This is a genomic window from Kitasatospora sp. NPDC036934, assembly GCF_055608425.1.
The window spans coordinates 271,623-327,256 of record NZ_JBVJQR010000007.1 but is presented as its reverse complement, the minus strand read 5'-3'; the positions used below and the strand labels follow the sequence as shown (position 1 = coordinate 327,256).

The following is a 55,634-nucleotide window of genomic DNA, read 5'->3' as shown; positions in this document are numbered from 1 at the left end:
GTCGCGGACGAGTACAAGGACAAGGGCGTCCAGTTCCTCGGCATCAACACCCGGGACACCGACAAGACCAACGCCGTCCGCTTCGAGCAGGAGCAGGGCGTCTCCTTCCCGAGTATCTTCGACCCGGCCGGCACCCAGCTGCTCAAGTTCCCCAGGAACAGCCTCAACCCGCAGTCCATCCCGACCACCCTGGTCGTCGACCGCGACGGCAAGCTGGCCGCCCGCGCCGTCGGCGGGACGACCCAGGAGGCGCTGGAGTCGATCGTCCAGCCGGTGGTCGCGGAGCAGCAGCAGTGAGTGGGCCACTGCAACCCGCCGCACTCCCGCTGGCCGACACCTTCACCACGGTCCAGAGCGGAGCGCTGCTCGCCGCCGCGCCGGTCGCGCTGGCGGCCGGGCTGGTGTCCTTCTTCTCGCCCTGCGTGCTGCCCCTGGTGCCCGGCTACCTCTCGTACGTGACGGGCTTCTCCGCCGCCGACCTCGCGGACGCCCGCGGCGCCAGGCGCGGCCGGATGCTGCTCGGGGCGACACTGTTCATCCTCGGCTTCACCGTGGTCTTCGTCTCCGGCGGGGCGCTGTTCGGCCAGTTCGGCAACACCCTGCAGGAGCACAAGCGGGTCATCTCGATCGTGCTCGGCGCCCTCACCGTGGTGATGGGCCTGGCCTTCATGGGCCTCGTGCCCGGCCTGAGCATGCGCGAGGTGCGCTCGCACCGTCGACCGGCCGTCGGCCTGCTCGGCGCGCCGCTGCTGGGCATGGTGTTCGGCATCGGCTGGACGCCCTGCATCGGCCCGACCCTCGCCGCCGTCCAGACCCTGTCCCTGAACCAGGCGGACGCGGCACGCGGGGCCCTGTTGATGACCTTCTACTGCCTGGGCCTCGGCGTACCGTTCATCGTGGCCGCGCTGGCCTTCCGCCGGGCGCTGGGTGCCTTCGGGTGGGTGAAGCGGCACTACCCGCTCGTGATGCGGATCGGTGGCGGCATGCTCGTCGCGGTCGGTCTGCTGCTCGTCACCGGGATCTGGGATTCCTGGATGAGCGAACTGCAGTCCTGGACCGCCGACTCCCAGATCGGAATCTGACCGTGAGCAAGACCACGACCGATACCGAGCTGCCCCCGGCGCCGGACGACACCGCCGCCGAACGGCTCAGCACCGCGCCGGTCGAGTCCGACGGACCGACCGGCATAGGGGTGCTCGGCTGGGCCCGTTGGATGTGGCGTCAGCTGACCTCGATGCGGGTCGCGCTGATCCTGCTGTTCCTGCTGTCGCTGGCCGCCATCCCGGGCTCGCTGATCCCGCAGAACGGCCAGAACCAGTTCAAGGTGCAGACCTGGAAGGCGCAGCACACCGCGGTCGCGCCGATCTACGAGAAGCTCCAGCTGTTCGACGTCTACAGCTCGGTCTGGTTCTCCGCGATCTACATCCTGCTGTTCGTCTCGCTGGCCGGCTGCATCATCCCGCGCACCTGGCAGTTCGTCGGCGTGCTGCGATCCCAGCCGCCGGCCGCGCCGCGCAACCTGACCCGGATGCCGGTGTACGCGGCCTGGCGCACCGGGGCGGACCCGGAGCAGGTGAACGCCGCCGCCCACCGGCTGCTGCGCAAGCGCGGCTTCCGGGCCAACCTGGCCGGCGACTCGGTGGCCGGCGAGAAGGGGTACCTGCGCGAGGTCGGCAACCTGCTGTTCCACCTGTCGCTGTTCGCGCTGCTCGGCGGCTTCGCCTGGGCCAGCCTGGCCTCCGGCACCGGCGGCAAGCTGATGGTCGAGGGCCAGGGCTACTCCAACACCATCACCCAGCTCGACGACTTCACCGGTACCCGGTTCTACGGCAACCAGGACCTGGACCCCTTCTACCTGAAGCTCGACGACTTCACCTCCAAGTTCCAGAACACCGGTGACCAGATGGGCGCCGCCCGGCAGTTCACCGCGAACGTGGAGTACTACGAGGGCAGCGACGACTCGAAGCTGAAGAAGGGCACGATCGAGGTCAACCACCCGCTGGAGATCGGCGGCAGCAAGGTCTTCCTGATCGGCCACGGCTACGCCCCGGTCATCACCGTGAAGAACGGCAAGGGCGACGTGGTCTACCACGACGTCGTGCCGTTCCTGCCGCAGGACGCCAACCTGACCTCGACCGGCGTGGTGAAGGTCTCCGACTACGGCGTCGGCCCGGACGGCAACAAGACCCAGCTGGGCTTCTCCGGCTTCTTCCTGCCGACCGCCCCGCTGAGCTTCGCCGGCACCGGCCCGATCTCGCTGTTCCCCGGCGACGCCGCCCCCGAATTGGTGCTTAATGCCTTCTCCGGCGACCTCGGCACCGACTCCGGCCTGCCGCAGAACATCTACCAGCTGAACACCGCCAAGCTCACCCAGCTGAAGCAGGACGACCAGCCGGCCAAGGCCCTGCTCAAGCCGGGCCAGGCCTGGGACCTCCCGGACGGCTACGGCAGCGTCACCTTCGAGGGCTACAAGCAGTGGGCGAGCTTCAACGTCTCGCACCGCCCCGGCAACGAGATCGCGCTCACCGGCGCCGTCCTGGCGATCCTCGGCCTGATCGGCTCGCTGTTCATCCAGCGCCGCCGGATCTGGGTGCGGGCGGTGGCCCTGCCGGGCGGCGGCACCCAGGTGGAGCTGGCCGGCCTGGCCCGCAGCGAGTCGGCGAAGATCGCCGAGGAGCTGGCCGAACTCGCGGTGGACCTCCAGGACGACGCCCCGGCGTCGGAGGAGGACGAGACGGACGAGACGGACGAGACGGACGGGGAGTCCTCCCCGGCGCCTCCGCCGACGGCGGAGGGGGAGCCCGTACCCGAAGACCCCGCCGCCGACGATCCCGCAGCAGAAGACCCCACAGCCCATGCCGACCAGAACTCCAAGGAGTAGACGGTGCACCTCGCCTCGGGAGTCGACCCACAGCTGGCCGACCTCTCCAACAAGCTGATCTATTCGGCGATGGCGGTCTACACGATCGCCATGTTCGCCCACATGTTCGAGTGGACGTTCGGCAGCAAGGGTGCGGTCGCCGTCCGCTCCAAGGAGCAGTCGGGCAACCTGGCCGAGACCGTCGCCGCCGCGGAGCCCAAGGCCGCCAAGAAGGTCACCGTCACCGTGGCCGGGGCGAAGGGCGGCACCACCACGCTCACCCGCACCGTCCTGGCGGGCGAGGGCGCGACGGTGGTCACCGGCGGCCGCGGCGACGAGGACGTGGACGGCCCGGGCGCGGCCGGCACGAGCGAGAAGGCCGACCTGGCCGGCCGCATCGCGATCTCGCTCACCGTCCTGGCGCTGCTGCTGCACGGCGGCGGCATCATCGCCCGCGGCCTCTCGGTGTCCCGCTGGCCGTGGGGCAACATGTACGAGTTCTCCTGCGCCTTCGCCTTCGCGATGACGGCCGCGTACGTGGTCCTGCTGGCCGCGCGGAAGAACGTGCGCTGGCTCGGCCTGCCGGTCACCGTCGCGGTGCTGCTGACGCTCGGCATCGCCACCCAGGTGCTGTACACCGACTCCGAGCAGCTCGTCCCGGCGCTGCACTCGTACTGGCTGGCGATCCACGTCTCCACCGCGATCTTCTGCGGCGGCGCCTTCTACGCGGCGTTCATCGCCACGCTGCTGTACCTGGGCAAGGACTCCTTCGACAAGCGCACGGCGGCCGGCCTGACCACCGGTCCGCTGGGCACCTCGGCCTCGATCTGGCGCCGGCTGCCCGCCGCGGCCACCTTCGACAAGCTGTCGTACCGGATCAACGCCCTGGTCTTCCCGCTGTGGACGTTCACCATCATCGCGGGCGCGATCTGGGCCGAGTCCGCCTGGGGCAAGTACTGGGAGTGGGACCCGAAGGAGACCTGGTCGTTCATCACCTGGGTCGCCTACGCCTGCTACCTGCACGCCCGCGCGACGGCCGGCTGGAAGGGGCGCAAGGCCGCCTACCTGGCGCTGGCCGCCTTCGCCTGCTGGCTCTTCAACTACTACGGCGTGAACATCTTCGTCACCGGCAAGCACTCGTACGCGGGGATCTGACCGGGGGCACCCACCCGTCGGCCCGACTTTCCGCAGAAGGTCGGGCGGGGCCTGTCTCCCGGGTGCAACAGGGGTAGTGCGTGCCGGCCGTCCGTGCCGGTACGGGGAGGAACGAGGAGGAAATCGCGCAATGGAGTGCGAAGAGGTCATGCTGACCGTCCGAATCACCGCCGCCGAGCAGCTGCTGCTCCGTCGGCTCGCCCAGGGGCACCGGAGCGACGTGTCCGAAGTGGTGGCCGACGCTCTGCTGGACATCATCCCCACGCTCAGCGCGCCGGGGGACGCCTACCGGCTGCTGGGCGCCCTCGGGACGCCGGCGCCGTGCGCGCTGACGGTCTGGCTGCCGACCGCGCTGGCCGACCTGCTGGCGCCCGGCGCGGCCCGGATCGCCCAGATCACCGACGTCCGGATCGAGTCGGCCAGTGCGGCGCTGGGCGCGGCGCTGCGGCTCTGGCTGGCCCAGGACCCGGTCCGGCTGGCGGCCAACCTCAGCGTGATGCACGCCGGGCGACCGGCCACCCTGGTGGCCGCCTGACGCGGACGCGCGGGGCTCAGCCCGCCAGCGGCAGCAGTCCGGGCACGGCGGGGCGGCCCTCGAAGGCGTCCCGTCGGACCGGCACCCGCGGACCGTCCACCGGCTCGGCGAGCAGCCGGCACTCGGCCGCCGTCCGCCCGTCCTGGAGCAGTCGGACCAGGACGGGGCTGCGGCGGCCGTCCGGTGTCCGCTCCCGGACGGCCCGCACGTAGCAGGGCCGGTCCAGCTCGATGTAGCGGTCGAAGGAGGTCACCAGCTCGACCGGCGCGACCGGCTCGGGGTGGTGCAGCCGCTGGGCGGCCTGGCGGGCCGCCTCCAGCACCAGCATCCCGGGCACGTGGTCCAGCTCGTGGTCGAACAGCACCGGGTGTCCGGCGTCGGCGCGCAGCAGCCAGGTGTCCGGGCGCAGGGTCGGGCTGAGCACCACGTCCGCGGGCTGCGCCCGGCCGACGAGTTCGGGCGCGGCGGGTTCCGGCGGCAGCGGCGGGGCGACGGCGTACCGGCCGGGGCCGCGCAGCCGCTGGTACGAGGCGGGGGTGATCACCCGCAGCTGGCCGGAGCCGTGGCCGATCCGCAGGCCGTCCCGGGTGATCTCGGCGTGCACCCGCAGCGAGGCCAGTCGGCCGTGCCGCATCCGGACGTCCTGGCAGCCGACGGTGAGCATCAGCGCGGCCGGGCCGGCGGTGACGGCGAGGCCCGGCAGGCCGGCCTCGCCGAGCGCGTAGCCGAGGTCCTCCATGACGAAGTGGTGGTCGCGCGGCACCCCGAAGCCGGCGTGGCCGATCAGCAGCCCGGCCTGCCGGACGGTCTCGGCCATCAGCACCGGGTCGTGGTAGCGGTCCCCGGGCAGCCGGTAGAAGCCGTGCAGCCGGGGCCACTGGGCGCCGAGCAGGAAGTCGTACGGGCCGGTGGCCTGCCAGCCGGTGAGGAAGACCTCGGAGACGGCGGCGCGGTGCACCAGGTGCCGGGAGACGGTCCGGTCGTGGAAGTCGTAGCCGGGGCGGGGGCCGGAACGGGGGCCGGGGTGGGCGTACGGGCCGAGCGAGTCCGGCTCTACGATCAATGGCATGACTGGCCCCAGCTCCAGGGTGTCGGTCGAGCGTCCGCTACGGACGCCCCAGCAAAACATACATACCACCCGGTTTGTCTTCGGCGACCGGGGTGTCCCCGCCGCAAAGACCCGGGCCGACCACGCTACCTGGCCCCTGGTCTGCGGTGATGCCCGAAACGGGGAGGGCAGACCTTGGGCGGGGGGAGGTCCCCGCTGGACGGCGGGGTCGACACAGGCGCTAGATTAGATACCAACCATGCGGTTTCGGCCGGTGTCGTCCGCATGCGAGGCGCCGTCTCCGATCGAGGGCGCGCCGACAACGGCCGGGTGGGGCGGGGAGCGCGTCCGGCGGAGTCCGGAGGGGTCAGTGGTCAAGCAGGAACGCGCGGGGCGAACCAGGCAGGCCGTGTTGCTCGCCGCCGCGGACACCTTCGCGGGGGTCGGATTCGAGGCCGCGAGCCTGGTGGACATCAGTCGCCGGGCCGGGGTGAGCAAGGGCGCGCTGTACTTCCACTTCGTCTCCAAGCAGGCCCTGGCCGACGGGGTGCGGGCCGCCGCCGGGCGGGAGATCGGCTCGGCGGCCCTGCGCGTCCTGCGCTCCGAGGGCCGGGCCGTCCAGGGGCTGATCGACTTCTCGTACGAGCTGGCCCGGCTGCTGCGCGAGGACGTGGTGGTGCGGGCCGGCGTCCGGCTCGGCCGCCAGGGCCCGCGCCCGGACGGCGGCCCCGGCGGGCCGGACACCGCCTGGCGCAGCCTCGCCGCGGTCGTCCACCGCCTGCTGGACCGTGCCGAGCAGGCCGGCGAACTGCGCCCGGGGGCGGACCGGCGGGCCTGCGCCGAACTGCTCACCGCGGCGGCGGCCGGCCAGGTGCTGCTGGCCGCCGAGGAGCCCGGCCGACCGGCGCCGGAGGCCGTCCGGCGGCTCTGGACGGCCGCGCTGCCGGCCCTGGTGCGGCCGGCGGACTGCGTCGGCTACCGGGTCTGAACTCCGGGGGGGGGGAGGGGCTCAGCCCCGCTCGGCGACGCTCAGCCCCGCTCGGCGACGCTCAGCCGCGCTCGGCGACGCTCAGCCGGGCGAGCGCGTGCGGCTGGACCAGCCCCGGGAGGATCAGCGTCCAGAGGTCGGCCATCCGCTGGATCAGGTCCCGCCGCTCGGCCAGCACCTGGGAGCTCAGCTGGATCCCGGTCACCGCACCGGTGATCACCCCGGAGGCAGCGGCCAGGTCGACCCCCGGGTGGAGGTCCCCGGCCTCCCGGGCGCGCTCCAGCAGCGCCCGGACGAGGTCCATCCAGCCCTGGTAGGCGGCGATCTGCGGCTGGGTGAAGCTGCCGTGCTCGATCGTCAGCCGGATGCTGCCGCGCACCAGCGGGTCCTCCTGGAGCGCGCGGGCGAACGCGTACCCGAGGTCGATCAGGGTCTGCACCGGGCTGTCCGAGGAGGGCTCCCAGGAGGCGATCCAGGCGCCCTGGCCCTCGATCACGGCGAGCGCCAGCTCCTCCTTGGAGTGGAAGTGGAAGTACAGCGCGCCCTTGGTGACGCCGGCCCGGTCCAGGATCTCGGACATCGTGGCGGCGGCGTAGCCCCGCTCGTCGAACACCTCGGCCGCCGCGAGGAGTACCGCCTGGCGGGTCGCCAGCGCGCGGGCCTGCCTGGCCATCGCAGCCTCCCTGGGAAGTTCTCTACCTCGGCAGCCGTCGATCCTAAGGGGCCGACGGGGCGACGGGCGTGAAACCGTCCGGTAGGTATCCTACCGAGCCGCTCCGGGCCCGGCCGGTCGGCCACGAACGGCGGCTGCCAGCCCCCGGGAACGCTCCGGGAACGCTCCGGGAATGGCCGGGAACGCCCCGCCGGGCCCCCGGGCAGCCCGACGGCCGGTCACCCGGAAGGGGTGACCGGCCGTCGGGGCCTGTCTCTCGGGCCCGGTGGCCCGGAGCCGTCAGGCGGCCTGCTGCCAGCTGACCGGCGAGTAGTACGCCGGGCGGCGCTCCAGGCGCTGCCAGCTGGCGATCGGCTCGATCTGTGCGGTGGCGGCGGCCTGCTGCGCGACGGCGGCGCGAGCCGCCAGAACGGCGGTGAGGGCGGCGAGTTCCTCGTCGGAGAGGCTGCCGCGGACGATGCGGACGAGGGGTTCGGCGGAAGCGGTCATGTCCTGGTTTCTCCCCCGGTTGCTGTGGTGTGTGGTGGCGCTGGTGGTGCCTGGTGCTGCCCGGTGCGGTCCGCTGTGGCGAACCGCACCGCTACATCGGCGGGTTGCCGTGCTTGCGGCTGGGCAGGTCGGCGTGCTTGGTACGGAGCATCGCCAGGGCGGAGGCGATCACCTGGCGGGTTTCGGCCGGGTCGATGACGTCGTCCACGAGGCCGCGCTCGGCCGCGTAGTACGGGTGCATCAGCTCGTTCTTGTATTCCTTGATCTTCTGGGCGCGCATGGCGTCCGGGTCCTCGGCGCCGTTGATCTCGCGGCGGAAGATGACGTTGGCGGCGCCCTCGGCACCCATCACCGCGATCTCGTTGGTGGGCCAGGCGTAGGACAGGTCCGCACCGATGGAGCGGGAGTCCATCACGATGTAGGCGCCGCCGTAGGCCTTGCGCAGGATCAGCGAGATGCGCGGCACGGTGGCGTTGCAGTACGCGTACAGCAGCTTGGCGCCGTGCCGGATGATGCCGCCGTGCTCCTGGTCGACGCCGGGCAGGAAGCCCGGCACGTCCAGCATGGTGACCAGCGGGATGTTGAAGGCGTCGCACATCTGGACGAAGCGCGCGGCCTTCTCGCTGGCGTTGATGTCCAGCACGCCGGCCAGCGACTGCGGCTGGTTGGCGATGATGCCGGTGACGTGGCCGTCGACCCGCGCCAGCACGCACAGCACGTTGGTGGCCCAGCGCTCGTGGACCTCCAGGTACTCGCCGTGGTCGACGATCTCCTCGATGACCTTGCGCATGTCGTACGGGCGGTTGCCGTCGGCGGGCACCAGGTCCAGCAGGCTGTCGTTGCGGCGCTCGACCGGGTCCTCGCTGACCACGGACGGCGGCATCTCGCGGTTGTTCTGCGGCAGCAGCGACAGGAGGTAGCGGACCTCCTCGATGCAGGACTGCTCGTCGTCGTAGACGAAGTGCGAGACGCCCGAGACACCTGCGTGCACGTCGGCGCCGCCAAGGCCGTTCTGGCTGATCTTCTCGCCGGTGACGGCCTGGACCACGTCCGGGCCGGTGATGAACATCTGCGAGGTCTCGCGGACCATGAAGACGAAGTCGGTCAGCGCGGGGGAGTACGCGGCGCCGCCGGCGCACGGTCCGAGCATCACCGAGATCTGCGGGATGACGCCGGAGGCCTTGGTGTTGCGCTGGAAGATGCCGCCGTAGCCGGCCAGGGCGGTGACGCCCTCCTGGATGCGGGCGCCGGCGCCGTCGTTCAGCGAGACCAGCGGGGCGCCGGCCGCGATGGCCATGTCCATGATCTTGTGGATCTTCTGCGCGTGGGCCTCGCCCAGCGCGCCGCCGAAGATCCGGAAGTCGTGCGCGTAGGTGAAGACGGTGCGCCCGTGCACGGTGCCCCAGCCGACGATCACGCCGTCGGTGTGCGGCTTCTTGGCCTCCAGGCCGAAGCCCTGGGCGCGGTGCCGGCGCAGCGGCTCGACCTCGCGGAAGGAGCCCTCGTCCAGCAGCAGGTCGATGCGCTCGCGGGCGGTCAGCTTGCCCTTCGCGTGCTGGGCCTCCGTGGCCTTCTCGCTCGGGCCGCGACGCACCTTCTCGCGGAGCTCGTGGAGCTCGGCGACCCGCCCCTTGGCGTCGACCGGGACCTCGGGGACCTCGCCGCCGACCGGCGCCTCATGCACAACCGTCATCTCGAACCACTCCAAGGGTGAGGGAACTGTCCGACAGCCAACGTCTGCTGTGCCCCCAGCTGCGAATCAACTTCTTCACTTATGACTGTACGAGGGGCCGTGCGCTGGTTTCGGCGTCGATTCCGTACAAGGTCGAGTTCGTTTAGCTGTCAGGCCTGTACAGAAGCGGTCGGCTCGAAGGCGGTGCGCTCGGTGTCCGTTCGAATACTGGGAGTTGTCGGGCAGATGATGGTCTGATGATCTGGGCATGAAGAAAAGCGCAGGTCAGGACCGTCTCGCAGCACTGTAGGGCGGCCGTCTAGGGTACGGCTCAAGCCCCGCTCAATCGCGGTGCCGGGAAGGACCCGATTCGTGCCAGTGGGTTCACAGTCGTAGGGAAGCGCCAAAAAGGCCACAGCCCACCCGAGGTTGCCCGGGTGGGCTGTCCGGGGGAGCGGCCGAACCGCTCCGATCAGCTCTTTCGCCCGTCCTCGGGCTCGTCGCCGCGGCGCAGCTCCTGCTCCCGGCGGCGCAGATCGGCCTCCCATCGCCGGAGCATGTCCTCGTGGTCCTTGTCGCCCTTCTGCAACGACCCGCCCTTCCCGGGCGACTTCCCCGCCGACTCTGCCTCCGGCGACTCGTTCCCCAGCGAGGCCAGGAACTCCGGATCGTCGTCCGGCGCCACCTGCCGCCCGCCGCGCGGGGCGCCGAACCCCGGCCGGCCGTCGTCGGCCTGCCGCCCCGGGCGCCCGTCCGGCGCGCCGGCCCGCAGGAAGCCGCGCTGCCTGCCGGCCACCAGCCAGGCGATCGGGCCGAGCGGCGGGAAGAGCAGCACGACGATCAGCCAGATCGGCTTCGGCAGGTGCTTCACCTCGCCCTCGGGCGTGACCAGGCAGTCGATGAACGCCCAGACCCACAGCGCCAACGGAAGGACGATGGTCAGAAGAATCCTCAGCACGGCTGTGATCTCCCCCAGCGAGGGCGGTGGCGGCGGGCGCCTGCCGGGGCCCTTGACGCAAGCCAGGCTATCGGGTGGCGGATACTGACAGGCATGGCATACGACGATCTCCGCTCGTTTCTCCGGGCCCTCGACCGCGAGGGCGACCTCAAGCGCATCAAGGCGGAGGTGGACCCCCACCTGGAGATCGGCGAGATCGTCGATCGGGTGCAGAAGGCCAAGGGCCCGGCGCTGCTGTTCGAGAACGTCAAGGGCTCGTCGATGCCGCTCGCGATGAACGTCTTCGGCACCGAGCGGCGGCTCGCCAAGTCGCTCGGCCTCAAGGGCCCGGAGGACATCTCGGAGAAGATCGCCGGTCTGCTCAAGCCCGAACTGCCGCAGGGCTTCACCGGGTTCCGGGACGCCTTCGGCAAGCTCGCCTCGATGGCGCACGTCCCGCCCCGGCACGTGAAGGCCGGCGACGCCCCCGTCCAGGAGGTCGTGCTCACCGGTGACGACGTCAACCTGGACGAGCTGCCCGCGCTGTTCACCTGGCCGCTGGACGGCGGCTCCTTCTTCAACCTGGGCCTGACCCACACCAAGGACCCGGACACCGGCGTCCGCAACCTCGGCCTGTACCGGCTCCAGCGGCACGACCGCCGCACCATCGGGATGCACTGGCAGATCCACAAGGACAGCCGCAACCACTACGCCGTCGCGGCCAAGCGCGGCGAGCGCCTCCCGGTCGCGATCGCCTTCGGCTGCCCGCCGGCCGTCACCTACGCGGCCACCGCGCCGCTGCCCGGCGACATCGACGAGTACCTGTTCGCCGGCTTCGTCGCGGGCGAGCGGGTCCGGATGGTCGACTGCAAGACCGTCCCGCTGCAGGTCCCGGCCGATGCCGAGGTGGTCCTGGAGGGCTGGCTGGAACCCGGTGAGATGCTCCCCGAGGGCCCGTACGGCGACCACACCGGCTTCTACACCCCGCAGGAGCCGTTCCCGGCGCTGACGATCGACTGCGTGACGATGCGCCGCCGTCCGATCCTGCAGTCCATCGTGGTCGGCCGCCCGCCGACGGAGGACGGCCCGCTGGGCAAGTTCACCGAGCGGTTCTTCCTGCCGCTGCTGAAGATCATCATCCCGGACATCGTCGACTACGACCTGCCCGAGGCCGGCGGCTTCCACAACTGCGTGATCGTCTCGATCGACAAGAAGTACCCCAAGCACGCCCAGAAGACGATGCACGCGATCTGGGGCGCCCACATGATGTCGCTCACCAAGCTGATCATCGTGGTGGACTCCGACTGCGACGTCCACGACTACCAGGAAGTCGCCTGGCGGGCCTTCGGGAACGTCGACTACAGCCGCGACCTCACCGTGGTCGAAGGCCCGGTCGACCACCTCGACCACGCCTCCTACCAACAGTTCTGGGGCGGCAAGGCGGGCATCGACGCCACCCGCAAGCTGCCCGAGGAGGGCTACACCCGGGACGGCGGCTGGCCGGAGATGGTGTCCTCGGACCCGGCGACCGCCGCGCTGGTGTCCCGTCGTTGGAAGGAATACGGGCTGTGAGCACGGCCGCGGTCGAGACCCCGGGGCGCACCAGGGCGTTCCTGCGCCTGGTGATGATCGAGCACTCGGTCTTCGCCCTGCCCTTCGCCTACATCGCCGCGCTGACCGCCATGTTCCTGGCGGACAAGCGGGTGCACTGGGGCCAGTTGTTCGTCGTCACCGTCTGCATGGTCGGCCTGCGCACCTTCGCGATGGCCGCCAACCGGATCATCGACCGCGAGATCGACGCCCGGAACCCGCGCACCGCCGGCCGCGAACTCGTCACCGGCGCGGTCTCGTTGAGGACGGCGTACGTCGGCTCGGCGGTCGCCCTGGTGGTGTTCCTCGGTGCGGCCGCGATGCTCAACCCGCTCTGCCTGGCCCTCGCGCCGGTGGCCGTGGTGCCGATGGTCGTCTACCCGTACGGCAAGCGGTTCACCAACTTCCCGCAGGCGATCCTGGGCCTGGCCCAGGCGATGGGCCCGGTGGGCGCCTGGCTCGCGGTGACCGGCAGCTGGTCCTGGGAGGCCGTGGTCCTCGGCGTCGCGGTCGGCATCTGGATCGGCGGTTTCGACCTGATCTACGCCTGCCAGGACGTCGAGTCCGACCGGGAGCACGGGGTCGGTTCGCCGCCGGCCCGGTTCGGAGTGCCGGCCTCCATCTGGGGCGCCCGGGTCTGCCACCTGCTGACGACGCTGCTGCTCGGCTGGTTCGCGGTGATCACCGACGCCGGCCCGGCGTTCTGGACCGGCCTGGTCGTCGTCGCGGGTGCCTTCGTCTACGAGCACACCATCGTGAAGCCGAACGACCTGTCGAAGCTCAATCGGGCGTTCTTCCAGACGAACAGCTTCGTCGGGGTCTCGCTGTTCTTCTTCGCCCTGGTCGACCTGGTCATCCGCGGCCTCGGAGTCTGACCGCCGTCGTTCCGGTGAGCCCCCGGGGCCCACCGGAACGACGGCGGGTGCTCCACGGCGCCCCCGGTGCGGGTCAGTCGTGCAGGAAGGCCTCCAGCGACGAGGCCAGTGCCACCGGCGTCTCGTACATCGGGTAGTGCCCGCTGCCGTCGATCTCCTCCAACTCGGCGTTGGGGTAGTGCTCCAGCCAGGTCCCCCGCATCACCTCGGCGGTCAGGGCGAGGTCGTGGGCGCCGACGATGACCTTGACCGGGACGGGGTTCCCGCTGATCCGGCGCTCCAGGTCGGCGGTCGTCCAGTCCCGGACGTAACCGTCGAAGGCCTCGGCGGTGGACAGCCGCAGGGACTGGTCGACCATCCGGTCCAGCCAGATCCGGCCGGCCCGCTGCCCGGTGACCAGGTCGAGGATCGCGTACCGCTTCTCCCGGTCCCCGGCGGCGCCGTAGAACAGCGCCTCGCCGGCCTCGTCCAGCGGGTACGCCCCGGCGGGCACCGGCGCCAGGCCGACCAGCTTGCGCACCCGCGGCGGGGCCTCGGCCAGGAGCTGCTGGGCCGCCTTGCCGCCCATCGAGTGGCCGACCACGGAGAAGCGGTCCCAGCCGAGCTGGTCGGCGAGGGCGAGCGCGTCGGCGGCGATCTCGGCGAGGGTGTACGCGCCGGTCACGTCCTTGCGTTCGCCGTAGCCGCGGTAGTCGAGGAAGGCGTAGCTGAAGGCCCGGCCGTCGAGGTAGTCGAGGAAGGGGCCCCAGCCCGCGCTGGTGCCGAACCAGTCGTGCAGGACGAGGACGTGGTGGTCGCCGGTGCCGGTCACGCGGTGAGGGATCGTCATGCCGGGGGTCGTTCCCCGGAAACCACCCGCCCGAACGGCCGGTCCGGGTACCGGCCTTCGCGGCGCGGTGCGGTGCCGGGTGGTACCGCGGCCCCGCGCCGGTTCAGCCCGCCGGACGCCGGGCGAAGGCCGGGGCGTGCTCCGGGCGGGGGCCGTGGGCGATCAGCCGGGAGATGCCGAGCCGGACGGCGGGCACCCGGCGGGACAGGGTGGCGAGGGCGGTAGGCGGCCCGGAGCGGCGGCCGGTCAGCACCGGGGTGAACATCACGCCGTGCAGGACCCGCTGGAACCGCTGCATGACCACGGTCGGAAACCAGCGGCGCCGCTGCACCCGGGCCAGGGCGGCGACGGTCGGCCGACCGCGGCGCAGCGGTTCGGCGAGCAGGGTGGCGGCGGCGACGGCGTCCTGGATGGCGAGGTTGATGCCGACCCCGCCGGCCGGGGACATCGCGTGGGCGGCGTCGCCGATCAGCAGTAAGCCGTCGACGTACCAGCGGTCGAGCCGGTTGAGCTTGACGTCGAGCAGGTGGACGTCGTCCATGGCCGTCAACTGGTCGACCCGGTCGGCGTACTGCGGCAGGATCCCGGCGATCCGGGCGCGGAAGCCCTCGACGCCCTCGGCCCGCAGCCGGGCGTCGGCGCCCTTGGCGTTGAAGTAGGCGATCTGGAAGTACTGGTCGCGGGTGATGCTGAGCGCCAGCTCGCCGTCGCCGAAGCCGGGGACCAGGCTGGGCGGGGCGGCCTGCTCGTGGGCGTGCCGGGGGAGCCGGAACCACCAGACGTCGAAGGGCACCGGGTACTCCTCCGGCACCAGTCCGGCCTCCCTGCGCAGGGTGGAGTGCCGGCCGTCGGCGGCGACGGTGAGCGCGGCGCGCAGCTCGCCCTCCTCGCCGTCCCGGGTGCGGTAGCGGACCCCGACCACCCGGCCGCCCTCGCGGAGCAGCCCGGTCGCCTCGGTGTTCATCCGCACGCTGAAGGTGGGTTCCCGCCGGGCCTCCTCGGCCAGGAAGTTGAGCAGGTCCCACTGCGGCATCATCGCGATGTAGTTGTACGGCGCGGGCAGCCGGTCGTAGGCGCTCAGGGTGACGTCGCCGACGCCGGGCACCCGCACGACCAGGTTGCCGAGCCGGCTCTGCGGCAGGGCGGCGAACTTGCGGCCGAGGCCGAGCTCGTCCATCAGCCGCACGGTGGACGCGTGGACGGTGTCACCGCGGAAGTCGCGCAGGAAGTCGCGGTGCTTCTCCAGCACGGTCACCTCGACACCCGCGCGGGCCAGCATCAGGCCCAGCATCATTCCGGCCGGTCCGCCCCCGGAGACGATCACGCTCATGGCTCTCTCCCCTTCGTTCCTTCGCCGCTCGTGCTTGGAACTTGCTTATAGAGCGTCTCTGGAACCGTCTCAGGTGTCAAGTAGTACGATGTCTCACATGGACGATCTGGTGGCCGCCGCCCTCGCGGCGGCGAAGGAACGGGGGCAGGACGTCGCGGACGTCCCACTGACGGCGATCGCCTCGGCGGCCGGCATCTCGCGCAGCACCCTGCTGCGCCGGCTCGGCGGCTCCCGCGCCCCGCTGGACGAGGCCGTCCGGCGCACCGGCGTCGACCCGGGTGGACGGCCGCCGGTGCGCGAGCGGGCGATCGAGGCGGCGGCCCGACTGGTCGCCGAGCGCGGACTGGCCGGGGTGACCCTGGACGCCGTGGCCGACCGGGCCGGGTGCTCACTGCCCAGCCTGCACACCGTCTTCGAGGGGCGGGACGGCCTGTTCGCCGCCGTCTTCCTCCAGTACGGCCCGCTGCCGGACCTGGAAGCGCTCGCCGCGGACCAGCCGGGGAGCCTGGAGGACACCGTCCGGGCGATCCACCACACCTTCGCAGCGGCCTGGGACAACGAGCCGCGGGTCGTCCCGGCGGTCTTCGCCGACCTGTTCGGCCGCCCGGACGGCCCCGCCGCCCGGATGATGGCGGCCCACCTGCCGCGGATGTTCGACGGCCTCGCCAGTCTGCTGCTGCCGCACGTCCAGGCGGGCCGGCTGCGGCCGCTGCCGCTCCCGGTGCTGGTCCAGCTGCTGCTCGGCCCGCTGGTCAACCACGTGCTGATGAGACCGGTGCTGGAGCCCGCCTTCGGCGCCGCACTGCCACCGCTGGAGGACGTGCTGGACCTGTTCGCCGAGGCCTACCTCCGGGCCGTCACCCTGCCCGGCCCCGGCCCCGGCCCCGGCCCCGGCCCCGGCCCCGGCCCCGGCCCTGGCCCCGAGGGCCCCGGAGACGACTCGTGATCGGCAAGCTGCAGTGCCTGGTCCTCGACTGCCCGGACCCGGTCTGACGCCCCTTCTGCCGGGTCCGCGGCTGGGACGCGCCGAGCCCCGGCTCCCGGATGGTGTCGGGAGCGGGGGCTCGGGTGCTCAGCGGAGCGAAGGGGTCAGGCGCTGCGGCGGCGGCGCGCGAAGAGCACCGCGCCGATGCCGCTGACGAGCAGGCCGGCGGCGGCCGCGAGGCCCGGCAGCACGCCCTCCGAACCGGTGTGGGCGAGCGAGCCGCCCACCGGCTGGGCGGTGTCGATGGTGCCGTCGGTGGTGCCGGTGGTGCCGGTGGTGCCGGAGTCGGTGGTGGAGAAACCGGCCTTGACGGCGGCGCCGGCCGCCGCGGTGGTCAGGTCGACCTGGAAGCCCTGCGGGCCGACGTACGCGTCCATGGCCGGGCCGCCCTCGGCGAGGATGACGCCCGCGTCGACCGGAGTCTTGCCGACGGTGGCGCCGGTGGTGAAGGCCAGCCGGACGTGCTTGGTGACGGAGGCGTTGGCCGCCAGGTTCTTGTCCGCGGTGAGGTGGTACTTCACCGGGCCGCCGGACTGGGGGCTCGGGGTGCCGGTGACGTCCTCCCAGCCGCCGTCGGCCTTCTGCACCTGGAGGGTGCTGTGCTGGTCGGCCAGCAGCACGGGGGAGAGGTTGTCGTAGTCCGACGCGCTGGAGTTGTTCACGGTGACGTCGAACTCGACCGGTGCGCCGCCGATGACGGCGGTCGTCGGCGCGTTCTCGACCTGCACGTCGAGGGCCTTCAGCGCGACGTCCTTGGTGGTCTCGGAGACGACGGTGTGCCCGGCGTCCACGAGCGCGGAGTGGAGCTTGATGGTCCCGCCGGCGGCGGCCCAGTCGTTGTTGACCGGGGTGGCCAGGCGCAGCTGGACGGTCTTGGTGGCACCGGCGGCGACGGTCACGCCCGGGATCTCACCGGCGAAGTCGAAGGTCTTGTCGACCTGGCTGAAGTTCAGCGTGACGGGCTTCCAGGCGCCGTCGGCGTCGCGGTACTCCAGGGTGATGCGGTCCTTCGAGCGGGCGCCCGGGTTGCTGGCGTCCAGCTTCAGCGTGAACGAGGCGTCGGCGCCGCCCGGGTTGGTGACGGTCTCGGTGAACTCGACCGGCTTGCCGCCGTTGCCGACCGACGCCGGCTCCCGCACCGACAGGGTCGGGCCGGAGGCGAGGTCGACCCGGATGAACTGGGGGCCGACGGTGTACTCGCTGTCGCCCTGGTGGAGCACGGCCCACGGGTGGATGAAGTTCACGCCGACCGGGGCGTCGGCGGTGTAGGCCAGGCGGACGTGCCTGCTGAAGGTCTCGTTGGGCGCCATGTCCTGGTCGTCCGCGAGGAAGTAGTCGACCCGGCCCGGCGCGTGGGGAAGGGCGACGGGGGTGATGTTCTGCCAGCTGCCGTCGGCCTTCTGGACCTGGAGGGTGCTGTGCTGGTCGGTCTCCACGATCTTGGAGACGTTGGTGTAGCCGGAGGCGCTGGCGTTGCCGATGACGACGTCGAACTCGACCGGCGCGCCGCCGACGACGGCGGTGGTCGGCGCGTTCTTGACCTGCAGGCTGATGGCCTTGGCGGCGACCTGGTCGGTGCTCTCGGCGAGGACGGCGCCGTTGGCCGCGTCGAGGACGGCGGAGCCGAGCGTGACGGTCGAGTCCACGTTGGACCAGTAGGCGGCGAGCTCGGTGGTGAGCCGCAGCTTGACGGTCTTGGTGGCACCGGCGGCGACGGTCAGGCCGGGGGCGGTGCCGGTGACGGGCTTCCAGGTGCCGTCCGCGTCGCGGTAGTCGACCTTGACGGCGTTCGTCGAGACGGGGCCCGCGCCGCTGGTGCCGATCCGCAGCCGGTACGAGGCCTCGGTGGTGCCGGGGTTGGTGATGGTCTCGGTGAACTCGACCGGCTGGCCGCCGCGCCCGACCGTCGTCGGCGCGTCGACCCGCAGCGACGGCTTGTCGGCGGTGGCCTTGGCGGTCGGCTCGGCGGTCGAGGTGGCGGTCGGCTCGGCGGTGGCGGCGGCCGGGGCGTCGGCGGCATAGGCGGCCGGGGAGGCCACCACGGCGCCGGTGGTGAGCAGCACGCCGAGGGTGGCGGCGGTGAGGACGGCGGAGCGGGAACGACGTGCACGCACAACGGACATTCTGAATACCCCCCAGGGTGTTGCACCGGCGGCGACGTGCCGCTGGCGGATCAGCGCGGTAGTGGTCGGACCCGAGGTCCGGGGTGGTGCTCCCGGTGTGGCCCGCGGTCCGCTCCGGCGGGTTTCCCCCCGCCGCTCACTCACATAGACGCGTCGGGCCCGAAGGGGTTGCAGCTCGGTTCGAAGTTTTTTCCGGAAACCTTTGAGAAGTCCCTGACCTGCGGTTTTCCATTCGAAGGCGGGGTGCCCCGATCCGAAGGCGGGGCACCTCAGTCCAGCACCAGCCGGTCGCCCAGCCGTAGTCGTCCCGGGGCGGCGACCTCGGCGAGGGCGTCGAGGCGGCCGTCGTGGGCGTGCACGATCGCCTTGAGGATCTCGGGTGCGTGCGGCAGCCCCGGCTGGGGGGCGCCGGACATCGCGCAGCGTTCGCTGGAGGTGACGAAGGCGAGCCGGGCGCTGTCCGTCGTCTCGCCGTGGGCCCGGCGGCCGAGCCAGGTGTCCTCGACGAAGGGCGGGGTGCCGGGCGGGGTGCGCAGCACGATGTTGGGGCGGAAGCGGCGTTCGTCGACCATGGCGAAGGGGACGGCCTCACGGACCCAGTCCAGGGTGGCGGTGGTGAGCACGCTGACCGGCAGCCGGTCGACGTGCGGGACGGCGTCCTCGCGGGCGAGTTCGACGTCGTCGCGCTGGAGGTAGGCGCGCAGGAAGGCGGTGGGATGGTCGACGGGGCGGCCGAGCGGGTCGAACAGCTCGGGGCCGTCGATCCGGTGGCCGAGGCGGGCGGAGAGCCGGAGCAGGCCGTCCATCCGGCGGAAGCGGCGGGTGCTCTTGCCGGAGCCGAGCCTTCCGGAAGCGTCGCGGACGGCGTAGAGGCGGTCGCCGGCCAGGCCGCGGAGGTCCACGTCGACGGAGCCGAGCCGCTCGCCGCCGGTGGACTTCACGGGGTAGCGCCAGAGTCGCTCGACCACTCCGATGATCTCAGCCATGGCCGGACAGCCTAGTGGCGCCACCGGAGTTGGTCTAGACCAAGTGCGGGCCTGTGGAGCCCCCCGGCCCCGTCCCCGCCTCGGCTCGCCCCCGGCCGGTCAGCCCAGCCGGGCCACCGCCCGCACCGGAGCCCCGTCCGCCGCCACCAGCCGCAGCGGGAACAGCGAGACCTCCACCGGCCGACCGGCCTCCTGGGCCGCCAGCAGTGCCCGCAGGTCGGTCAGGTTCTCGGCGATCACCCCGCCGCCGCTCGCCCCCAGCAGCACCCGGTGGGCGGCCAGCGTCGACTCCTCGGCCGGGTCGGGCCCGTCGTGCTCGTCGGTGAGGTCGGCGAGCAGCGCGGCCACCGCCGGGTCCTCCGGCCCCGGGTCGGGGGTGGGGTCCACGCTCAGCGCGTCCACGCCGACCGTGCGCACCCCGGCGGCCACGATCGCCTCGGCGGCGGCCGCGGTCAGGCTGGGGTGGGCCAGGTAGGCGTCGGTGCCCCAGTGCCGGGCCCAGCCGGTGGCCAGCAGCAGGACGGTGCCCTCGCCGGAGCGCTCCAGCGCGGGCGCCAGCAGCTCGGGGGTGACGGCCGTCCGGGGCTCCAGTCCGCGCAGGTCGGCGACCACGGCCGGGCCGGTGAACCGCTCCAGCGGCAGCCCGTCCAGGGTCGGCCAGGTGACGTCCACGTGGTACGGCGCGTCCACGTGCGTTCCGGACTGCGAGCCGAGGTGCAGGGCCAGCACGTTCACCCCGGCGGTGGCGGTGGTGAGCGCGGGCTCCAGCAGGACGGCCGGATCGCCGGGGTAGACCGGCATCGCGGTGGTCACCTGATGGGTGAGGTCGACGAGGGTCGCTGCCATGCGCCCATCCTCCCAGGGGGCGCGCCCTACCGGACCCGGTCGTGCCGTGCCCGGGGCGAATCCGCAGGTGGGGCCGGGACAGAATTGACCCATGGGAACTGCGAAGCGTCAGCCGTGGGTGGTCGGGGTCTCGGGAGCGTCGGGGACGCCGTACGCGGCCTCGGTGATCCGGGCGCTGCTCGCCGCCGGTGAGGCGGTGGACCTGATCGTCAGCCGGGCCGCCCGGCTCACCATCCTGGACGAGACCGGCATCTCCTTCCGGGACGCCCACTGGCGCACCGATCTCGCGCGGTGGCTGGGGTCGGCGGAGGGCCTGGACGACGTCCGCTACTGGTCCGCCGGGGACTTCGCGGCCGGCCCGTCCAGCGGCTCGTACCCCGCGAAGGGCATGCTGGTGGTGCCCGCGACCACCGGCGCGGTGGCCGGGATCGCGCTCGGCCTGAGCAAGGACCTGCTGCAGCGGGTGGCCAGCGTCACCCTCAAGGAGCGCCGTCCGCTCGTCGTCTGCGTGCGCGAGACTCCACTCAACGGGGTGACGTTGAAGCACCTGCTGGAGCTCGATGCGCAGGGCGCCGTCGTGCTGCCCGCCTCGCCCGGTTTCTACGCCGGCGGCTCCACCGTGCGCGAACTCGTGGATTTCGTGGCCGGCCGGGTGCTGGACGCGGTCGACGTGCCGCATTCCCTGTACCTGCGCTGGGAGGGCGAGTTGGGCGCGGCGGCCCGCAAACCGGGAGACGCGGAGGCCGCTCGGGCTGAGGGGGAGTAAGGAGACCGAGGGCGGGAGAGTATCTTCTCTGCGATATCCGGGTCGGTCAGCGCATGGCGCCTTGGAATCCGGATAATGATCTGTGGGTCTGGCGAGGTTCGGAAGGACGCGACGGTATATGGACACGGTGGACAGACAGCTCATCCAGGCGCTCCGGGAGAACGGCCGTGCGTCCTACGCCGAGTTGGGTCGGCTGGTCGGACTCTCCGGCCCGAGCGTCACGGACCGCATCAACCGCCTGGAGCAGGCCGGTGTGATCACCGGCTACCGCGCGACGGTCAACCCGGCCTCGCTCGGCTTCGGCGTCACGGCCCTGATCGGCCTTCAGCTCACCGACGCGGCCGACCACGAGGACGTCGCGTTCCGGCTGAAGGACCTCAACGAGGTCGAGGACTGCTGGTTCATCGCGGGTGACGACTCCTACATGCTCAAGGTCCGGGTGGCCGACGTGGCCGGTCTGGAGTCGGTGGTGAAGCGGATCTCGGGCACGAAGGGTGTGGCCCGTACCCGTACCACCGTCGTACTCTCCACCAAGTGGGAGAACCGGGTGAGCGAACTTCCCTTCGTAGGAGAGTGACGAGATGGCACTGGTCGGCCTGGAGGAGCTGCGCGCGGCCCGGCAGCGGATCGCGGGAGTGGTCGTGCGCACCCCGCTGGTCCCCGCCCCCTGGGCGTCCGAGGGCGAGCGGCGGCTCTGGCTGAAGCCGGAGAACCTCCAGCCGACCGGGGCCTTCAAGACCCGCGGCGCGTACAACCGGTTGGCCGCGCTCACCGCGGACGAGCGCGCCCGCGGCGTGGTCGCCCAGTCCAGCGGCAACCACGCGCAGGCGGTCGCCTACGCGGCCCAGCTGCTGGGGATCAAGGCCGTGATCGTGATGCCGGACACCTCGCCGGCGGTGAAGGTGGAGGCCACCCGCTCGTTCGGCGCCGAGGTGATCCTCGTCCCGCCGGGGGAGCGGGACACCCTGCCGGGCGAGCTGGCAGAGCGGCACGGCTTCGTCTGGGTGCCGCCGTATGACGATCCGTTCATCATTGCGGGCCAGGGCACCGTCGGCCTGGAGATCGCCGAGGACGCCCCGGCCGAACTGGACACCGTCCTGGTGCCGGTCAGCGGCGGCGGCCTGATCAGCGGGACGGCGGCCGCGCTCAAGCTCACCCGCCCGGAGGTCCGGGTGATCGGCGTGGAGCCGGAGCTGGCCGCCGACGCGCAGGCGAGCCTGCGCTCCGGGCGCCGGGTGGAGTGGCCGGCCGCCGACACCTACCGGACGATCGCGGACGGGCTGCGCACCCCCTCGGTCGGCGTGCTGCCGTACGAGCACCTCACCACTTACGTGGACGACATCGTCACCGTCACCGAGGACGAGATCCGAGCCACCGTCGCCCTGCTGGCCCGCCGCGGGCGGCTGGTCGCCGAGCCCTCCGGCGCGGTCGCCCCGGCCGCCTACTTCCACCGCGCCGCCGAGACCGGGGGCCGCACGGTGGCCGCCGTGGTCAGCGGCGGCAACATCGACCCGGTCCTGCTCGCGGAGCTGCTGTCCGCCCGCCCCGGGCCGAAGGCCGCGCCGGCGCCGAAAGCGACGAGCGACTAGCGACGGAGGAGCGCCGGAGCGAGGAGCGTCGGCACCGCGTCAGAGCGGTCCGGAGGCGAGCGGGCGAGTGACGTAGGCTCCTTCCGGCAAGGATTCGAATGTCGGAGGAGGCGGGTCACCGCATGGACGCAGGGCTCAAGCGCGAGCTGGAGGCGAAGGTCTACGCGGGTGAGCGGCTGACCCGCGAGGACGGGATCGCGCTCTACGAGAGCGACGACCTGGCCTGGCTGGGCGGGCTGGCCCACCACGTGCGGACGCGGAAGAACGGCGACGTCGTCCACTTCAACGTCAACCGCCACCTCAACATGACCAATGTGTGCAGCGCGTCCTGCGCGTACTGCTCGTTCCAGCGCAAGCCGGGCGAGAAGGACGCCTACACGATGCGCATCGAGGAGGCCGTCCGCCTCGCCAAGGCGATGGAGAGCGAGTCCCTCACCGAGCTGCACATCGTCAACGGCCTGCACCCCACCCTGCCGTGGCGCTACTACCCGCGCTCGCTGCGGGAGCTGAAGGCCGCGCTGCCGAACGTCTCGCTGAAGGCCTTCACCGCCACCGAGATCCACTGGTTCGAGAAGATCAGCGGCCTGTCCGCCGACGAGATCCTGGACGAGCTGATCGACGCCGGCCTGGAGTCGCTGACCGGCGGCGGCGCGGAGATCTTCGACTGGGAGGTCCGCCAGCACATCGTCGACCACGACACCCACTGGGAGGACTGGTCGAGGATCCACCGCCTGGCGCACGCCAAGGGCCTCAAGACGCCCTGCACCATGCTGTACGGACACATCGAGGAGCCCCGCCACCGGGTCGACCACGTGCTGCGGCTGCGCGAGCTGCAGGACGAGACCGGCGGCTTCCAGGTCTTCATCCCGCTGCGCTACCAGCACGACTTCCACGACTCCAAGGACGGCGTCGTGCGCAACAAGCTGATGGCCCGTACCGAGATGGCCACCGGAGCCGAGGCGCTGAAGACCTTCGCGGTCTCCCGGCTGCTCTTCGACAACGTCCCGCACGTCAAGGTCTTCTGGGTGATGCACGGCGTCACCACCGCCCAGCTGGCGCTCAGCCACGGCGCGGACGACATGGACGGCTCGGTGGTCGAGTACAAGATCACCCACGACGCGGACAACTTCGGCACCCCGAACAAGCTGGGCCGCGAGGACCTGCTCGGCCTGATCCGGGACGCCGGCTTCCGCCCGATGGAGCGCAACACCCGCTACGAGGTCATCCGCGAGTACGACGGCCCGGACCTGACGCGCCGCGAGACCCCGCAGGCGATGCGCCTCTGACCTGCGAACTTCCCGCCGCCCGGATCGCCCCCGCGATCCGGGCGGCGGCGTCTTCACGGCTCCCGCACGTGACCCGGGTTTACCAACGGGTAGGGCGTTTGGCAGGATCGACGGCATGTCCGGTTCTCATCGCGCCACCGAGTACCCGCCGTACGAGCCGATGCAGGAACCGGTGTACGGGGTGCCGCAGCAGTCGCACGAGGCGCCGTACAACGCCTACGAGCCCTACCCGCAGCCCATCCCGCAGGACGGCTACGGCGAGTACCGGCAGCCGGTCGACGGCTACTACGAGGCGTACCACCAGCCGTTCCAGCCCTACGGGGCCGAGCCGGCCCAGGCCTACCAGGACCGGACCCACCAGCAGCCGGTGTACGAGCAGCCGACGCAGCAGCCGGTGTACGGGCAGCCCGCGTACGAGGAGTCGGCGTACGAGCAGCCCGCGTACGAGCAGCCCGCGTACGAGGAGCTCGCCCCGGTCGTCCCGCTCGCCTCCGTGACCCCCGCCGCGGCCCCCGCGCCGGGCGGTCGGGCCGCCGCCCGGGGGCACCGGCGCAAGGCGAAGCAGAAGCGCCACGGCAAGGCCGTGATGGCCGGCACCGCGCTGCTGGTCGCGGCCGCCGCCGGCTGGTACACCGTCGGCCAGGACGGCGCCAAGTCCGTCGCGGCCGCCGCCGACGGCCCCGGGCCGGACGGCGTCAGCAAGCCCGACCACCCCGCGCCGCCCGCCCCCGCCGCCGTCCAGGCCGCCGCCGACCGGCAGTCAGCGGCCCCGGCGGCCGGCCGCGGCGAGACCCGCCCGGACGGCTCGCTGGCCGCGATACCCGGCCTCGGCGCCGCCTTCACCGCGAAGATCCCCGCCAGCACCAACCAGGTCGTGGTCGCCACCGGCCAGGGCAAGGACACCGACAAGAACAACGTCACCCTGTGGACCCGCACCCCCGAGGGCCGCTGGCTGGCCGGTGAGACCTGGCAGGGCCACAACGGCAAGAACGGCTGGACCACCGAGCACAACGAGGGCGACCTGCGCAGCCCGATCGGCGTCTTCGACCTCACCGACGCGGGCGGCCGCAACGCCGACCCCGGCAGCAAGCTCCCGTACGACAAGGACGCGAGCTTCGTGGTCTCCGGGACGGGCTTCTTCGGCGACCAGCTGGCCGGCTCCTTCGACTACGTGGTCGCGATCAACTACAACCGGGTCGCCGGCAGCTCCCCGCTCGACATGCGCCGTCCGATGGGCAGCAAGAAGGGCGGCGGCATCTGGCTGCACGTCGACCACGACGGCCCGACCCACGGCTGCGTGTCGATACCCGAGGACAAGATGGCCCAGCTGATCCGCACCCTGGACCCGGCGGCCCACCCGGTGATCGTGATGGGCGACGCGGCCTCGCTGGCAGCCTGACCTCGGCGTACACCCGGCCCCAGGCGCCCCAAGGGCCTTGTGGAGCCCCTACAGATCACCGGTGCGGATCCTGTAGCCGGTCATGCCCGGCTGACCAGCGGGTAACCCGGTTCCATGGCAGCATGAGCGGTTCGCGCATTGTGGCACTCGGGCACTACCAGCCCCCCAAGGTCCTCTCGAACGACGACCTGGCGGCACTCGTCGACACCGATGACGAGTGGATCCGCAGTCGGGTGGGCATCCGCACCCGGCACATCGCCGAGGGCGAGACCCTGGTCGACCTCGCCACCGAGGCCGCCCAGAAGGCCCTGGCCAACAGCGGCCGGACGGCGGCGGAGATCGACCTGGTCGTGGTCGCCACCTGCACCGCGATCGAGCGCAGCCCCAACACCGCCGCCGCGGTGGCCGCCCGGCTGGGCGTCCCCTCGCCCGCCGCGTACGACATCAACACGGTCTGCTCCGGCTTCTCGTACGCGCTGGCCACCGCCGACCACGCGATCCGGGCCGGTGCGGCGCGGCGTGCCCTGGTGATCGGCGCCGAGCGGATGTCCGACACCCTCGACTGGACCGACCGCTCCACCTGCGTGATCTTCGGCGACGGCGCGGGTGCCGCGGTGGTCGAGGCCCAGGAGGAGGGCGCCGAACCGGGCATCGGCCCGGTGGTCTGGGGCTCCGAGCCCGAACGGGGCGACGCCGTGGTGATCACCGGCTGGGACCCGGTGATCAGCCAGCAGGGCCAGTCGGTGTTCCGCTGGGCCACCACCCAGCTCGCCCCGCTGGCCCGGCAGGCCTGCGAGCGGGCCGGGATCGACCCGGCCGAGCTGAAGGGCTTCGTCCCGCACCAGGCCAATCTGCGGATCATCGACGCGATCGCCGCCAAGCTGGGTCTCGGCGACGCGGTGGTGGCCCGGGACGTGGTCGACTCCGGCAACACCTCGGCCGCCTCGATCCCGCTCGCCTTCTCCAAGCTGGTCGAGCGCGGCCAGCTCGCCCCGGGCGACCCGGTCCTGCTCTTCGGCTTCGGCGGCGGCCTGGCCTACGCCGGCCAGGTCGTCCGCTGCCCCTGATCCGCCCGCCCCGAGCCGAAGCAGCCCGCCCCGAGCCGAAGGGGCCACCCCGCGTCAAGGGGAGCGCCGACCGTCGGCACCGGGTCCGAACGCTCCGGAGGCGAGCGGGCGAATAGCAGCACATGCCGGTGGGCGGGCACCCTGTGTGAGGGGTGCCCGCCCACCGGCATGTCTGGCGCGCGTGCGGTACGTCGGCGGACCTCCCCCGAGGACACGGCCGCCGTCCGTCGTTCCCCGGACAGGAGGCCGGGGCTGCGCGCGGAGCGGATGGTGGATCGTACGGATGGTCCTACTTGGGCGCCTTCTTGCCGGTGACGCCCAGGTACACCAGGGGAGCGAGGTTGGGCTTGAGGTCCTTGACCTTGACGCCCCAGGAGGTGAAGGCCTTCTGGTGCTCGGCCGCCGAGGCGAGCAGCGAGACCAGGGCCCCGGCGACGGCGTTCGGGTCGAGCGACTTGTCGGCCTGACCCTTCGCCTGGAGTTCCTTGACGGCCTCCGCGAGTGGCTTGGCGACCGAGTTGAGGACGGTCATGCGGATCTTGAAGAACCGCTTGTCCCCTTCCGCGGCACCGAGCGTGACCACTCGGAGAATGGCGTCGTTCTTGCGCCAGAAGGCCAGGAATCCGTCGACCAGTTCTTCCGAAGTGGTCGGTCCGGACTTCCCTGCCCAGGACTTTCCGGCCACCAGCTCTTTGAGGGTGTCGGAGTCCTTGGCCATTTCCTCGGCGATTTCGAGGACTGCGCCCTCGACATCCGGGAAGTACTGGTAGAAGGTCGCGGGGGAGGTACCCGCCATACGGGCGACGTCGATGACCTTGACGTCCCGATAGGGCGACGTGCTGAGCATCTCGCGGAGGCAGTCGAGCAGCTTCTGCCGCGTCTCCTGTCCGCGTCGCCCGGCGACGCGACCGTCGACGGTGCGAACTTGTCCTGTCATGCCGTCAGCTTACCGTGGCACGATCTTGGCGCGATTCGGTGATGCGACTATTACTCCGCACGGGGGGTTGGTATAGCGGTCCGAACCACTTCGGACGGATATTCACCGGGCCCCGAAGGCGCTGTTGAAGCCCCCCCGTGTGCTTTTGACCCCAGAGCGTGACGGCGGGTCCGCTGAAGGGTGATCGAGTGACAGAGTGTGACCGGATGTACCGGTCGTCACGTCGACGGTCCGGGGCCGGAACGCAAGCCGCAGCCGGAGCGGACGTCAGAATCCGGCCGTTCCGTCATGGCCGGCCGACGGACCGGCGGCCCGGGGCGGTGGCGTCTCCCGGTGGGGGAGGTTGGAGATGCGCCGGGCGGCATTGGAGAATCGGGTCCGGCACCACGCGGCGGGTGCCGGACAACGGGGAGGTGGCTGCGGAGTGGACCAGCTGACGGCGCACGATCCGAGGCGGATCGGGCCCTTCGAGGTGCTGGGGCGGCTCGGCGCGGGTGGGATGGGGCTGGTCTACTTGGCGCGCTCCGCCTCCGGGCGCCGGGTGGCCATCAAGACCGTCCGGGGGGAGCTGGCCGAGGACGAGCTGTTCCGGGTCCGGTTCGCCCGTGAGATCGCGGCGGCCAAGACGGTCGGCGGCTTCTACACCGCGGCCGTGGTGGACGCCGACGCCGACGCCCGGGTGCCCTGGCTGGCCACCGCGTACATCCCGGCGCCCTCGCTGGAGGACCTGGTCGAGGAGTGCGGCCCGCTGCCGGTGGACGCCACCCGCTGGCTGGTGGCCGGCATCGCCGAGGCGCTGCAGTCCATCCACGCGGCGGGGCTGGTCCACCGCGACCTCAAGCCCTCCAACGTCCTGGTGGTCGAGGACGGCCCCAAGGTGATCGACTTCGGCATCGCGGCCGGGGTCTCCAGCACCCGGCTGACCATGACCAACGTCGCGGTCGGCACCCCCGCCTACATGTCCCCGGAGCAGGCCCGGGACAGCCGTACCGTCCGGGGCGCCAGCGACGTCTTCTCGCTCGGCTCGCTGATGGTCTTCTGTGCCACCGGGCACCCGCCGTTCCGCGGCTCCAACCCGGTGGAGACGGTGTTCCAGCTGCTGCGCGAGGAGCCGGACCTCACCGGCATGGCGCCCGAGCTGATGGACCTGGTCCGGGCCTGCATGCAGCAGGCGCCCGAGCGTCGGCCCACTCCCGCGCAGATCCAGGCCGAGCTGGCCCCGCACCTGTTCTCCCGGGACGACGCCGGCGGCGAGGTCGGTGACTGGCTGCCCGGCCACGCGCTGGAGCTGATCGAGCGCAAGCGCGGCCGCCGTCCGAGCGCGCCCCGCCCGTACGCCGGCCCGGTCGAGCCGCCGCAGCCGGCACAGCCCCAGGGCCCGCCGCCGCAGCCGCAGGTGCTGCCGCAGCCCCCCGGCGTGGACGACCCGCGCACCTACCCGGGGGCCGGGCACGCGCCGCCCACGGGGCCGGTGCACGCCGGCTCGCGCCCCGGGGGCCCGGACGACGGGATCCCGACGGCGAAGATCCCCTCCAAGAACAAGCACCGCGCGCCCACCGGTGCGGTGGCCGTCGAGGTGCAGCTCTCCGGTGCCTCGGTGCGGATAGGCCCGGGGCCCCGGGCCGAGCACGAGCAGCCCGGTCCGGGCACCGCCCCGGCCACCACCGACTGGGTCCGCCGGGCGGCCCCGACCCCGCCGCCGACCCCGGCCCCGACGTCCTCCCCGGCCCCGGCCGCCCGCTGGCGCCCCTGGCGGTTCCGGATGTCCAACGACGTCTGGGGCACCCCGGTGGTCGCCGACGGAACGCTCTTCGTCTCCAGCTTCGAGGTGCACGCGCTGGACGTGGCCTCCGGCGAGCGCCGTTACAAGACCCGGGACGTCGCCTGGGCGCTCGCCGTGGACGCCGGCCGGATGCACGCCGCGGACGGCCCCCACCTCTACACCGTGGACGTCGCGGACGGCGCCGAGCGCTGGCGCACCTCGCTGGACGGCTGGGTGTACTCGCTCTCCGCCGCCGACGGCGTGCTCTGCTGCGGTGTGCGCGGCGGCGGCGTCCAGCTGCGCGCGGCCGCCACCGGCGCCGAGCTGTGGCGCGCCGACGATGCCCAGCAGGACTACGAGAACCCCCAGTCCGGCCCGGTCCTGGTCGGCGGCTCGGCCTACTACTACGGCGCCGGACGGCTGCGCTGCGTGGACCCGCGCGGCGCCGGCCTGCGCTGGTCCTTCCAGGTCGGCGAGGACGTCCCCTCACACCCGGTCGAGCGCGGCGGCGTGCTGTACGTGACGGCCGGCACCCGGGTGTACGCGCTGGACGCGGCCAGCGGGGCGGAGCGCTGGCGCTTCGACGCCCCGGTGGTGCTGTTCACCCCGCCGGCGCTGGACGGCGACGCGGTCTACGTGGCCGACTACCTGGGCACCGTCTACGCGCTGGACGCGGCCACCGGTCTGGACCGCTGGCGCGGGGTCACCGGCGGCCGCCAGGGCGCCGAGCCGGTGGTGGTCGGGGACGGCATGGTGCTGGTGGGCAGCGGCGAGGTGCTGTACGCCTTCGAGGCTGCGACCGGCCGGGAGCGCTGGCGCTACCCGGCGCGCGGCGAGATCGTCGGCTCCCCGGCGGTGGCCGACGGCCTGGTGCACCTGGGCAGCCGGGACCACTCGCTGCACACCCTGGACCTGGCGACCGGTCAGCTGCGCTGGGAGCTCGGCACCAAGGGCGAGCTCACCGGCTCCCCGGTGGCGGTCGGCGGACGGGTCTTCGTCGGCTCCAAGGACCGCTGCGTGTACGCGCTGGACGCCTACTACGGCACGGCGGTGCCCGCCCGCTGAGCGGGGCGGACACCGCCGGGAGGCGTCAGCTCAGGCCTTGCGGGCCCCGGGGTGACGGCTGCACCAGCCCTCCCACGCGGAGGAGACCATGTCCGCCACGTCGTGGGAGGCGCTCCAGCCCAGCTCGCGGTGGATCAGGTCGGCGGCGGCCACCACCCGGGCCGGGTCGCCGGGGCGGCGGGCGGTCACGTCGGCGGTCGTGTCGTAGCCGGTGACCTTGCCGATGACGTCGATCATCTCCTTGACGCTGACGCCCTCGCCGCGGCCGATGTTGAGCACCAGCGAGGTCTCGCCGACCGGGTCGGCGGCCAGCCGCTTGGCGGCGGCCACGTGGGCCGAGGCGATGTCGGAGACGTGGATGTAGTCGCGGACGCAGCTGCCGTCCGGGGTCGCGTAGTCGTCGCCGAAGACCCGCGGGGCCTCGCCGGCGGTCAGCCGCTCGAAGACCATCGGGACCAGGTTGAACACCCCGGTGTCGGAGAGCTCGGGCGAGGCGGCGCCGGCCACGTTGAAGTAGCGCAGGGCGACCGTGGACATCCCGTGGGCCTTGCCGGCCGCGGCGACCAGCCACTCGCCGGCCAGCTTGGTCTCGCCGTACGGGCTCATCGGGGCGCAGGGGGTGGACTCGGTGACCAGGTCGACGTCCGGCATGCCGTAGACGGCGGCGGAGGACGAGAACAGGAAGCGCTTGACGCCGCCCTCGGCCGCGGCCTCCAGGACCGTCTGCAGGCCGATCACGTTCTCCCGGTAGTACAGGAACGGCTGCTCGACCGACTCGCCGACCTGCTTCTTGGCGGCGAAGTGCAGGATGCCCTCGATGCCGTGCTCGCGGATCGCGGCGTCCAGGACGGCGCGGTCCAGGGTGGAGCCCTCGATCAGCGGGACGCCGGCCGGCACCCGGGAGGCGTCGCCGGTGCTGAGGTCGTCGAGGATGGCGACGCGCTCACCGGCGTCGAGCAGCTGGCGGACGACGTGCCCGCCGATGTATCCGGCACCGCCGGTGATCAACCAAGTCATGCGGCAATCCTAGGCGTTCGGTTTCGGTCGTCGGCCGCGGGCGAGTCGCGCCAGCAAACCGGACAAATCGGTGAAATGCTGACAAAGATTCCCGTGCTCTCATGCCCGCGCCTTCGGCGTGGTGACGAATCGGAGGCAGCCTGGTGAGCCGAACGAAGGAACACAACCGCCCGCTGCCGGCCGGGTCACGGCCGACCGGCCTCAAGGCGGCGCAGCGGCGGTTCTTCGTGCCGGGCGCGGTCGCGGCGGCGACGGCGCTCGCGCTGGCGCTGGCCGGATGCAGCAGCTCGTCCTCCTCTTCCTCCGCCGCGGCCTCCTCGCCGTCCGGCTCCTCCGCCGGCACCAAGCAGGCCTCCGCCGCCCCCGGTGCCCAGCCGGGCGGGGCGAGCCAGCTCCAGGACGCCTACCAGAAGGTGATCGCCGACGTGCTGCCCTCGGTGGTCCAGATCACCACCGGCGACAGCCTCGGCTCCGGGATCGTCTACGACGACAAGGGCGACATCGTCACCAACGCCCACGTGGTCGGCACCGCGACCACCTTCACCGTCACGCTGGCCAACTCCACCAAGTCGCTGGACGCCGCCCTGGTCGCCAGCTACCCGGACTCCGACCTCGCGGTGATCAAGCTCGGCAGCCCGCCGAGCGGTCTCAAGCCGGCCTCCTTCGGCGACTCCGGCAAGGTGCAGCTCGGTCAGATCACCCTCGCCATGGGCAGTCCGCTCGGGCTCTCCAGCAGCGTCACCCAGGGCATCGTCTCGGCCACCGGGCGGACCGTCTCCGAGCCCCGCGGCGGCGGCTCGCCGGGCGCCACCATCGGCAACATGGTGCAGACCTCGGCCGCGATCAACCCGGGCAACAGCGGCGGCGCGCTGGTCAATCTCGACAGCCAGGTGATCGGCATCAACACCCTCGCCGCGACCGAGCCGCAGAGCAACGGTGCGGCCGCCCCCGGCATCGGCTTCGCGATCCCGGCGTCCACCATCACCAGCATCACCGACCAGTTGATCAAACAGGGCAAGGTCACCAACTCCGGCCGGGCCGCGCTCGGCATCACCGCCCGGACCAGCTTCAACCAGCAGTTCCAGCCAGCCGGCGCGGTCATCGTGGCGGTCGGCCAGGGCGGCCCGGCCGCCTCGGCGGGGCTCCAGGCCGGTGACGTCATCACCAAGATCGGCGACACCGCGATCGACTCGCTGAACGCTCTGACCACCGCGCTCGCCTCGCTCACCCCGGGCAGCAAGGTCACCGTCACCTACACCAGGGACGGCACCAGCAAGACCGCCGACGTCACCCTCGGCACGCTGGAGAGCAGCTCCTAGCCCCTCCCGGGAGCCCCGGTGCGCCGGCCGGCCCGTACACCGCGCAAGGGTTCCGCGGGGCGGCCGCCGCACCGGACCGGCGCCGGGTCCTCGTTCGCTGCCTCGACGAGGACCCGGCGCCCTTTCGCGTTCGCGGGGGAGGCCGGCGTCAGCGCCGGGCGGCGCGGGTGCGCCAGGGCAGCTCGACGGTGACGGTGGTCGGGCCGCCCGCCGGGCTCTCCACCAGGAACACCCCGTCCACCGCCCGGATCCGCTCGGCCAGTCCGCCCAGCCCGCTGCCCGGGTAGGGGGCGGCCCCGCCCTTGCCGTCGTCCTGGACCAGCACCATCAGCTGGTTGTCCGAGCGCCAGACGTCGACCGAGGCGGTGTCGGCGCCCGCGTGCTTGGAGACGTTGGTCAGCAGCTCGCTGACGGTGAAGTAGGCGATGCCCTCGACCGCCGAGTCCGGGCGCTCCGGTTCGCCGTCCGGCCCGGCCAGGTCGACGTTCACCTTGACCCCGCCCGGGACGGTGCAGCGGGCCGCGACCGCGGACAGCGCCGCGTCCAGGCCGCGGTCGGTGAGCACCGCCGGGTGGATGCCGCGGGCCAGGTCGCGCAGCTCCTGGAGGGCCAGCTTCACCTCGCCGTGCGCGTTGTCGACCATCCGGGTGGCGGCCGCCATGTCCTCCTGGCTCTCCACCTCGCGCAGCCGCTCCTTGGCCATGCCGAGGTCCATCGCCAGCGCGACCAGCCGGGCCTGGGCGCCGTCGTGCAGGTCGCGCTCGATCCGGCGCAGGTCGGCGGCGGCGGTGTCGACCACGGTGCCGCGGTCGTCCTCCAGCTCGCGCACCCGTTCGGCCAGCGCGCCGGGGAAGAGCAGCGACTCGATCAGGATCCGGTCGGCCGCCGCCATCGCCCTCACCACCACGGGCAGCACCGGCCACAGCACGATCACCGAGACCAGGGCGAGGGTGAAGCTCAGGATGCCCCAGGGCAGCATCAGCACGTTGTAGAGCGCCGAGCGCCAGTTCAGCAGGTCGGTCAGGTGGGCGATGGTGTACCCGACCATGCCCGGGCGGCGCGGCGTCACCGGCTCCGGCTCGTGGATCCGGGAGCCGTACGCCGTGCGGGCCCGGCTGCGGCCCAGCGCGCCCAGGGCGCGGGAGCCGGACAGGCCGGCGGCCAGCACCGGCAGGCCGATCACCGTCACCGACAGGCCGAGGCCGACCGACAGCGCGGTGACCGACAGCACGAAGCCGGCGATGCCCAGCGGGAGGTTCAGCATCAGGTGTCCGACCTGGCGCCACATCCGCGCGCCGTACAGCGGCGGGCGCTCCATCCGAGCGTCCTGCTCCTTGATGGCGTCGACGGCGCGGCGGTGCAGCTTCATCGGATCATCCGTCCCCTCGTTCGAGCTGGCGGGACCCAGCATCCCGAACCGGGGCGGCGATGTGCCATGGGGGTGATACATCTTCCCGGCCGGGGGTTATCCCCACCCTCGGCCGGGCCCGCGGGGTTCGTTCGAGTGTCCACCGGACGTCTTGCGGAGCGGGCGGGTTTCGGGGGGAGTCGGGCCGTCCCCTTAGACTCACGCATTGGCCATGGTTAAGACCGTGTGAGCGAACGCCGTGGAACCGACCCGAGGGCGGGGCCGCGGCCGAGGTGGAGGCGAAGGCATGGAGGGGCAGCAGGCGGCTGCCGTCGCTGCCGACCCGGCGGTCGGCAGCGGCTACTTCGACGCGTACGCCGCGATGGGCCTGCTGGCCGTCATCGGGGTGCTCTTCGTGACCGTGGCGTTCACCGCCAACCGCCTGCTGCGGCCGGTGGTGTTTTCGCCGGAGAAGCTCCTGACCTACGAGTGCGGGGTCGATCCGGTGGGCGAGGACTGGGCGCACACCCAGGTCCGCTACTACGTGTACGCCTTCCTGTACGTGATCTTCGCGGTCGACGCGATCTACCTGTTCCCGTGGGCGACGGTCTTCGCCACCGCCGGGTACGGCGCCGGAACGCTGGTCGAGATGTTCCTCTTCATCGGCTTCCTCGCGGTCGGACTGCTCTACGCCTGGAAGAAGGGCGTTCTGGAATGGACGTGACACCCACCCACTCGCACGGCCCCCAGGGCGGCCCCGTCCCGCTCGGCCTGCCCGACCCCGCCCACCCCGGCGCCGTCGAGCACCGAGGCCTCGGCCCGCTGGCCCGGCTCGCGCCCGACCCGGTCAAGGTCGTGCTCAACTGGGGCCGCCGCTACAGCCTCTGGTGCTTCAACTTCGGCCTGGCCTGCTGCGCGATCGAGTTCATCGCCGCGTCCATGGCCAAGCACGACTTCATCCGGATGGGCGTCATCCCGTTCGCGCCCGGCCCCCGTCAGGCGGACCTGATGATCGTCTCCGGGACGGTCACCGACAAGATGGCGCCCGCCGTCAAGCGCCTCTACGAGCAGATGCCCGAGCCGAAGTACGTCATCTCCTTCGGCGCCTGCTCCAACTCCGGCGGCCCGTACTGGGACTCCTACTCCGTGACCAAGGGCGTGGACCAGATCATCCCGGTCGACGTCTACGTGCCCGGCTGCCCGCCGCGGCCGGAGGCGCTGCTCCAGGGCATCCTCAAGCTGCAGGAGAAGATCGCCGCCGAGTCGCTGCCCGGCCGCTACGCCGCGCCCGCGGCGGCGCTGCGCCGGCCGCTGGTGGCGGGGCCTTCCACCGATGGAGGAGTGTCGTGACCACGGCGGAGCAGTACGCGGCGTCGGTCGGGGAGTGGGCGACCGGCGCCGAGGCGTACGGGCTGATCACCGTCGACGTGCCGGCCGAGAACTGGATCGAGGCCCTCACCAACGCCCGGGACGTCCTGGGCCTGGGCTTCTTCGACTGGCTGAGCGCCGTCGACGAGCTCGCCGAGGGCTTCTCCGTGGTCGCCCACCTGGCCGCCGCCGAGGCGCCGGGCGTACGGCACCTCGCCGTGCGCACCCGGGTGCCGCGCGAGAAGGCCGCGCTGCCGAGCGCCGTCACGGTGTACGCCGGGGCCGCCTGGCACGAGCGCGAGACCCACGAGATGTTCGGCATCGACTTCCCCGGGCACCCGTACCTGGCCACCCTGCTGCTGCCGGACGGCTTCGAGGGGCACCCGCTGCGCAAGGAGTTCGTGCTCGCGGCGCGGGTCGCCAAGGCCTGGCCGGGCGCCAAGGAGCCGGGCGAGTCGGACCACGGCGACGGGCCCGCCCGGCGCAAGATGCAGCCGCCCGGCGTGCCGGACCCGAACGAGTGGGGCCCGCTCAAGGGCACCCTGCCGCCGGTCGCCGAGCGGCCCGCGCGCGGTGCGCGGGCGGCCGGTGCGGCGCGTACGCCCCGGGCGGCGGGCGCCGCCGCTGCCGCCGGTGCTCCGGCTGCCGAGGGTGCTCCGCCGGTGCGGGCGGACCGGCCGCGGCGGACCCGCTCGGTGGCCGAGGGGTCGGCGAGCCAGGCTCCGGCCGAGGCTCCTGCCGCTTCTGAGGCTCCGGCTGCCGAGGGTGCTCCGCCGGTGCGGGCGGACCGGCCGCGGCGGACCCGCTCGGTGTCCGACGGGTCGGTCAGCCAAACGGCCGACACGGACGCCGGCGCCGGCGCCGGCACCGGCACCGGCACCGGCGCCACCGAGTCCACGGCCGAACCCGCGGCCCCGGCCCGGCCCCGGTCCTCCGACGCGCCCTGGCACAATCCGGTGCCCGCCCACGACGGGAAGCCGTCGGGCGAGACGGGTGAGCACGGTCCGGCTGAGAAGAAGGACGAGAAGTCGGCCGGAGCGGCCGACCAGGACGGAGACGGCGCGTGAACCTGCTCGACACGGTGCTCCGCTGCGTCGCCACCCTGGTCGTCTTCCTGGTCTTCCCGCTGGTCATCGGCCAGACCGAGCACAAGGTCATGGCGCACATGCAGGGCCGGCTCGGCCCGATGTACGCGGGCGGCTTCCACGGCTGGGCGCAGCTCGTCGCCGACGGCGTGAAGTTCGCGCAGAAGGAGGACATCGTCCCGGCCGGGGCGGACCGCCGGGTCTTCCAGCTGGCGCCCGCCGTCTCGCTGCTGCCGTACCTGTTCGTGCTGCTGGCGATCCCGGTCGGCCCGGACGGCTTCGTCGGCCAGGCGATCGACGCCGGGCTGTTCTTCGTGCTGGCCGTGATGGGCGTCGGGGTGATCGGCAAGCTGATGGCCGGCTGGGCCTCGGCGAACAAGTTCTCGCTGCTCGGCGGGCTGCGCACGGCCGCGCAGCTGATGTCGTACGAGTTGCCGATGGTGCTCGCGGCGGCCTCGGTGGCGATGGCCGCCGGCACCCTGTCGCTGCCCGGGATCGTGGACGCCTGGCAGTGGTACTGGCTGCCCTGGCAGATCATCGGCGCCTTCGTGTTCTTCACGGCCGGTCTGGCCGAGCTCCAGCGGCCGCCGTTCGACATGCCGGTCGCCGACTCGGAGATCATCTTCGGCGCGTACACCGAGTACACCGGTCTGCGCTTCGCGCTGTTCCTGCTGTCCGAGTACGTGGGCATCCTGGTGGTGTCGGCGCTGACGGCGGTGCTGTTCCTCGGCGGCTGGCACGGACCGATGTCCGACCAGCTCGGCTGGCTGTGGATGATCCTCAAGACCTTCGCACTGGCCTTCGTGGTCATCTGGCTGCGGGTCACCTACCCGCGCCTGCGCGAGGACCAGCTGATGCGCTTCGCGTGGATCGTGCTGATCCCGCTCGCGCTCGTCCAGCTGGCCCTGACCGGCATCATCAAGGTGGCGATCGCATGAGTTTTCCCGGAGCCGGCCTCGCCAAGGGCCTGGCCGTGACGCTGCGGACGATGACGAAGAAGAGCGTCACCGCGCAGTACCCCGACGTGCAGCCGGTGCTGCCGCCGCGTTCGCGCGGCGTCATCGCGCTGCTGGAGGAGAACTGCACGGTCTGCATGCTCTGCGCGCGCGAGTGCCCGGACTGGTGCATCTACATCGACTCCCACAAGGAGACGCTGCCGGCCGCCGACCCGAACGCCCGGGCCCGCACCCGCAACGTGCTGGACCGGTTCGCCATCGACTTCTCGCTCTGCATGTACTGCGGGATCTGCATCGAGGTGTGCCCCTTCGACGCGCTGTTCTGGTCGCCGGAGTTCGAGTACGCGGAGACCGACATCCACGAGCTGACCCACGAGCGGGAGAAGCTCCGTGAGTGGATGTGGACCGTCCCGGCGCCCCCGGCGCTGGATCCGGCGGCCGAGGAGCCCAAGGAGATCGCCACCGCGCGCAAGGCCGCGGACAAGCTGGCCGCGACCGCCGCGGCGGCTTCCGAGGAGAGGGGTGACGACGCGTGATCGGTGGCGCCACGCTTCTCGCGGCGACCGGTTCCCTGGAGCCGGCCGCTCGTTCGTTCCTGTCCCCGACCGGCCAGGAGATCGTCTTCCTGCTGGTCGGCGTCGCGGTGCTCGGCTCGGCGGTCGTCTCGGTGACCACCAAGCAGCTGGTGCACGCGGCGCTCTGGCTGGTGGTCGCGCTCGGCGGCCTGGCGGTGGAGTTCCTGCTGCTCACGGCCGAGTTCATCGCCTGGGTGCAGGTGCTGATCTACCTGGGCTCGGTGGTCGTCCTGGTGCTGTTCGGGCTGATGCTCACCAAGGCGCCGATCGGGCGCTCGCCGGACGCCGACTCCAAGAACCGCTGGGTGGCCCTGGTCGTGGCGCTGGCCGCGGCCGGGACGCTGGTGACGCTGGTGGTCGACGCCTTCCGGACCTCCTGGATCGACCTCGGGGCGGGCGGCGGCTCGGCCGCCGTCACCGGGGCCAGCCTGTTCCGGCACTGGGTGCTGCCCTTCGAGGCGCTGTCCGTGCTGCTGCTGGCGGCACTGGTCGGCGCGATCGTGCTGTCGCGCGGGTCCGGGCGCCGGGTGCCGACGCCCCGGGCGGGCAAGGTGCGGGCCGGCCGGCCGGTCGGGTCGAACGGGACCGTGGCCGCGACCGCGCCCGCAGCGGCCGTCGCGGAGGCGTCCGTGCCGGAGGCGTCCGCGCCCGAGGAGGAGAGCTGATGCACCTCGCCTACCCCGTCGTCCTCGCCGCGCTGCTGTTCAGCGTCGGCGTGTACGGCCTGCTCGCCCGGCGCAACGCCGTCCTGGTGCTGATGTCCGTCGAGCTGATGCTCAACGCCGTCAACCTCAACCTGGTCGCCTTCGACGCCTGGCTGCGCGACTCGCTGCACGCCGGGCAGGCGCTCACCCTGTTCACCATCACCGTCGCCGCCGCCGAGATCGGGCTGGGGCTCGCCATCGTCCTGCTGCTGTTCCGGGCCCGGGGCACCGCGGACATCGACCGGGCCACCGCGCTCGGCGACCCGGCGGAGCCGCACACCCCCGCCGAGGAGCAGCGGGTCGCAGCCGAGGCACTGAAGGGCCGGGACACCGCATGAACCTCGCCCTGCCCGCCCTCGTCCCCGCGCTGCCCGCGCTCGGTGCCGCCGCGACCCTGGCCGTCGGCAAGAAGGCGCCCGGACTGGCCCGGCCGCTGGCGATCGTCCCGGTCGCCGTCTCGGCCGTGCTCGCCCTGGTGGTCGCCCTCCAGCTCGGCACCGGCCAGACCCTGGACGCCGCCACCCGGCTCACCCCGACCGGCGGACCGGACATCGCGCTGGCCGTCCACCTGGACGGCTTCACCTCGCTGATCTCCGTGCTGGTCGGCCTGGTCGCCACCTGCGTCCAGGTCTACTCGACCGCCTACCTGAAGACGGACCCGCGCTACCCCTCGTACGCGGCGCTGGTCTCGCTGTTCACCGCGGCGATGTTCCTGGTCGTCTACTCGGGCGACCTGATCGTGCTGCTGGTCGGCTGGGAGGTCATGGGCGTCTGCTCGTACTTCCTGATCGGCCACCACTGGGAGACCGCCGACGCCCGCTCGGCCTCGCTCAAGGCCTTCCTGGTCACCAAGCTCGGTGACGTGCCGTTCCTGTTCGGGATCTTCCTGCTCGGAGCGGACGTCGGCAGCTTCCGGATCCCGGACGTCCTGGCGGCCGCGGGGGACGGAAAGCTCGGCCACCCGACGCTGATCGCGCTGCTGCTGCTCGCCGGAGTGGCCGGCAAGAGCGCGCAGTTCCCGCTGCACACCTGGCTCCCGGACGCGATGGCCGGTCCGACGCCGGTCTCCGCGCTGATCCACGCGGCCACCATGGTCGCGGCCGGCATCTACCTGGTGGCCCGGCTGATGCCGGTGTTCCTCCAGTCGGGCGCGGCGCTGGTGGTGCTCGCGGTGATGGCCGCCGTGACGATGATCGGCTCGGCGCTCTGCGCGCTCGCCCAGGACGACCTCAAACGGGTGCTCGCCTACTCCACCGTCGGCCAGCTCGGCTACATGGCCGGCGCGCTGGCCAGCGGCGACCGCGAGGCCTCGGTGTTCCACCTGGTCAGCCACGGCGCGTTCAAGGCGCTGCTGTTCCTGGCCGCCGGCGTGGTGATCCACGCCGCGCACACCAACTCGATCTCCGCGATGTCCCGGATCCCGGGGCTGCGCAAGCGGGTGCCGGACGCCTACTGGACGATGGGCATCGCGCTGGTCGCGCTGACCGGGCTGCCGCCGTTCTCCGGCTTCTTCAGCAAGGAGGCGGTGCTGACCGCCGCCGAGCACGCCGCCAAGGGCGAGGCACTGACCAACGGCCTGGGCCCCGCCTCGGCGGTGCCGCAGGCGGCCGGCTGGATCGTGCTGATCTCGGCCGCGCTCACCGCGCTGCTCACCGGCGCGTACGCGACCCGGCTGTTCCTGGTGGCCTTCCACAGCCCGGCCGGGGCGGCAGCGGCGGCACCCGCGGTGCTGCCCGCCACCGACCGGGGCGTGGTGGCCGCCGACCACGAGGCCGACGCGCCGTACTCGCCGGAGCCGGACGAGGCCGACCCGGCCACCGCCGAGCCGCCCGCGATGCGCTGGCCGCTCTGGGTGCTCGCCGTCCCGACCATGGGCTTCGGCGTCGCCGGGCTGCGCTCGGACTGGCTGCCCGCCCTGTTGGACGGCGGCTCGCTGCGCCCCACCGGCGTCACCGCCGTCACCGGCACCGGGCTCGCCGTGGTCGGTGTGCTCGCCGCGTACGGCGCCTGGCGCTCGGCCACCGCGCGGGTGACCACCGGCCACCCCGCCCCGGCCGCCGTGGACCAGGTGCCGGAGCAGGCCGGCGCCCCGGCCGCCGAGGTGATCGTCGCCGACCCCGGGCGCACCCTGCTGGGCCCGCTGTTCGGCCCGGCCCGGCACGGCTTCGGCGTCGACCGGCTGTACCACGTGCTGTTCGTCCGCCCGGTGACCGCGGCCGCCCGGCTGGTCCGCTTCCTCGACCGCGAGGTCGTCGAGGGCTACGTCCAGGGCAGCGGGATCGGCGCCAACCTGCTCGGCCGGGCCGTCCGGCTCGCGCAGACCGGCAACGTGCAGACCTACCTCAGCGCGCTGCTCGCCGGCGTCGTCCTGCTGGCCGTCCTGGTGGCGGTGTAGCCGGTGCCGTTCTCCTCCACCCCCGTCCTCCCCACCGCCGCTAGGAGCCCCCGATGAATGCGGTCCTCATCGCCCTCCTGGTGCTGCCACTGCTCGGCGCCGCGCTCACCCTGGCGCCGGTGTTCGGCCCGGACCGGGCCGCCGCCGGCCGGCGGGCGCTGCGGCTGAACTCCGTGGTCACCGGCGCGGTGCTGCTGCTCTCCGTCGCCCTCGCGGCCGGCTTCGACCACGGCTCGCCGGCCCGGATGCAGGCCACCACCGACGCGGACTGGATCCCCGCCCTGCACGTGCGCCTCCACCTCGGCGTGGACGGCGTCTCGCTGCCGCTGATCGTGCTGACCGCGCTGCTCACCTTCCTCTGCGCGCTGTACTCGGAGAAACGGCTGCCGGACGGGGAGCACGTCCCCTCGCCGCAGGCCTTCGTCGGGCTGTTCCTCCTCCTCGAAGTCGGCATGCTCGCCACCTTCGCAGTGCTGGACCTCCTGCTCTTCTTCCTGGCCTTCGAGATCGTGCTGATCCCGATGTACTTCCTGATCGCCCGCTGGGGGAGTGGCGCGAAGACCCCGGCCGCCAACCGGTTCATCCTCTACACGCTGCTCGGCTCGGCCGTGATGCTGCTCGGCTTCCTGCTGATCGGCAGCAAGGCCGGCACCTTCGACATGCAGGCGCTGGCCGCCGGGCACGGTCACGGCCTGAGCCACACCACCCAGGTGATCGCCGCGCTTGCGATCATGGTCGGGCTCGCGGTCAAGGCCCCCGCCTGGCCGCTGCACAGCTGGCTCCCCGACGCGCACACCGCCGCTCCGACGGTCGGCTCGGTGCTGCTCGCCGGTGTGCTGCTGAAGATGGGCACCTACGGTCTGGTCCGCGTCCTCCTGCCGGTCGTGCCGGACGGCACCGCGACGCTCGCCCCCTACCTGGGCGCCTTCGCCGCCGTCGGCATCGTCTACGGCTCGCTGGCCTGTCTGGCGCTGGCCCGCCCCGGATCCAAGGGCGACCTCAAGCGCCTGATCGCGTACTCCTCCGTCGGCCACATGGGCTTCGTGCTGCTCGGCATCGCCTCCCTCACCCCGGTCGGCGTCAACGGCGCGTTGTTCGCCAACATCGCCCACGGTCTGATCACCGGCCTGCTGTTCTTCCTGGTCGGAGCCGTCAAGGACCGCTACGGCACGGCGGACCTCGACACCCTCGCCGGTGCCACCGGCGCGGCCCTGTACGGCCGGGCGCCCCGGATCGGCGCGCTGCTCGCCTTCGCCTCCGTCGCCAGCCTCGGGCTCCCCGGGCTGGCCGGCTTCTGGGGTGAGCTGCTCGCCATGTTCGGCGCCTTCGACCCGGCCGCCGGCCTGTCGCGCCCCGCCTTCGTCACCTACATGGTCCTGGCCGGCCTCGGCACCCTCCTCACCGCCGGCTACCTGCTGATCGTGGTCAAGCGCGTCTGCATGGGTGACCCCGCGCAGCCCGCGCCGGTGGGCGAGGTGCCCGACCTGCGCCCGTACGAGGCCGTCAGCTGGACGCCGCTGGCCGCGCTCACGCTGGTGGCCGGCCTCTGGCCGGCCCTCCTGCTCGGGCTCTCCGACCCCGCCGTCAAACACCTCCTCGGGGGTGGCTGACCGTGCTCGCAGCCCACACCGCCGCACTCGGACCTCACTCCACGGGGCAGCACACTGTGACCTCCCTCGCCGTAGCCAACCCGGGCAGCCTGATCCAGTCCGTGGACTGGGTGGCGATCGCGCCCCCGCTGATCGTCGCGGTGGCCGCCCTCGCCGTGCTGATCACCGACCTGTTCCTGCCCGAGCGGCACAAGCGGTGGCTCGGCCGCCTCGCCGTGGCCGGACTCGCCCTCGCCCTCATCGCACTCCTCCCCCTCACCGGGGGATCACCCCGGGCGACCTTCTGCCTCCGGAGCGTAGCGGGGGCCACTGACAGCGGAGGCTGTTCGTACGTCGCCGACCACTTCGCCCTGGTGTTCCAGCTGCTCGCCCTCGGCGGCGCGCTGATCGCGGCACTGCTGTCGATGCACACCGTCGAGGACCAGAAGCTGCCCCGCGGCGAGTACTGGTTCCTGCTGCTCTCCAGCGCCACCGGCGCCGCCCTGCTGCCCGCCTCCCGCGACCTCGCCACCATGGTGATCGCCCTGGAGGTCGCCTCGCTGCCCGCCTTCGCCCTGGTCGCGCTGCGCCGGGACGGGCGGGGCGCGGAGGCCGCGCTCAAGTTCTTCGTCTCCTCGGTGACCGCGACCGCCGTGATGCTGCTGGGCATCGGCTTCGTCTACGCGGCCAGCGGCAGCCTGCACCTCGGCGCCGTCGCCCAGGGCCTGGAGCACGCGCCCGGCCAGCTGAAGCCGCTGGCCGAGGCCGGGGCCGTGCTGACCCTGGTCGGCTTCGCCTTCAAGGTCGCCGCCGTTCCGTTCCACTTCTGGGTGCCCGACACCTACACCGGCGCCCCGCTGCCGGTGGCCGGCTACCTCTCGGTGGTCGGCAAGGCGGCCGGCCTGTCCGGGCTCGCGCTGGCCACCACCATCGCGTTCCGCCCGTACGCCCACACCTGGGGCCTGGTGCTGGCCGTGCTGGCCGCCGTCACCATGACCGTCGGCAACGTCGGCGCGCTGCGGCAGCGCTTCGACACCCGGTACAGCGCGGTGCGGCTGCTGGCCTGGTCCTCGGTCGGCCAGGCCGGGTACCTGCTGGTGCCGCTGGCCGCGGCCGGCTACGCGCCCACCGGCGCCGACCCGCTCGGCGCGACCGCCGCGTACGCGCTGATCTACGGGGTGGTCAACCTCGGCGCCTTCGGTGTGGTCGCCGCCGTCGGCCGCCGGGCCGGGACCAGGGTGGACGACTTCCGCGGCCTGTTCGCCCGCAACCGCTGGACGGCGCTCGCGCTGGCCTTCTTCCTGCTCTGCCTGGCCGGGCTGCCGCCGGGCGTGATCGGCCTGTTCGGCAAGGTCGTGGTGTTCCGCGCGGCGGTTGACGCCGAGCTGGGCTGGCTGGCCGTGGTGATGGCCGTCAACGTGGTCGTCGCCCTCTACTACTACCTGCTGTGGACGGCTCGGCTGTTCGCCCCGGCCCCGGCCGACGCCGAGGCGGGGGCCGAGGACGGCGCCGAGCGGCGGCTGCCGGTCGGCCTGACCGCCACGCTGGGGCTCACCGCCTCGGTCGCGGTGGTGCTCTCGGTCGCCCCGCAGTTGGTCCTCCAGGTGGCCGGCGGCTCGCTGTTCTGAGCCGCCGACCGGGTGTCGCGTCGGTCACAAGGGAACAAGGTCCCGGGCCCCGCCCGTTGAGCGGGCAAGAGGGACGAGGCAGAAAGGGCTTCCCCACCGCACCACTGGAGGGCCTGACGTGCACAGCCGGCACAACGGACTGAGGACCGCCGTCCTGCTCGGTGGCCTCTCGGCGCTGATCCTGGTGATCGGCGGTTTCTTCGGCCGGACCGGCTTCGTGATCGCCCTGCTGGTCGCCCTCGGGACGAACGCCTACGCCTACTGGAACAGCGACAAGATCGCGCTGCGGGCCATGCGGGCCCGGCCGGTCAGCGAGTTCGAGGCGCCGGGGCTGTACCGGATCGTGCGCGAGCTCTCCACCTCGGCCCGCCAGCCGATGCCCCGGCTCTACATCTCCCCGACCCCGGCCCCGAACGCCTTCGCCACCGGCCGCAACCCGCGCAACGCGGCGGTCTGCTGCACCGAGGGCATCCTGCGGATCCTGGACGAGCGAGAGTTGCGCGGCGTGCTCGGGCACGAGCTCAGCCACGTCTACAACCGGGACATCCTGATCTCCTCCGTCGCCGGGGCGCTGGCCTCGGTGGTGATGTTCCTGGTGAACTTCGCCTGGCTGGTCCCGTTCGGCCGCAACGAGGACGACGACGGCCCGGGGCTGTTCGGAATGCTCGCGATCATGATCCTCGGGCCGATCGCCGCCGGGCTGATCCAGATGGCGGTCAGCCGCTCCCGCGAGTACCAGGCCGACGCCGACGGCGCCCGGATCACCGGCGACCCGCTCGCCCTCGCCGGCGCCCTGCGCAAGCTCGACGCCGGCACCCGCCAGCTGCCGCTCCCGCCGGAGCCCCAGCTGCAGACGGCCAGCCACCTGATGATCGCCAGCCCGTTCCGCCCGGGCGAGGCGGGTGCGCGGCTGTTCTCCACCCACCCGCCGATGGCGGAGCGGATCGCCCGGCTGGAGCGGATGGCCGGGTACCGGCAGTAGCGGACCGGTCGGTGCTGCTGCTGGGCGAGGGCCCGCCGGTGGCCGCACCGCTGACGGCGGCGGTGGTGCTGGGCTGCACCGCGGTCACCCGGCGGGCCCGTGCGTAGTGCGGGCCCGAACCCCCGCGTTGAGCCGTCCGGAGGAGCCCTCCGCTCGTTAGGATGACCCCGCGCCCCGCGTCGGTCCGGGGTGCGGCATCCGGAGGGAGTGGGCCGTCATGGCAGACGAGAGGCACGCCCCGGCGTCCGGGGACGCGCCGACCCGGCGGCGCGGCCAGGGCGAGCTGGAGGCGCAGGTGCTGGCGGTGCTCCAGCTGGCGCCCGGCCCGGCGAGCGCGGGGTGGGTCCAGGAACGCCTGGAGGGCGATCTGGCGTACACCACGGTGATGACCATCCTGTCCCGGCTGCACGCCAAGAACGCCGTCTCCCGGAGCCGCGCCGGCCGCTCCTACCTGTGGCAGGCCTCGGCCGACGCCGCCGGGCTGGCCGCGCTGCGGATGCGGCGGATGCTCGACGGCGAGGCGGACCGGGACGCCGTACTCGCCAGCTTCGTCACTGCGCTGCTGCCGCACGACGAGGAACTGCTGCGGGCGCTGTTGGACGCCGCGTCCGCGGATCCGGCAGCGGACGACCGTGAGAGCTGACCCGTGGGCTTCTTCGTCTTCCTCCCGCTCATCCTGCCGCTGACCGCGGTGCCGATCGCCCGGCTGACCGAGCAGCACCTGCACCCGCGCGGCGCCGCCCGGCTGATGACCGTGATCAGCGCCGTGATGGCGGTGTGCAGTGTGCTCTGCCTCGGGCTGATCGGCGTGGTGGGCACCGCGCAGATCCCCGGCAACCCGCTGCCGGACAGCTGGTCCGACCCGGAGGTGCGGCACGCGCTGCCGTACCACGAGACGGTCGGCACGGCCGCGATGTGGCTCCTGGTACTGGTCGGCTCCGCCTGCTGCCGGACGGTCGTGCGGCACCTTCGGGTCCGCTCCCGGGCCCGGCGGGCGCTGGTCGGGCTACCCGAGGGGCCGGCCGAGGCCGGTGACCTCGCGGTGCTGCCGGACCGCAGCCCGTACGCCTACGCGCTGCCCGGCTCGCCCGGGCGGGTGGTGGTCTCCACCGGGATGCTGGCCGGGCTGGCCGAGGACGAGCGGGAGGCGCTGCTCGCGCACGAGCGCGCGCACCTGCGCCACCGCCACCACCGCTACCTGCTGACCACTCAGCTCGCCGCCTGCGTCAACCCGTTCCTGCGGCCGTTGCAGGCGGCGGTGGCGTTCAGCGCGGAGCGGTGGGCGGACGAGGAGTCGGCCCAGGCGGTGGGGGACCGGCGGATCACCGCCCGGGCGGTGGCCCGGGCGGCCCTGGTCTCGCACGCCGCCCCGGCGCCCGGTTTCGCGGCCTTCGCGGCCCCGGCCGCCGCCCAGCCCGGCCCGGTGCCGCGCCGGGTGGCCGCGCTGCTCGGCCCGGTGCCGACGGCCCGCAACTGGCCGCCGGCCAAGACCCCGGCGGGCCTGGCGGCGATGGTCGCCGCGGTCGGCACGGCGGCCTCGGCGCTGTGCGCGCTGAACGCGGCGGTGGCGCTGCTGGTGGTGCTCAAGGCCGTCACGCCGCTCTAGGGCTGGCCCTGGCCGTCGTGGCCGTCGCAGCCGTCGAGGCTCTCCCGGAGTCGGCGGAACTCCGCGGCCAGCGCGTCCAAGGTGTAGTGGGCGTTGAGGCCGCTCGGGTTGGGCAGGACCCACACCTCGGTGTCGCCGATCCCCTCCGGCTGGCGCCCGATCGCGGCCTGCCGCCGGCCGAAGGCCGTCCGGTAGGCGCCGATGCCGAGCACCGCGAGCACCCGGGGCCGCAGCCGCAGCACCCGCTCGCGCAGCGCCGCGCCGCCCGCGCGCAACTCCTCGGCGGTGAGTTCGTCCGCCTTGGCGGTGGTGCGCGGGGCGACGTTGGTGATGCCGAGGCCGAGGGCGGGCAGTTCGCCCTGTTCGTCGGGGCGGTACTGGCGTTCGGTGAAGCCTGAGCGGTGCAGGGCGGGCCAGAAGCGGTTGCCGGGGCGGGCGAAGTGGTGCCCGGTGGCGCCGGACCACAGGCCCGGGTTGATGCCGCAGAACAGCACCCGCAGCCCGGGCCCGGTGATGTCCGGGATGGTGGTGTCCTGGGCGGCCCGGAGCTGCTCGGGGGTGGGCTTCACCGGCTTGGTCGGCTTGGTCGGCTTCGTCGGCTTCGGCTGTGTCATCGGTGGCGGTGTCGGCGTCGGCTTCACCGGGCCAAGTCTGCCGTGGCCGCGATCGGCGCCGTGCGGCGGTCGCGCAGCCAACGCAGGCCGAAGACGACCACGGCGGCGTACGTCCAGCCGACGAAGACGTCCACGATGAAGTGCTCGGCGCCGTAGACCAGGGTGAACGCCATCGCGAGCGGATAGGCGACCAGCAGGGCGCGCAGCCAGGGCCGGGCGGTGGGCCAGAAGAGGAACAGCAGCATCGCCGGGTAGGCGGAGTGCAGCGAGGGCATCGCGGCGACGTCGTTGGCGAACTGGCTGCCGTTCTCCAGCAGCGAGTCGGCCTGCGGCAGCCCCATGGTGGAGATGGTCTCCCAGACCACCCGGTGCAGCTGCGGCAGGTTGCCCTGCTGGCCGACCAGCCACGGCGGGTCGGCCGGGTAGAGGAGGTAGGTGGCGAAGCCGGCGAAGGTCAGCGTGAAGTAGCAGGCGAGCAGTTGCCGGAAGCGCTGGTGGGCGCGTCGCCAGAGGACGGCGAGCAGGACGAAGACGACCAGGAAGTGGGAGAGGTAGACGGCCGTCGCGGCGTAGTCGTACCAGTGCGGTGAGCCGGGGGTGTAGAGGGCGTGCTGGATCCGTACGGTCCAGGTCTCGCCGAAGCCGAGCACCTCGTCGAGGCGCAGTTGGGGCAGCCAGTGCGGGGCCCAGGGAGTGTGGGCGCCGTAGCCGCGCAGCAGGGAGTAGGCCCAGACCACGGCCATCACCGGGATCCAGTCGCGCAGCACCAGCAGGAAGCCGCGGGAGCCGTGGCCGCTGTGGACGGCGGCGGTGAGCAGGGCGCCGATCAGCCAGAGGAACACCACGTCGTTGGCGAAGGCCATGCCCTGGGTGGCCAGGAACCAGACGAAGGCGGTGAGGTAGGCCGGCCAGGCCAGCAGCCGCAGTCTCGACAGGCCGGTTCGGCGGTCGCGGTCGGTCACGGGACGCAGTCGTCCGGCCCGCACCGGGGGCGGCGGGGCCGGGCTCAGCAGCTTCGTCATGCTCACCGAAACTAGCAACGCAAGCTTGGAGGACTCTGGGTGAACTATGACCGGCTCGTAAGAAAATCGCACTGGCGGGTCGGATTTCGGCGGACGAAGGTCCCGAAACTCGGACGAACGGTTCGTCGAGTCGGCCTCGTCGGCCGGTTCAGGACACGGTGCCGAGCTCATGCGGAGTGTTGTTGAAGCGCCGTCCGCCGTTCGCCGTCACCGTGACGATGTCCTCGATCCGCACCCCGAACCGGCCGGGCAGGTAGACACCGGGCTCGATCGAGAAGCACATCCCGGGCACCAGCGGCCGCTCCTCGCCCTCGACCAGGTACGGCGGCTCGTGGGTGGTGATCCCGATGCCGTGGCCGGTGCGGTGGATGAAGTACTCGCCGTAGCCGCCCTCCGTGATCACCCGTCGGGCGATCCGGTCGATCTCCTGGCAGCTCACCCCGGGCCGGACCGCCTCGAAGGCGGTCTGCTGGGCGAGCCGGACCAGGTCGTGCACCCTCCGCACCTCGTCCGGGACGTCCGGGCCGACGTGCACGGTGCGGGTGGTGTCGGAGCCGTAGCCGTCCTTGAGGCCGCCGAAGTCCAGCACCACGGTGTCGCCGCTGCGGATGATCCGGTCCCCGGCCTCGTGGTGCGGGTCGGCGCCGTTGGGGCCGGAGCCGACGACGGTGAAGTCGACCTGGCTGTGCCCGTACTGGATGAGCAGTGCGCCGAGGTCGGCCGCCACGTCGGTCTCCCGGCGGCCGGCGAAGGGGACCTCCAGGATGCCCCGGTAGGCGGCGTCCGCGGCGCCGCCGGCCGCGGCCAGCCGCTCCAGCTCCTCCGGGTCCTTGACCGCCCGCAGCATCGGCAGGGTCTCGGTGAGCGAGGTGAACGCGGTGCCGGGCAGTGCGGACTGGAAGCCGAGCAGGTGCATCGCCCAGGCGTTGTCGGAGACGCCGTACCGGCCGGCCGGCTCGAACAGCGGACCGGCGGTGGCGTACGGGTCCTCGCCGTCGGACCAGTCGAGCAGGTCGACGGCCGGGGCGCCGAGCGCCTTCTCGGCGTCCGGGCGCTCCAGCTTGGGGACGACCAGCGCGGGCCGGCGCCCGGCGGTGAGGACGAGGGCGGTGAGCCGCTCGGTGATCGCGGTGGGCTGGTAGCCGCACAGGTAGGTCAGGTCGGGGCCCGGGGCGACCACCAGGCCGACCAGCCCGGCCGCGGTCGCCTCGGCGGTGGCCCGGGCCATCCGGGCGGTGTGGTCCTCGGTGGTGAACGGACGGGGCACGGTCGCTCCTCCTGGGGCCGGCTTCACCGGACTGGGCCGGACGGACTGCGGTTCTTCGATGGTCGCCGACTTCCCGCAGCCACGCCACGGTCAACGGCTGTTGGCGAAGTGCCGGAGGAACAGTGCCTCCACGTGGGCCATCCGCCGGATCTCCTCCGGGTCGACGCTCTCGTTCGGCGCGTGGATCAGGCAGCGCGGCTCCTCGACGCCCATCAGCACGATCTCCGCCTCGGGGAAGGTGGTGGCCAGGACGTTGCAGAGCGGGATCGAGCCGCCCTGGCCGAGGAAGGACATCGGCTTGCCGTAGACCTCCTGCATCGCCTTGTCGAGCGCGGCGTACGCGGGCCCGCCGGTGTCGGCCCGGAACGGCGCGCCGGCGCTCTCCCGTTCCACCTCGACCCGTACGCCCCAGGGCGCGGCGGCCTCCAGGTGGGCGACCAGGGCGTCCTGGGCGGCGCGGGCGTCGGTGCCGGGCGGCACCCGCAGGCTCACCCGGGCCCGGGCGGTGGCCGGGACGGCGGCGGCGGAGCCGACCACGGGCGGGCAGTCGATGCCGAGGACGGTGACCGCGGGGCGGGCCCAGAGCCGGTCGGCGACGGTGCCGGAACCGGTCAGCCGGACGCCGTCCGGCACGCCGGCGTCGGTGCGGAACCGGCTCTCGTCGTACCCGGCGCCGCTCCAACTGCCCTGGCAGTCGAGGCCGTCGATCAGGGTGCCGCCGTCGGCCCCGCGCAGCGAGTCCAGCATCCGGATCAGCGCGGCGAGGGCGTCCGGGGCGGGGCCGCCGAACATGCCGGAGTGCACGTCGCCGGTGAGGGCCCGGACGCCGACCACCACGGTGACCACTCCGCGCAGCGAGGTGGTGGCGGTGGGGACGCCGACGGCGGCGTTGCCGGTGTCGCAGATCAGCAGGGCGTCCGCGTGCAACTCACCGGCGTGCGGGGGCACGTACCGCTCCAGGCCGCCGGTGCCCTGCTCCTCGGAGCCCTCGACCACCAGTTTGAGGCCGACCGGGACGGCCTCGCCGAGCGCCCGCAGCGCCGTGAGGTGCATGACGATGTTGCCCTTGCAGTCGGCGGCGCCGCGCCCGTACCAGCGGCCGTCGCGCTCGGTGAGCCGGAACGGCGGGGACGTCCAAGCGGCGTCGTCGAGCGGAGGCTGGACGTCGTAGTGGCTGTACAGCAGCACGGTCGGGGCACCGGGCGGCGGCGGGCGGTGGCCGACCACGGCGTGGCTGCCGTCCGGGGTCTCCTCCAGGTGGACGTCGCGCAGACCGGCCTCGGTGAAGGCGGCGGCGACCCACTCGGCGGCCTCCCGGCACTTCGCCGGCGGGTACTGCCGGGGGTCGGCGACGGACGGGATGGCCACCAGCTCGGCCAGGTCGGCCTGCGCCCGGGGCATCAACTCATCGATCCGGCGGGCGAGTTCGTCGGTCATCTGAAGCTCCTACTTGCGGACGGTGTCGCGCAGGTCGAGGTCGTCGATCCGGTCCTGGACGGCGGCGAGGCGGTCCGGGCAGTACACCGAGAGCACGATCGCCTCGGCCCGCACCGTCTCGCGGTCGGACAGCACCGGGCGCTGGCCGGGCCCGCCGGCGCCGTTGGACATCCCGTACGACCACTGCGCCTGGTTGAGCGCGTTCGCCGGGTCCGCGCAGACCGCGCCGCCGTCCTCGCCCAGGGTGCGGACGATCTGGTCCTGGGTGGGCACCGGATAGCCGGCCGAACTCAGCCGGTCGGAGAGCTGCTCCGCCTTCCGGGCGGCCAGGTCGGTGGCGTGCAGCTGGGTGAACGACAGTAGGCCGGTGATCAGCATCGCGACCAGCAGGGCGATCGAGCCGAGGTAGATCCAGCGGTGCCGGGAGGCCATCACACTCCTGGTCATCACGTGCCTCCTTCCGTTCCGCGCAGCTCCTGGGCCTCCTGGGCGGCCAGCTCGGCCGCGGCCCCGGGCGAGCGCCAACCCGGCTTGCGCAGCCGCAGGAAGAGGTAGGGGATGACCAGGCCGAGCAGCAGCAGGCCGCCGCCGACGATCCCGATGTACGTCCAGACGCTGCCGCTGCCGAACTGCGAGGACGGCACGAAGCCGATCCCCATCGCGGCGGCCGAGGCGAGCAGGCCGATCACGCAGATCGGCACCAGGGCCGGGGCCCGGTAGCCGCGCGGGTGGTCCGGCTGGGTGCGACGCAGCCGGATCGCCGCGGTGAACATCAGCAGGTAGACGATCAGGTACACCTGGGTGGTGATCACCGAGAAGATCCAGTAGGCGCTGGAGACATTCGGGATCAGCGCGTACAGCAGGGCGATCGCGGTGGTGATCACGCCCTGGGTGACCAGCAGGTTCTGCTGGACGCCCTCCCGGTTGAGCTTCTGCAGGAACGGCGGCAGGTAGCCCTCCTGGCGGGAGATCATCAGCAGGCCCTTGGAGGGCCCGGCCAGCCAGGTCAGCATGCCGCCGAGCGAGGCGGCGATCAGCGCCACCGCGATGACCGGGGTCAGCCAGCCGATGTCGAAGTACTGGAAGAAGGCGTCGAAGGCCTGCATCACCCCGGCGGTGAGGCTCAGTTCGCTGGACGGCACCACCCAGCTGATCGCCAGCGCCGGCAGGATGAAGATCGCCAGCACCATGGCGGAGGCGGTGAACATCGACCGCGGGAACTCCCGGGCCGGGTCGCGCAGCGAGGAGACGTGCACCGCGTTCATCTCCATGCCGGAGTAGCTGAGGAAGTTGTTGACGATCAGCACCAGGCTGGCCAGGCCGGTCCACTGCGGGAACAGGTGCGCGGCGTCCATCGGCGCGGCGGAGGCGTTGCCCTCGCCGAGGAAGACGAAGCCGAGCACCACCAGCAGGGTGCCGGGGATCAGGGTGCCGATCACCAGGCCCATCGAGGAGAGTCCGGCCACCGCCTTCGTGCCGCGCGCGGAGACCCAGACGCCGGTCCAGTACAGCACCATGATCACGACCGCGGTGTACGGACCGTTGCTGGCCAGCCGCGGGTTCACCACGTACGCGATGGTCGAGGCCACGTACGCCAGCAGCGACGGGTAGTAGAAGATCGTCATCGCGAACTGGCACCAGACCGCCAGGAAGCCCATCGGCTTCGACAGCCCCTCCGAGACCCAGCGGTAGACGCCGCCCTCCCAGCCGGAGGCCAGCTCGGCGGAGACCAGCGCGGTCGGCAGCAGGAACACGACCGCCGGGACGAGGTAGAGGAAGACGCAGGCCAGCCCGTAGACCGCCATGGTCGGGGCGGAGCGCAGGCTGGCCACCGAGCTGGTGGTCATCAGGGCCAGCGTGACCCAGGACATCCGCGGGGTGGCGGCCAGCCGGCTGGCCACCGAGCCGGTGCGCTCCCGGGTGGCCGGACCGGCGGCGTCCCCGGGGCCGGGTGGGGGCGCGTCGGTGGAACTCATCGGTCCTCCTCCGGTACGGCCCCGGTCGGCTGCGCGGGGGGCGCGGGGGCGCCGGGGAAGGGGCCCCGCGGAAGGGGCCCCGGGGGTGGGCCGTACCCGGTCAGTTCACCCGGTTGCCGCGCCCCCCGCATGCGGCGGGCGGCCGTGCGGGTGACCGGTGCTCAGCCCCGTCCGGTCTGTTCGCGGACTTCGCGCTGCGGCTCGAACCGGCCCGGCCGGCCCGGCCGCGGTCCCGACTCCAGGAATTCCTGGACGAGCTGACGGCGGAAGGTCCGAGTACGGCCGATGACGCCGTGGACGTGACCCTCTTCACCCTGTTCCACGGTCTCCGTGCGGGCACGGAACGATAAATTCCGGGCCGACTGTCGGCGTGGTGGGACACGATGTCGAGCATGTCGTATGAACTCCAAGCGCTGATAGGCATGTTGGAGCTGCTGTCGGTGGCGGCGGCGGAGGTGCCGGCGGCCCGGGTGGTGCCGCTGGCGCAGGGACTGGCGCTGATCCCGGTCACCTCCGCCGTGCTGTCCGCGCTCCAGGGCGAGGCCGCCGTGCCGAAGCCCGGCGGCGGGGCGGGATTCGGCTGGCATCCGGACGGCTTCGAACTCCGGCTCGCCGCTTGGTCGAAGGCCGGTCCGATCGCCTGCGTCGAGGCCGAGTACTTCGGCGGCAGCGGCACCCAGCGTGCCGCCGTCTGGTCGGACGGCCGGGTCGTCCTGGGCCCGCTCACCAGCGGCGAGTTCGAGCCCGTCCCGGCCGAGGGCACCCCGATCTCCCAGGCCCTGCGGCGGCTCGGCGGGCACGTCGAGCCGGGCCGGGTGGACGAGTTCGCCTCCGTCGGGCTGGGAGCGCGCCGCTGCACCGCCGACTGGGCGGCGGGCTGAACCGACGCGCCGCCGTTCGGCGTACCTGCGGTGGCTGCGTCCGGACGGCGACCGCACGGTGTGAGTCAGGCGATCTCGCCTGACTCGCACTGAGAGGAAGCAGTACCCATGCGTGCCACCCGGATGGCCGTCGTGCTGACCACAGCCCTTGCGCTGACCACGGTCGCCACGGCGTCCGCCACCGCCGCCGGCCATGGAGCCGCGGCCCCCCGTACCACCGTCTCCTCCTCCATCACCACCACCGCCGCTGCCGCCGTCCCGGTCACCCCGGTCACGGTCCCGGCGCCGCCGACGACCCTCCCGGCCGTCGACGACCCGGCACTGCCCGCCGTCCCCGGCACCCCCGCCGTGCCGGCCCTCCCGGCACTCCCGGCCACGCCGGACCCGAGTGCGGCCCTCGGGGCGCTCGGCGACGTCGTCAAGCTGGTCACCGGCCTGCTCTCGACGGTGACCTCCGCCGTCCCCGACCTCGGCGCCGTCCAGCAGTTGGTCGCCTCCCTGCAGAGCATCCTGCAGAATCTGCTCGGCGGGCTCCCGTCGGTGCCGGCGCCGCCCACCGTCCCGGCCCCGCCCAAGCTGCCCGGCTCCGCGCCCGCGGGCCTCCAGGAGCAGCTGGACGCCCTGCGCGCCCAGGCGCAGGCCCTGACCGCCACCGCCCACTCCCTCCCCGCCGCCGGCTGACCCGCCGCCGGCCGGACGCACCGACGCGAACGGCCCCGCTCCCGGATCGGGAGCGGGGCCGTGCCGTCCTGTCCCCCTGTTCCCCGCGCGGGTGGGGCAGGAGGGGTCGACTAGCGGTAGTTCACGTACTGGATCGCGAAGTCCAGATCCTTGCCCTTGAGCAGCGCCTGGACGGCCTGGAGGTCGTCGCGGCTCTTCGAGCTGACGCGCAGCTCGTCGCCCTGGACCTGGGCCTTGACGCCCTTCGGGCCCTCGTCCCGGATGATCTTCGCGACCTTCTTGGCATCCTCGGTGGTGATGCCCTCCTTGATGTCCGCGAAGATCTTGTACTCCTTGCCGGACAGCTGCGGCTCACCGGCGTCCAGGGCCTTCAGCGAGAGGCCGCGCTTGATGAACTTCGTCTGCAGCACGTCCAGGATGGCGCGCACGCGCTCCTCGCCGTTGGCCTTCATCTCGATCTTCTCGCCGGAGCGGCTGATCTCGCCGCCCACGCCCTTGAAGTCGAAGCGGGTGGCGATCTCGCGGGAGGTCTGGTTGATCGCGTTGTCGACCTCCTGCCACTCGACCTTCGAGACGATGTCGAAACTGGAGTCGGCCATGGGTGTTGGTCTCCTTGATGCTCTGGCTTCACTGGCACGGCCCGCCCCACCGGGGCGCCCGCCGCCCAAGCCTATCCAGCGTCACCCCGGCCCCGCCCGTGACCGGCGCGCGGCGCCCCTTGATCGTCGAGTGATCTCCCGGGTGGTCTCTCGAGTGATCCACCGAGTGGCGAAGCACCCCCGGGGATCAGGTATGGTTTACCAAGTCGAACGGGGCGCGAGCCCCCGGAGACGAAAATCCTGGCTGGTTGCCCGAGCGGCCAAAGGGAGCAGACTGTAAATCTGTCGCGCAAGCTACGCAGGTTCGAACCCTGCACCAGCCACAGGATAGAGAAACGGCCCCCGATCTGCGGAAACGCGGATCGGGGGCTTTTTCGTGCGCCCGGGCACAGGCAAGGGCTGTTATTGCGCATTGCTTGCAATTACCTCCTGTGGGCAGCAGAGTGGGGGGTCGGGGGTGGGAGTCCTTCGACCGAGCTGATCGTCTTCCCAACCGGCGCCCGCCGGGACAACGGCTCACCCCACCCCCGTCAAGCACCCCTCCCGCCGCGCCGCCGTCGCGTCAAGGCCGCGTCAAGGGCTCTGGTGGCGGCGTCAGGAAGACGTAGGGGGCGGGCCCGGCCGGGGCGCCCGAACCGCAGGATTCGGAGCACGTACCCGACTGCGGAGGTCCCGTCCGATGTCCAGCGTCATCTCCACCCCGGCCGTCGCGGCCGACGAACCGCCGGATACCGGGGCGGCCGACGAGCGGCACCGGCTCAGCGCGCTCGGCGGGCTGGCGGCGCTGTCGCTG

At 72.7% G+C, this 55,634-nt stretch carries 53 protein-coding genes and 1 tRNA gene (2 of these 54 cut by a window edge); 34 read left to right on the top strand and 20 right to left on the bottom strand.

Annotated features, from left to right (window positions below):
* The 5 genes from ACZ7BZ_RS13615 to ACZ7BZ_RS13595 form a co-directional block, all read left to right on the top strand.
* On the top strand, positions 1-297 hold the end of the coding sequence (locus ACZ7BZ_RS13615) for a TlpA family protein disulfide reductase (protein WP_380462917.1). It extends 318 nt beyond the left edge of the window; only the last 297 of its 615 coding nucleotides appear in the window; its start codon lies off the left edge, out of view; the stop codon is at positions 295-297.
* A complete protein-coding gene (locus ACZ7BZ_RS13610) occupies positions 294-1,082 on the top strand; it encodes a cytochrome c biogenesis CcdA family protein (RefSeq protein WP_465739425.1) in 789 nt (262 codons plus the stop codon). The genes ACZ7BZ_RS13615 and ACZ7BZ_RS13610 overlap by 4 nt, the downstream gene beginning before the upstream one ends.
* Positions 1,083-1,084: 2 nt before the next feature.
* Positions 1,085-2,881: a cytochrome c biogenesis protein ResB gene (gene resB, locus ACZ7BZ_RS13605; protein ID WP_470358452.1), complete on the top strand. Its 1,797-nt coding sequence runs from the start codon at positions 1,085-1,087 to the stop codon at positions 2,879-2,881.
* 3 nt (positions 2,882-2,884) lie between these two features.
* Positions 2,885-4,015, top strand: a complete 1,131-nt coding sequence (gene ccsB, locus ACZ7BZ_RS13600; RefSeq protein WP_470358451.1) for a c-type cytochrome biogenesis protein CcsB — start codon at positions 2,885-2,887, stop codon at positions 4,013-4,015.
* Between the two features lie 148 nt (positions 4,016-4,163).
* Positions 4,164-4,550 carry a hypothetical protein gene (locus tag ACZ7BZ_RS13595; RefSeq protein ID WP_380462925.1) on the top strand — a complete coding sequence of 129 codons (387 nt, stop codon included), beginning with the start codon at positions 4,164-4,166 and terminating at the stop codon, positions 4,548-4,550.
* 16 nt (positions 4,551-4,566) lie between these two features.
* Here ACZ7BZ_RS13595 and ACZ7BZ_RS13590 read toward each other — a convergent pair whose 3' ends face one another.
* A complete protein-coding gene (locus ACZ7BZ_RS13590; protein ID WP_470358450.1) occupies positions 4,567-5,619 on the bottom strand; it encodes a ScbA/BarX family gamma-butyrolactone biosynthesis protein in 1,053 nt (350 codons plus the stop codon).
* A gap of 349 nt (positions 5,620-5,968) precedes the next feature.
* Here ACZ7BZ_RS13590 and ACZ7BZ_RS13585 point away from each other — a divergent pair, with 349 nt between their 5' ends.
* Positions 5,969-6,586 (top strand): ScbR family autoregulator-binding transcription factor, encoded by a 618-nt coding sequence (locus ACZ7BZ_RS13585; protein WP_470358449.1) that lies wholly within the window; start codon positions 5,969-5,971, stop codon positions 6,584-6,586.
* Positions 6,587-6,647: 61 nt separating this feature from the next.
* Here ACZ7BZ_RS13585 and ACZ7BZ_RS13580 read toward each other — a convergent pair whose 3' ends face one another.
* From ACZ7BZ_RS13580 to ACZ7BZ_RS13565, 4 genes are all read right to left on the bottom strand, one after another.
* A complete protein-coding gene (locus ACZ7BZ_RS13580; RefSeq protein ID WP_380462929.1) occupies positions 6,648-7,259 on the bottom strand; it encodes a ScbR family autoregulator-binding transcription factor in 612 nt (203 codons plus the stop codon).
* A 279-nt stretch (positions 7,260-7,538) separates the two neighbouring features.
* The gene (locus ACZ7BZ_RS13575; protein WP_470358448.1) at positions 7,539-7,748 is read right to left on the bottom strand and encodes an acyl-CoA carboxylase epsilon subunit; all 210 of its coding nucleotides are present in this window, start codon (positions 7,746-7,748) and stop codon (positions 7,539-7,541) included.
* A 91-nt stretch (positions 7,749-7,839) separates the two neighbouring features.
* Positions 7,840-9,441: an acyl-CoA carboxylase subunit beta gene (locus tag ACZ7BZ_RS13570; RefSeq protein ID WP_470358447.1), complete on the bottom strand. Its 1,602-nt coding sequence runs from the start codon at positions 9,439-9,441 to the stop codon at positions 7,840-7,842.
* A 451-nt stretch (positions 9,442-9,892) separates the two neighbouring features.
* Positions 9,893-10,378 (bottom strand): PLD nuclease N-terminal domain-containing protein, encoded by a 486-nt coding sequence (locus tag ACZ7BZ_RS13565; protein ID WP_470358446.1) that lies wholly within the window; start codon positions 10,376-10,378, stop codon positions 9,893-9,895.
* A 93-nt stretch (positions 10,379-10,471) separates the two neighbouring features.
* Between ACZ7BZ_RS13565 and ACZ7BZ_RS13560 the strand changes: the two genes are divergently transcribed.
* Complete coding sequence (locus ACZ7BZ_RS13560) at positions 10,472-11,929, top strand: menaquinone biosynthesis decarboxylase (RefSeq protein ID WP_470358445.1); 1,458 nt, start codon at positions 10,472-10,474, stop codon at positions 11,927-11,929.
* Entirely contained in the window at positions 11,917-12,822 is a 906-nt protein-coding gene (mqnP, locus tag ACZ7BZ_RS13555) for a menaquinone biosynthesis prenyltransferase MqnP (RefSeq protein WP_470358469.1), read from the top strand. The genes ACZ7BZ_RS13560 and mqnP overlap by 13 nt, the downstream gene beginning before the upstream one ends.
* 73 nt (positions 12,823-12,895) lie before the next feature.
* Here mqnP and ACZ7BZ_RS13550 read toward each other — a convergent pair whose 3' ends face one another.
* A complete protein-coding gene (locus ACZ7BZ_RS13550) occupies positions 12,896-13,651 on the bottom strand; it encodes an alpha/beta fold hydrolase (protein ID WP_470358444.1) in 756 nt (251 codons plus the stop codon).
* Positions 13,652-13,754: 103 nt separating this feature from the next.
* Positions 13,755-14,981 (bottom strand): FAD-dependent oxidoreductase, encoded by a 1,227-nt coding sequence (locus tag ACZ7BZ_RS13545; protein ID WP_470358443.1) that lies wholly within the window; start codon positions 14,979-14,981, stop codon positions 13,755-13,757.
* Positions 14,982-15,078: 97 nt separating this feature from the next.
* Here ACZ7BZ_RS13545 and ACZ7BZ_RS13540 point away from each other — a divergent pair, with 97 nt between their 5' ends.
* Positions 15,079-15,927 carry a TetR/AcrR family transcriptional regulator gene (locus ACZ7BZ_RS13540; RefSeq protein WP_470358442.1) on the top strand — a complete coding sequence of 283 codons (849 nt, stop codon included), beginning with the start codon at positions 15,079-15,081 and terminating at the stop codon, positions 15,925-15,927.
* Between the two features lie 143 nt (positions 15,928-16,070).
* On the opposite strand, the gene ACZ7BZ_RS13535 is transcribed toward ACZ7BZ_RS13540, so the two are convergent.
* From ACZ7BZ_RS13535 to ACZ7BZ_RS13525, 3 genes are all read right to left on the bottom strand, one after another.
* On the bottom strand, positions 16,071-18,080 hold the full coding sequence (locus ACZ7BZ_RS13535; protein ID WP_470358441.1) for a hypothetical protein: 2,010 nt from the start codon (positions 18,078-18,080) through the stop codon (positions 16,071-16,073).
* Between the two features lie 278 nt (positions 18,081-18,358).
* Positions 18,359-19,075, bottom strand: a complete 717-nt coding sequence (locus tag ACZ7BZ_RS13530) for an MOSC domain-containing protein (protein WP_470358440.1) — start codon at positions 19,073-19,075, stop codon at positions 18,359-18,361.
* Between the two features lie 99 nt (positions 19,076-19,174).
* Complete coding sequence (locus tag ACZ7BZ_RS13525; RefSeq protein ID WP_470358439.1) at positions 19,175-19,921, bottom strand: cyclase family protein; 747 nt, start codon at positions 19,919-19,921, stop codon at positions 19,175-19,177.
* A 91-nt stretch (positions 19,922-20,012) separates the two neighbouring features.
* Between ACZ7BZ_RS13525 and ACZ7BZ_RS13520 the strand changes: the two genes are divergently transcribed.
* The 6 genes from ACZ7BZ_RS13520 (at position 20,013) to ACZ7BZ_RS13495 (ending at position 26,028) form a co-directional block, all read left to right on the top strand.
* On the top strand, positions 20,013-20,687 hold the full coding sequence (locus ACZ7BZ_RS13520; RefSeq protein ID WP_380460427.1) for a UbiX family flavin prenyltransferase: 675 nt from the start codon (positions 20,013-20,015) through the stop codon (positions 20,685-20,687).
* A gap of 118 nt (positions 20,688-20,805) precedes the next feature.
* A complete protein-coding gene (locus ACZ7BZ_RS13515; RefSeq protein WP_380460425.1) occupies positions 20,806-21,264 on the top strand; it encodes an Lrp/AsnC family transcriptional regulator in 459 nt (152 codons plus the stop codon).
* A gap of 4 nt (positions 21,265-21,268) precedes the next feature.
* Positions 21,269-22,276 (top strand): threonine ammonia-lyase, encoded by a 1,008-nt coding sequence (locus tag ACZ7BZ_RS13510; protein WP_470358438.1) that lies wholly within the window; start codon positions 21,269-21,271, stop codon positions 22,274-22,276.
* A 122-nt stretch (positions 22,277-22,398) separates the two neighbouring features.
* The gene (gene mqnE / locus ACZ7BZ_RS13505) at positions 22,399-23,562 is read left to right on the top strand and encodes an aminofutalosine synthase MqnE (protein ID WP_188305625.1); all 1,164 of its coding nucleotides are present in this window, start codon (positions 22,399-22,401) and stop codon (positions 23,560-23,562) included.
* 115 nt (positions 23,563-23,677) lie between these two features.
* Positions 23,678-24,961, top strand: coding sequence for a L,D-transpeptidase family protein (locus ACZ7BZ_RS13500; RefSeq protein ID WP_470358437.1), 1,284 nt, complete (start codon positions 23,678-23,680; stop codon positions 24,959-24,961).
* A 122-nt stretch (positions 24,962-25,083) separates the two neighbouring features.
* Complete coding sequence (locus ACZ7BZ_RS13495) at positions 25,084-26,028, top strand: beta-ketoacyl-ACP synthase III (protein ID WP_380460419.1); 945 nt, start codon at positions 25,084-25,086, stop codon at positions 26,026-26,028.
* A gap of 289 nt (positions 26,029-26,317) precedes the next feature.
* On the opposite strand, the gene ACZ7BZ_RS13490 is transcribed toward ACZ7BZ_RS13495, so the two are convergent.
* The gene (locus tag ACZ7BZ_RS13490) at positions 26,318-26,965 is read right to left on the bottom strand and encodes a TetR family transcriptional regulator (RefSeq protein ID WP_188307623.1); all 648 of its coding nucleotides are present in this window, start codon (positions 26,963-26,965) and stop codon (positions 26,318-26,320) included.
* A gap of 424 nt (positions 26,966-27,389) precedes the next feature.
* Between ACZ7BZ_RS13490 and ACZ7BZ_RS13485 the strand changes: the two genes are divergently transcribed.
* Positions 27,390-29,792 carry an outer membrane protein assembly factor BamB family protein gene (locus ACZ7BZ_RS13485; RefSeq protein ID WP_470358436.1) on the top strand — a complete coding sequence of 801 codons (2,403 nt, stop codon included), beginning with the start codon at positions 27,390-27,392 and terminating at the stop codon, positions 29,790-29,792.
* Positions 29,793-29,822: 30 nt separating this feature from the next.
* On the opposite strand, the gene galE is transcribed toward ACZ7BZ_RS13485, so the two are convergent.
* Positions 29,823-30,809 carry a UDP-glucose 4-epimerase GalE gene (galE, locus tag ACZ7BZ_RS13480; RefSeq protein WP_470358435.1) on the bottom strand — a complete coding sequence of 329 codons (987 nt, stop codon included), beginning with the start codon at positions 30,807-30,809 and terminating at the stop codon, positions 29,823-29,825.
* 227 nt (positions 30,810-31,036) lie between these two features.
* Here galE and ACZ7BZ_RS13475 point away from each other — a divergent pair, with 227 nt between their 5' ends.
* Positions 31,037-32,128 (top strand): S1C family serine protease, encoded by a 1,092-nt coding sequence (locus ACZ7BZ_RS13475; RefSeq protein ID WP_470358468.1) that lies wholly within the window; start codon positions 31,037-31,039, stop codon positions 32,126-32,128.
* A 148-nt stretch (positions 32,129-32,276) separates the two neighbouring features.
* Here the strand turns inward: ACZ7BZ_RS13475 and ACZ7BZ_RS13470 are convergent, their stop codons facing one another.
* Entirely contained in the window at positions 32,277-33,497 is a 1,221-nt protein-coding gene (locus ACZ7BZ_RS13470; RefSeq protein ID WP_470358434.1) for a sensor histidine kinase, read from the bottom strand.
* A 286-nt stretch (positions 33,498-33,783) separates the two neighbouring features.
* Between ACZ7BZ_RS13470 and ACZ7BZ_RS13465 the strand changes: the two genes are divergently transcribed.
* The 13 genes from ACZ7BZ_RS13465 to ACZ7BZ_RS13405 all read left to right on the top strand — a co-directional run bounded on the left by ACZ7BZ_RS13465 (position 33,784) and on the right by ACZ7BZ_RS13405 (position 46,364).
* The gene (locus tag ACZ7BZ_RS13465; RefSeq protein WP_380460414.1) at positions 33,784-34,200 is read left to right on the top strand and encodes an NADH-quinone oxidoreductase subunit A; all 417 of its coding nucleotides are present in this window, start codon (positions 33,784-33,786) and stop codon (positions 34,198-34,200) included.
* Positions 34,191-34,826, top strand: a complete 636-nt coding sequence (locus ACZ7BZ_RS13460) for an NADH-quinone oxidoreductase subunit B (protein WP_380460412.1) — start codon at positions 34,191-34,193, stop codon at positions 34,824-34,826. The genes ACZ7BZ_RS13465 and ACZ7BZ_RS13460 overlap by 10 nt, the downstream gene beginning before the upstream one ends.
* Positions 34,823-35,911 carry an NADH-quinone oxidoreductase subunit C gene (locus ACZ7BZ_RS13455; protein WP_470358433.1) on the top strand — a complete coding sequence of 363 codons (1,089 nt, stop codon included), beginning with the start codon at positions 34,823-34,825 and terminating at the stop codon, positions 35,909-35,911. Before ACZ7BZ_RS13460 ends, ACZ7BZ_RS13455 begins: the two co-directional genes overlap by 4 nt.
* A complete protein-coding gene (gene nuoH / locus ACZ7BZ_RS13450; protein ID WP_380460408.1) occupies positions 35,908-36,867 on the top strand; it encodes an NADH-quinone oxidoreductase subunit NuoH in 960 nt (319 codons plus the stop codon). Before ACZ7BZ_RS13455 ends, nuoH begins: the two co-directional genes overlap by 4 nt.
* Positions 36,864-37,421 (top strand): NuoI/complex I 23 kDa subunit family protein, encoded by a 558-nt coding sequence (locus ACZ7BZ_RS13445; RefSeq protein ID WP_470358432.1) that lies wholly within the window; start codon positions 36,864-36,866, stop codon positions 37,419-37,421. Before nuoH ends, ACZ7BZ_RS13445 begins: the two co-directional genes overlap by 4 nt.
* A complete protein-coding gene (locus ACZ7BZ_RS13440; protein ID WP_470358431.1) occupies positions 37,418-38,125 on the top strand; it encodes an NADH-quinone oxidoreductase subunit J family protein in 708 nt (235 codons plus the stop codon). The genes ACZ7BZ_RS13445 and ACZ7BZ_RS13440 overlap by 4 nt, the downstream gene beginning before the upstream one ends.
* Positions 38,125-38,502: an NADH-quinone oxidoreductase subunit NuoK gene (gene nuoK / locus ACZ7BZ_RS13435; RefSeq protein WP_470358430.1), complete on the top strand. Its 378-nt coding sequence runs from the start codon at positions 38,125-38,127 to the stop codon at positions 38,500-38,502. Before ACZ7BZ_RS13440 ends, nuoK begins: the two co-directional genes overlap by 1 nt.
* Complete coding sequence (locus ACZ7BZ_RS13430) at positions 38,499-40,559, top strand: NADH-quinone oxidoreductase subunit 5 family protein (RefSeq protein WP_470358429.1); 2,061 nt, start codon at positions 38,499-38,501, stop codon at positions 40,557-40,559. The genes nuoK and ACZ7BZ_RS13430 overlap by 4 nt, the downstream gene beginning before the upstream one ends.
* Positions 40,560-40,612: 53 nt before the next feature.
* Positions 40,613-42,169 (top strand): complex I subunit 4 family protein, encoded by a 1,557-nt coding sequence (locus tag ACZ7BZ_RS13425; protein ID WP_470358428.1) that lies wholly within the window; start codon positions 40,613-40,615, stop codon positions 42,167-42,169.
* A gap of 56 nt (positions 42,170-42,225) precedes the next feature.
* Positions 42,226-43,776: an NADH-quinone oxidoreductase subunit N gene (locus tag ACZ7BZ_RS13420; RefSeq protein WP_470358427.1), complete on the top strand. Its 1,551-nt coding sequence runs from the start codon at positions 42,226-42,228 to the stop codon at positions 43,774-43,776.
* Positions 43,777-43,894: 118 nt separating this feature from the next.
* Positions 43,895-44,758 carry a zinc metalloprotease HtpX gene (gene htpX, locus ACZ7BZ_RS13415; RefSeq protein WP_470358426.1) on the top strand — a complete coding sequence of 288 codons (864 nt, stop codon included), beginning with the start codon at positions 43,895-43,897 and terminating at the stop codon, positions 44,756-44,758.
* 217 nt (positions 44,759-44,975) lie between these two features.
* Positions 44,976-45,401, top strand: coding sequence for a BlaI/MecI/CopY family transcriptional regulator (locus ACZ7BZ_RS13410; protein WP_380460393.1), 426 nt, complete (start codon positions 44,976-44,978; stop codon positions 45,399-45,401).
* Positions 45,402-45,404: 3 nt separating this feature from the next.
* Complete coding sequence (locus ACZ7BZ_RS13405; RefSeq protein WP_470358425.1) at positions 45,405-46,364, top strand: M48 family metalloprotease; 960 nt, start codon at positions 45,405-45,407, stop codon at positions 46,362-46,364.
* Here the strand turns inward: ACZ7BZ_RS13405 and mug are convergent.
* The 6 genes from mug to ACZ7BZ_RS13375 all read right to left on the bottom strand — a co-directional run bounded on the left by mug (position 46,361) and on the right by ACZ7BZ_RS13375 (position 52,680).
* Complete coding sequence (gene mug, locus ACZ7BZ_RS13400; protein WP_470358424.1) at positions 46,361-46,978, bottom strand: G/U mismatch-specific DNA glycosylase; 618 nt, start codon at positions 46,976-46,978, stop codon at positions 46,361-46,363. The genes ACZ7BZ_RS13405 and mug overlap by 4 nt on opposite strands.
* Positions 46,979-47,001: 23 nt before the next feature.
* A complete protein-coding gene (locus ACZ7BZ_RS13395; RefSeq protein WP_470358423.1) occupies positions 47,002-48,000 on the bottom strand; it encodes a phosphatase PAP2 family protein in 999 nt (332 codons plus the stop codon).
* Positions 48,001-48,148: 148 nt separating this feature from the next.
* Positions 48,149-49,228 (bottom strand): aminopeptidase P family protein, encoded by a 1,080-nt coding sequence (locus ACZ7BZ_RS13390; protein ID WP_470358467.1) that lies wholly within the window; start codon positions 49,226-49,228, stop codon positions 48,149-48,151.
* A 129-nt stretch (positions 49,229-49,357) separates the two neighbouring features.
* Complete coding sequence (locus ACZ7BZ_RS13385) at positions 49,358-50,704, bottom strand: dipeptidase (RefSeq protein WP_380460385.1); 1,347 nt, start codon at positions 50,702-50,704, stop codon at positions 49,358-49,360.
* A gap of 9 nt (positions 50,705-50,713) precedes the next feature.
* Complete coding sequence (locus ACZ7BZ_RS13380; RefSeq protein ID WP_470358422.1) at positions 50,714-51,151, bottom strand: hypothetical protein; 438 nt, start codon at positions 51,149-51,151, stop codon at positions 50,714-50,716.
* Entirely contained in the window at positions 51,151-52,680 is a 1,530-nt protein-coding gene (locus ACZ7BZ_RS13375; protein ID WP_470358421.1) for an APC family permease, read from the bottom strand. Before ACZ7BZ_RS13375 ends, ACZ7BZ_RS13380 begins: the two co-directional genes overlap by 1 nt.
* Positions 52,681-53,072: 392 nt before the next feature.
* Here ACZ7BZ_RS13375 and ACZ7BZ_RS13370 point away from each other — a divergent pair, with 392 nt between their 5' ends.
* Complete coding sequence (locus ACZ7BZ_RS13370; protein WP_380461573.1) at positions 53,073-53,561, top strand: hypothetical protein; 489 nt, start codon at positions 53,073-53,075, stop codon at positions 53,559-53,561.
* Positions 53,562-53,669: 108 nt separating this feature from the next.
* The gene (locus ACZ7BZ_RS13365; RefSeq protein ID WP_470358420.1) at positions 53,670-54,242 is read left to right on the top strand and encodes a hypothetical protein; all 573 of its coding nucleotides are present in this window, start codon (positions 53,670-53,672) and stop codon (positions 54,240-54,242) included.
* Positions 54,243-54,352: 110 nt separating this feature from the next.
* Here the strand turns inward: ACZ7BZ_RS13365 and ACZ7BZ_RS13360 are convergent, their stop codons facing one another.
* Complete coding sequence (locus tag ACZ7BZ_RS13360) at positions 54,353-54,841, bottom strand: YajQ family cyclic di-GMP-binding protein (protein ID WP_380461575.1); 489 nt, start codon at positions 54,839-54,841, stop codon at positions 54,353-54,355.
* Between the two features lie 242 nt (positions 54,842-55,083).
* On the opposite strand from ACZ7BZ_RS13360, the gene ACZ7BZ_RS13355 reads away from it, so the two are divergent.
* A tRNA-Tyr gene (locus ACZ7BZ_RS13355) sits at positions 55,084-55,164 on the top strand.
* A gap of 356 nt (positions 55,165-55,520) precedes the next feature.
* Positions 55,521-55,634, top strand: the 5' portion of a protein-coding gene (locus ACZ7BZ_RS13350; protein ID WP_470358419.1) for an APC family permease. 1,716 nt of this gene lie beyond the right edge of the window; 114 of the gene's 1,830 nt are visible here — the first part of the coding sequence; it begins with the start codon at positions 55,521-55,523; the stop codon falls past the right edge of the window.

Coding starts and splice junctions, on each gene's coding strand:
- ACZ7BZ_RS13515 (WP_380460425.1), top strand. CDS start 20,806: ATGGACACGGTGGACAGACAGCTCATCCAGGCGCTCCGGGAGAACGGC.
- ACZ7BZ_RS13380 (WP_470358422.1), bottom strand. CDS start 51,151: ATGACCAGGAGTGTGATGGCCTCCCGGCACCGCTGGATCTACCTCGGC.
- ACZ7BZ_RS13410 (WP_380460393.1), top strand. CDS start 44,976: ATGGCAGACGAGAGGCACGCCCCGGCGTCCGGGGACGCGCCGACCCGG.
- ACZ7BZ_RS13580 (WP_380462929.1), bottom strand. CDS start 7,259: ATGGCCAGGCAGGCCCGCGCGCTGGCGACCCGCCAGGCGGTACTCCTC.
- ACZ7BZ_RS13530 (WP_470358440.1), bottom strand. CDS start 19,075: ATGGCTGAGATCATCGGAGTGGTCGAGCGACTCTGGCGCTACCCCGTG.
- ACZ7BZ_RS13595 (WP_380462925.1), top strand. CDS start 4,164: ATGCTGACCGTCCGAATCACCGCCGCCGAGCAGCTGCTGCTCCGTCGG.
- ACZ7BZ_RS13545 (WP_470358443.1), bottom strand. CDS start 14,981: ATGAGCGTGATCGTCTCCGGGGGCGGACCGGCCGGAATGATGCTGGGC.
- ACZ7BZ_RS13425 (WP_470358428.1), top strand. CDS start 40,613: ATGAATGCGGTCCTCATCGCCCTCCTGGTGCTGCCACTGCTCGGCGCC.
- ACZ7BZ_RS13360 (WP_380461575.1), bottom strand. CDS start 54,841: ATGGCCGACTCCAGTTTCGACATCGTCTCGAAGGTCGAGTGGCAGGAG.
- ACZ7BZ_RS13520 (WP_380460427.1), top strand. CDS start 20,013: ATGGGAACTGCGAAGCGTCAGCCGTGGGTGGTCGGGGTCTCGGGAGCG.
- nuoK (WP_470358430.1), top strand. CDS start 38,125: ATGCACCTCGCCTACCCCGTCGTCCTCGCCGCGCTGCTGTTCAGCGTC.
- ACZ7BZ_RS13550 (WP_470358444.1), bottom strand. CDS start 13,651: ATGACGATCCCTCACCGCGTGACCGGCACCGGCGACCACCACGTCCTC.
- ACZ7BZ_RS13510 (WP_470358438.1), top strand. CDS start 21,269: ATGGCACTGGTCGGCCTGGAGGAGCTGCGCGCGGCCCGGCAGCGGATC.
- ACZ7BZ_RS13590 (WP_470358450.1), bottom strand. CDS start 5,619: ATGCCATTGATCGTAGAGCCGGACTCGCTCGGCCCGTACGCCCACCCC.
- ACZ7BZ_RS13495 (WP_380460419.1), top strand. CDS start 25,084: ATGAGCGGTTCGCGCATTGTGGCACTCGGGCACTACCAGCCCCCCAAG.
- ACZ7BZ_RS13465 (WP_380460414.1), top strand. CDS start 33,784: ATGGAGGGGCAGCAGGCGGCTGCCGTCGCTGCCGACCCGGCGGTCGGC.
- ACZ7BZ_RS13560 (WP_470358445.1), top strand. CDS start 10,472: ATGGCATACGACGATCTCCGCTCGTTTCTCCGGGCCCTCGACCGCGAG.
- ACZ7BZ_RS13390 (WP_470358467.1), bottom strand. CDS start 49,228: ATGGCCCGGGCCACCGCCGAGGCGACCGCGGCCGGGCTGGTCGGCCTG.
- ACZ7BZ_RS13570 (WP_470358447.1), bottom strand. CDS start 9,441: ATGACGGTTGTGCATGAGGCGCCGGTCGGCGGCGAGGTCCCCGAGGTC.
- ACZ7BZ_RS13375 (WP_470358421.1), bottom strand. CDS start 52,680: ATGAGTTCCACCGACGCGCCCCCACCCGGCCCCGGGGACGCCGCCGGT.
- mug (WP_470358424.1), bottom strand. CDS start 46,978: ATGACACAGCCGAAGCCGACGAAGCCGACCAAGCCGACCAAGCCGGTG.
- ACZ7BZ_RS13525 (WP_470358439.1), bottom strand. CDS start 19,921: ATGGCAGCGACCCTCGTCGACCTCACCCATCAGGTGACCACCGCGATG.
- ACZ7BZ_RS13445 (WP_470358432.1), top strand. CDS start 36,864: ATGAGTTTTCCCGGAGCCGGCCTCGCCAAGGGCCTGGCCGTGACGCTG.
- ACZ7BZ_RS13370 (WP_380461573.1), top strand. CDS start 53,073: ATGTCGTATGAACTCCAAGCGCTGATAGGCATGTTGGAGCTGCTGTCG.
- ACZ7BZ_RS13385 (WP_380460385.1), bottom strand. CDS start 50,704: ATGACCGACGAACTCGCCCGCCGGATCGATGAGTTGATGCCCCGGGCG.
- ACZ7BZ_RS13575 (WP_470358448.1), bottom strand. CDS start 7,748: ATGACCGCTTCCGCCGAACCCCTCGTCCGCATCGTCCGCGGCAGCCTC.
- ACZ7BZ_RS13490 (WP_188307623.1), bottom strand. CDS start 26,965: ATGACAGGACAAGTTCGCACCGTCGACGGTCGCGTCGCCGGGCGACGC.
- ACZ7BZ_RS13365 (WP_470358420.1), top strand. CDS start 53,670: ATGCGTGCCACCCGGATGGCCGTCGTGCTGACCACAGCCCTTGCGCTG.
- galE (WP_470358435.1), bottom strand. CDS start 30,809: ATGACTTGGTTGATCACCGGCGGTGCCGGATACATCGGCGGGCACGTC.
- ACZ7BZ_RS13540 (WP_470358442.1), top strand. CDS start 15,079: ATGGACGATCTGGTGGCCGCCGCCCTCGCGGCGGCGAAGGAACGGGGG.
- ACZ7BZ_RS13430 (WP_470358429.1), top strand. CDS start 38,499: ATGAACCTCGCCCTGCCCGCCCTCGTCCCCGCGCTGCCCGCGCTCGGT.
- ACZ7BZ_RS13500 (WP_470358437.1), top strand. CDS start 23,678: ATGTCCGGTTCTCATCGCGCCACCGAGTACCCGCCGTACGAGCCGATG.
- ACZ7BZ_RS13460 (WP_380460412.1), top strand. CDS start 34,191: ATGGACGTGACACCCACCCACTCGCACGGCCCCCAGGGCGGCCCCGTC.
- ACZ7BZ_RS13470 (WP_470358434.1), bottom strand. CDS start 33,497: ATGAAGCTGCACCGCCGCGCCGTCGACGCCATCAAGGAGCAGGACGCT.
- ACZ7BZ_RS13395 (WP_470358423.1), bottom strand. CDS start 48,000: ATGACGAAGCTGCTGAGCCCGGCCCCGCCGCCCCCGGTGCGGGCCGGA.
- mqnE (WP_188305625.1), top strand. CDS start 22,399: ATGGACGCAGGGCTCAAGCGCGAGCTGGAGGCGAAGGTCTACGCGGGT.